The following is a 56437-nucleotide window of genomic DNA, read 5'->3' on the forward strand; positions in this document are numbered from 1 at the left end:
GAAGCGCAGTAATGTGTGGAGCTGACCGGTACTAATAGGCCGAGGACTTGACCATAAAGCGTTTTGCTCGCGTCCACTGTGTGATTCTGAGGCAGCAGGCACCGCCTGCACCCCCGGAACTGGTTGGTTTCGGGTTGGGTGCGCGTGTTTGTGTGTTTCATAGTGTTACGGCGGTTATGGCGAAGGGGAAACACCCGGTTACATTCCGAACCCGGAAGTTAAGCTCTTCAGCGCCGATGGTACTGCACCGGGGACGGTGTGGGAGAGTAGGTCGCCGCCGGACAATCTTTGAAGCGGGGTTCTGGACGTTCGTTCGTCCGGGGCCCCGCTTTTTTGCGTGCCCGATTTTCGTGTCTGATCTCGTGTCCGCTTCCCGCGCTGTCCCTATTCGGGCCCCGGCCCGCCCGGCGTCTCGGGTGCCGCGCCGAGCAGCGGCTCGATCCGGTACGGGATCTGGACGGACAGGGCGATCGTGGTGTCCGAGCGCTGGATCGTCGGCGAGGTCAGGATGCGGGCGATGATCTCCTGTAGGTCCGGCGTGCTGCGGGCGACCACCCGGCAGAGCAGGTCCGCCTGGCCGCTGGTGCCGTACACCTCCAGGATCTCGGGGACCGCTTCGAGCGCCCGCACGGCTTCCGCCAGGCGGCCCTGGGCGATCTGCAGGGAGACGAAGGCGAGGATCGGGTAGCCGGCGCCCTCGGGGGTGACCGTGGGCCCGAAGTCGGCGATGACGCCCCGCGCGATGAGCTTGTCGAGGCGGGCCTGGACGGTGCCGCGGGCCACGCCGAGCAGGCGGGCGAGCTCGGTGAGGCCGACGCGGGGGTGGGCACGCATGGTCACCAGGAGGCGGCTGTCCAGCCTGTCGATCGGCACCGCCTCAGGCTAGGCGATATGACCAGTCGAAACCAGACCTTGGCTCGCGTTTGTGCGCGAAACGCCCATTGGAACTGCTCGCTCTTGCCAACGATTCGCGTAATTGCTGTCATTCCAGCATGTTCGAGGAAGCACAGTACTTCGCACCGGTGGCGACCCGCGACGACGGCACGGTCGAGGTCGAGCTCGCCAAGAGCCACCCCGGCTTCTCCGACCCGGTCTACCGGGCCCGCCGTAACGCCATCGCCGCGCTCGCCCTGAACCACGTGCCCGGCGCGCCGATCCCGACGGCCGGCTACACCGAGCAGGAGCACGAGGTGTGGGCGCTGGTGAGCAGGGAGCTGGCGGTCAAGCACCGCAAATACGCGACCGCGGAGTATCTGGACGCGGTCGAGCGGCTCCGGCTGCCCGCCGACCGCATTCCGCAGTTGCAGGAGGTCAGCGAGCTGCTGGAGCCGCTCACCGGGTTCCGGTATCTCCCGGCGGCCGGGCTGGTGCCGCTCCGCGACTTCTACGGCGTGCTGGCGGACGGGTTCTTCCATTCGACGCAGTACATCCGGCACCACTCCACGCCGCTCTACACACCGGAGCCGGACGTGATCCACGAGGTGATCGGGCACGCCAACGCGCTGGCCTCCGACCGGTACGCGCGGCTCTACCGGCTGGCCGGCGGCGCGGCGCGGCGGGTCGAGAGCGAGGAGGCCCTGGAGTTCGTCTCCAAGGTCTTCTGGTTCACGCTGGAGTTCGGTGTCATGACCGACCAGGGCGAGCTGCGGGCGTACGGCGCGGGCATCCTGTCCTCCTACGGGGAGATCGAGGAGTTCCGCGGCATGGACGTCCGGCCGCTGGACCTGGCGGCCATGGGCACGACCAAGTACGACATCACGAAATATCAGGATGTGCTGTTCCGGGCCGACTCGCTGGAGCACCTGGAGGACGTGGTCGGCGGGTTCTGGGCGGACTGCGACGACGATTCCATCGCGAAGCTGATCGCCGACGCCCGCTGAGCGGTCACCTCATGGTTCGGCCGGATCGGCCGGATCGGCCGGCGGCGGGTCCCGCCGGTCGGTCCGGCCGTTCGCATTCGTACCTCTGCCGCCGCGGCCAGGCTCGGGAGCGCCTGGGAGCCGCCCCTCGACGGTCCTGAGCCGGACCCGGACCGGCCCAGGTCCCTCCGCTCCCGCAGCGCTCCGCCAGGCTGCTCGGGAGCCGGGCCGGGGCCGTTCGCGGCCCGCCCGCTACGGTGTTCCGACGGGCCGGTCCTGGGCCGTCCTGTCGACGAGCCGGTAGCCCACCCCGCGTACCGTCTGGATCAGCCGGTCGTCGGTGTCGCCGAGCCGGGCCCGCAGGCGCTTGACGTGGACCGCGATCGTGTTGGTCGAGGTGGTCTCGGTGGAGTTCCAGACGTGGCGCATGATCTGCTCGCGGGTCACCGTACGGTGGGCGTTGCGCATCAGGTAGTGCAGCAGCTCGAACTCGCGCAGCGGCAGGTGGACGGCGCGGCCGTCCACCCTGACCAGGTAGGCGTGCACGTCGAGCTCCACCCGGCCGACCACGAGCGTCCGGCGGCCTCCCGGTTCGCCGGAGAACGCGCCGTGCACCAGGGGCAGGAGCTCCGGCACCCGGTACGGCCGGGCCACGCACGCGGTGGCTCCGGCGGCGAGCGCCTGTACGGCCTGCTCAGCGTGCCCCTCGCCTACGCCGAGCAGTACCGGGACGGTCCGTGCCAGCCGTACGGCGCGGACGAACTCCACCGCCCCGATGACCGGCAGCGAGGCGCTGACGAGCACGACGTCGGGTTGGAGGGCGCCGGCCTGCAGCAGGGCCTGGGCGCCGTCGGTCACACCCGCGACCTCGACGCCCTCGCGTTCGAGGGCGTCGGCCAGCCCCTGGACCAGAGATGTCTCCGGGTCGGCCACCAGCAGCAGTGGCGCGGTCCGGGAGTCCCCGTTCACCTCGGGTGCCGTCTGCGGCTGGGTCACCCGGTCCCTCCAATGCGGTCGGTTCACCCGGACGGCACGGCCGGCTCGCCCGGGTGGTGTGGTCGGTTCACCCGAAGCGGCCGGTGATGTAGTCCTCGGTCGCCTTCTGGGAGGGGTTGGTGAAGATGCGGGAGGTCTCGTCCATCTCGATGACGCGGCCCGGCTGCCCCTGCCCGGCGAGGTTGAAGAAGGCGGTGCGGTCGCTCACCCGGGCGGCCTGCTGCATGTTGTGCGTCACGATGATGATCGTGAACTGGCTCTTCAGCTCGGCCATCAGGTCCTCGATCGCCAGGGTGGAGATCGGGTCCAGGGCGGAGCAGGGCTCGTCCATCAGCAGGACCTCGGGCCGTACGGCGATGGCCCGGGCGATGCACAGGCGCTGCTGCTGGCCGCCGGACAGGCCGGCGCCGGGCTTGCCGAGGCGGTCCTTGACCTCGTTCCAGAGATTGGCGCCCTTGAGGGAGGTCTCGACGATGCCGTCGACCTCGGACTTGGAGCGCCGCCCGTTGAGCCGGAGGCCGGCCGCCACGTTCTCGTAGATGGACATCGTGGGGAACGGGTTGGGGCGCTGGAAGACCATGCCGATCATCCGGCGCACGGAGACCGGCTCGACGCCGGGGCCGTAGAGGTCCTCGCCGTCGAGCAGGACCTTGCCCTCCACGCGCGCGCCGGGGATGACCTCGTGCATGCGGTTCAGCGTGCGCAGGAAGGTCGACTTCCCGCAGCCCGAGGGGCCGATGAACGCGGTGATCGTGTTGGGTTCGATGGTCATCGAGATGTCCTCGATGGCCTTGTGCCTGCCGTAGTAGGCGTCGAGGCCGGAGACCTGGATCTGCTGGCTCATTTACGGGTTACCTCCTATCGGCCCCTGGCCGGCGAACGCCACCAGGCGATGAGGCGCGCCACCAGGTTGAGCAGCATGACGATCAGGATGAGCGTGAGAGCTCCGGTCCACGCGCGGTCGACGGCGATGTCCGTCGGACGTCTCGCCTGGTCGAAGACATAGAGCGGCAGGCCCATCTGCGGCCCGTTGAACGGGTCGGAGTTGATGGAGTCGGTGAAGAAGACCGTCAGCATGAGCGGGGCCGTCTCTCCCGCCACGCGGGCGATGGCGAGCATGACGCCGGTCACGATGCCGGTGAGGGCGGTCGGCAGCACGACCTTGACGATGGTCCGCCACTTGGGCACGCCCAGCGCGTAGGAGGCCTCGCGCAGGTCGCCCGGGACCAGCAGGAGCATCTCCTCGGTGGAGCGGACCACGGTCGGCATCATCAGGATCGACAGGGCGAGCGCGCCGGCGAAGCCGGAGAACGGCATGCCCAGGGCCAGGACCCAGAAGGCCAGGACGAACAGGCCGGCGACCACCGAGGGGATGCCGGTCATGACGTCCACGAAGAAGCTGATCGCCCGGCTCAGCCGGCCGCCGCGGCCGTACTCCACCAGGTAGATCGCGGTGAGCAGGCCGATGGGGACGGAGATCAGCGAGGCGAGGAGGACCTGTTCCAGGGTGCCGAGGATGGCGTGGTAGGCGCCGCCCCCGATGTCCCGGGCACCGATGCCGCGCATCGAGTGGGTCAGGAAGTCGAGGTCGAACCGGGCGAGGCCGTTCTTGATCACCAGCCAGAGGACGGAGATCAGCGGGATGACGGCGACGGCGAACGCCAGGTAGACCAGGGTCTGCACCAGCCGGTCCTTGAGGCGCCGGCCGGTCGAGACGCGCTGGACGGTGTGCGTGGTCACGCGGCGGCTCCGGAGAACTCCTTGCGGCGGGCGACGATGAAGCGGGCGCCCATGTTCACCAGCAGGGTGATGACGAACAGCACCAGGCCCGAGGCGATCAGTGCGCCGCGGCCGGTCTGGGTGGCCTCGCCGAACCTGTTGGCGATGTTGGCGGCGATGCTGTTGCCCTGGGGCGTGAGGATCCGGAAGCTGATGTCGAACGTCGCCTGGAAGATGAGCGCGACCGCGATCGTCTCGCCCATGGCCCGGCCGAGGCCGAGCATGGCCGCGCTGATGACGCCGGGACGCCCGTACGGCAGGACCGCCATCCTGATCACTTCCCATCGGGTCGCGCCGAGGGCCAGGGCCGCCTCCTCGTGCGCCCGGGGGACCTGGAGGAACACCTCGCGGGAGATCGCCGCGATGATCGGCAGGATCATGACGGCGAGCACGAGCGACGCGGTCAGCATCGAGCGGCCCGCGACGATGTCGCCGCCGAACAGCGGGATGAAGCCCAGGTGGTCGTGGAGGAAGTTCGAGGGGCCGACCATGAAGGGGGCGAGGAACGTGATGCCCCACAGGCCGTAGACGACGCTGGGGACGGCGGCGAGCAGGTCGACGACGTATCCCAGGACGCCGGCCAGGCGGCGGGGCGCGTAGTGGGAGATGAAGAGCGCCACGCCCACGGCCACCGGCACCGCCATGATCAGCGCGAGGAGCGCGCTGAAGACGGTGCCGAAGGCCAGGGCGGCGATGCCGAAGCTGGGCCGGGTCGCGTTCGGCTCCCACGTCTGGGTGGTGAAGAAGCCGCCGGTGTTGGCCCGCAGGGCGGGAATCGCCTCGACGACGAGGAAGACGGCGATGGCCGCCATGATCGCCAACAGGAGGATTCCGGCGCCCGTGGAGGCGTAGCGGAAGGGGGTCTCACCCCGGCTGCGCCGCGAGGCGGACCGGCCCAGGGCCGATCCGCCGTCGCGGGTGTGGACTGTAGCCGCCATGAGCCTAGGAGATCGCCTCGACGGCGGTCCGGACCTTGGTGAGCAGCGACGCCGGCAGCGGGGCGTAGCCCAGGCCGGTCAGGGCCTGCTGGCCCTCGTCGCTGGCGGTGTAGGTCAGGAAGGACTTGACGAGCTTGGCGTCCTCGGCGGGCAGGCCCTTCTCGCAGGTGATCTCGTAGGTCACCAGGACGATCGGGTAGGCGCCGGCGGCCTTGGTGGCGTAGTCGATGTCGAGCTTGAGGTCGTTGCCCTGGCCGACGACCTCGGCGGCCTCGACCGTCTTGGCGGCGCTCTCGGGGGTCAGCTCGACGAACTCGCCGGAGCCGTTGGCGACCTTGGCCTTGGTCAGGCTGGAGTTCTCCGCGTAGGAGAGCTCGACGTAGCTGATCGCGCCCTCGGCGCCCTTGACGGCCTGCGCGATGCCGTCGGAGCCGTTGGCGCCCTGCCCCTTGGCCTCGGCCGGCCACGCCTTGGCGGCCTCGTACGGCCAGCCGGCCGTCTTGGAGAGGAACTTGGTGAAGTTGTCGCTGGTGCCCGACTCGTCCGCGCGGTGGAACGCCTGGATCGGGGTCGAGGGGAGCTTGGCGTCCGGGTTGTCGGCCTTGATCGCGGCGTCGTCCCACTTGGTGATCTTGCTGTTGAAGATGCCCGCGAGGGTCTTGGGGGAGAGCTGGAGGCCCTCGACGCCCGGAAGGTTGTAGACGACGGCCACCGGGCCGGTCACCATCGGCAGGTTGATGGCCTTGCCGGTCTTGCAGCGGGCGTCGGCCTGGGCGGGCTCGCCCTTGTCGTCCTTGAGGGCGGAGTCGGAGCCGGCGAAGGCGACCGTGCCCTGGATGAACGCCTGCACGCCGGCGCCGGAGCCGCTCGGCTGGTAGTTGACGCTGACGCCGGAGTTGGTCTGCTGGAAGTTCTTCTTCCACTCGTCGATGGCGTTGGCCTGCGCCGACGAGCCCGCGGCGTTGATCGTGCCGCTGAGACCGGCGTCCGACCCGGCGGAGGGAGCCGCGGCGCTGGAGGTGCCGCTGCCGGTGCTGTTGTCATCGGTGCCGCACGCAGCGAGCGAGAGCGCGCCGACGAGGGTGACCGCGGCGAGCCGGCCTGCATACTTCACGGTTGGGTTCCTCCCACTAAGTCCTTCAACACTCAAGGAAGGTAGGGAGGCAAGATGACTCGGGACCCGTGTGAAGGTGAACGGAGAATGAACCTCTACGGTCACCGTCGTGGTGGAGGCGTGGCCTGGTTCACAAAAACGGACATGACCTGATTCATCAGGTCATGTCCGGCGTCGTGGCGTCTTCGGGCGGGCGGATCAGACGGGCAGGGTGAGCGGTCCTCCGCCGAGGCGCTTGAGGACCTCCCCGTGCAGCGGACCGTTGCTGCACACCAGGCTGCCGCCGTCCAGGTCGGGGACCCCCGACAGGTCGGTCCAGGTGCCGCCGGCCTCCTCGACGATCACGGTCAGCGCCGCGATGTCCCAGGGGGACAGCTCCGGCTCGGCGGACACGTCCACCGACCCCTCGGCGACCATCATGTGCGACCAGAAGTCGCCGTAGGCGCGGCTGCGCCAGACGGAGCGGTTGAGGTCGAGGAACTCCTGGAGCCGGCCGGTCTCCTCCCAGCCGCCGAGGCTGGAGTAGGAGAACGAGGCGTCCTCCAGGCGGGAGACGGAGGAGACCTGGCAGCGGGTGGCCCTGCTGAGGCTCCGGCCGGTCCACGCGCCGCTGTCGCGGGCGGCCCACCAGCGGCGGCCGAGCGCGGGGGCGGACACCAGGCCCACGACGACCCTGCCCTCGTCCATGAGGGCGATGAGTGTGGCCCACACGGGGACGCCCCGCACGTAGTTCTTGGTGCCGTCGATCGGGTCGATCACCCACGACCGCGCGCCGTACCCCGTCTTGCCGAACTCCTCGCCGATCACCGCGTCGCGCGGCCGGGCGCGGCGCAGCGTGCTCCGGATGGACTCCTCGACCGCCTGGTCGGCGTCGCTGACCGGGGTGAGGTCCGGTTTGGTCTCCACCCGCAGGTCCACGGCCCTGAACCGGCGGAGGGTCAGGTCGTCGGCGGCGTCGGCCATCACATGCGCGAGGCGCAGGTCGTCGTTGTAACCCGTCACGGAGAGCAACGCTATCGCGTCGGCGGCCGGGTACAGGAGACCGGGGAACAAGGCGGGGAATTGTGTCGCGGGTCGTCAGTCGGCTGGATACCGCGTAAATCCCCCGTCGAATCCAGGGTTACCAGCGAGTAGCATTCCGGGCATGACCTTTGACGTGGGCGCCTTCATGCTGGAGAGCGTGCCGTTCGCGCGGACGCTGGGCATCTCCTTCGACGCGGTGGAGCCGGGCCGGGCGACGGCCCGCATGCCCGACCGCGCCGACCTGCACAACCACGTGGGCGGCCCGCACGCCGGAGCCCTGTTCACGCTCGCCGAGTCCGCCTCCGGCGCCGCGATGCTCTCGGCGTTCGGCGACCAGCTGTCGCGGGCCACCCCGCTGGCCGCGGGTGCGACGATCCGCTACGTGAAGCTCGCGATGGGCGAGGTCGTCGCCGAGGCCCGCCTCGGCACCTCCCGCGAGGAGGTCCTGGCCGAGCTGGACGCCGGGCGGCGCCCGGAGTTCGAGGTCGCCGTCGGGATCAGCGCCGTCGACGGCACCCCGGTGTCGGAGATGACCGTCACCTGGACCCTGCGCCCCAACCGCTGACGGCGGGGGCGCCGCCCGGCGGGGGACGGACCGGTCGTCCGGCACGGGACACGATGCCCCCCCGGCCCCCGGCGGCTGATCACCGGCTCGGGTCGTTCGGTACGGAACGCACGGTGACTCCCGGGCCCCGGCGGCTGATCACCGGCTCGGGCCGTTCAGTGCGGAACGCACGGTGACCTCCGGGCCCCGGCGGCTGATCACCGGCTCGGGTCGTTCAGTGCGGAATGCTCCGAAAGGGTGGATATCACAACCCGGTGTGAGACAGTGACAGATGTGCTCATCCTGGCCGGATGTCCCGTGCACGAGCTGCTGGAACGCCAGGCGACCGGCCTGGCCAGGCAACTCGTGCGCGTCTTCGTCGAAGAGATCCCCATCTACCGGCGGCTGCCCAGGGAGGAGCTCGACGGCGACATCACCTGGATCACCGAGCACAACCTGCGGATGATCTGCGGGGTATTCCGCCACGGGCGCCCGCCCCTCCCCACCGAGCTGACCCCGGTACGTGCCTCGGCCGCGCGCCGGGCCCAGGAGCGGGTACCGCTCGAAGCCCTGCTGGCCGCCTACAACCTGGGCGCCCGCTGGGTCTGGGACCGCCTGATCGCCCGCGCCACACCGGCCGACTTCGCCGCGGTGCTCGACATGAACCGCCTCATCTTCGCCTACACCGAGGCGGTGACCTCCGCCGTGTGCACCGCCTACCTCAGGGAACGCGAGGGCATGCTCAGCCAGGAGCAGCACGCCATGCACGCCGCCGTCTCCGCGCTGCTCGGCGGCGACCCCGCGGCCCTGGCGGCGGTACGGCCGGCACCCGCCTACCTCGTCATGGCGATCTTCGTGGCCGAGCACCCCGACGAGAAGCAGGACGAGCCCGGCGGGGCCATCGCCGCGCGGCGCAAGCTGGCCAGGATCAGGGCGGCCGTCCAGCGGCACGCCACCGAGCAGGTCCTCTTCGTGCTCGACGCGGCGGGCGGGCTCGTGCTGCTCCCGGTCGCCTCCGGCGAGGCGCCGGAGGCGACCGGGGTCGTCGAGGAGATGTCCCGGGCGGCCGGGGTGCCCGTCTGGGCGGCGGCCGAGCGGGCCGTGCCCGCCGAGGTCCCGGCCGCCGCGAAGGTGGCCGAGGAGGTCCTGGAGGTGGCGCGGGTCTTCGGGCACCCGCCGGGCGCCTACCGGCTGGCCGACGTACTGCTGGAGTACCAGCTCACCCGGCCGAGCCGGGCCACCGCCGAGCTCGCGGGCCTGCTCGACCCGCTGCTGGACAACCCGGACCTGCTCCGCACGCTCAAGGTCTATCTGGAGACCGGGCTCGACCGCCGCCGCGCGGCCGAGCTGCTGCATGTGCACCCGAATACGGTCGACTACCGGCTGCGGCGGGCGGTGAGCCTGACCGGGCTCGACCCGGCCGATCCGGCGCAGCTCCAGCGGATCGGAGCCGCGCTGGCGGCCAGGCGGCTCACGCCCCCCTGACCGCGGGGATCACCGCGTCCGCGAAGCCGCGCATGCCACGCGCGTTGGGGTGGAAGGGCGCCGCCGGCGAGGCGGGGACGTAGGGCTCTATCCACCGGGTGTCCGCCGCGGCGCACGGGTCGTGGCCCACGCTCGGCGTCTGCAGGTCGATGAACCCGATGCCCGCCGCCGCGGCCTGCTCGGCCAGCATCCGGTTGAAGTACTGCAGGGTGGCGCGGACGTAGTTGGCGTCGGAGGGGATGATCGGAACCCGCGGGTAGCAGCCGTTCGGCGGGGCGTAGGTCCCGTAGCCGACCATGAAGATCCTGGCGCGCGGCGCGCGGGCCCGGATGTCGGCGGCCAGGGTGGTCAGCCTCGGGCGCAGCGCGTCGGTCTTGACCCGCCAGCTGTCCTGCCCGTTCACCACGTAGTCGTCGTTGCAGGCGTCGCCGACGGGCGGCGGCAGCAGGTTCAGGCAGTCCTCGATGAACCCGGTCAGGCCCACGTCGTTGGCGCCGATCTGCACGGTGACCAGGGTGGTGTCCGCGCTGAGCGCGTCGAGCTGCGGCGGCACGGAGCCGAGGTCGGTGCCCTGCGGGGCGTACATGTCCCGGGTGTCGGCGCCCGAGCAGGTGACGTCGCGGAACACCGAGGCCCCGATGGCCCGCGCGGTGAGGTGGGCGTAGTTGCGGTCGGAGCGCCAGCATCCGAGGTCGGGCAGCACCTGGTTGGGCACCAGAGGCCCGGAGGCGGCCGAGTCGCCCAAGGCCACGTAGACCTCGCCGGCCGCGGCACGGGCGGGTGAGACGAGGGCGACCGCCGTGGCGGCCACCATGACGATCGCGGTGATCACTGATCGGATCACGCTGGACTCCCTTCGGGGGGTGTCGGCTCGTCGCCGAGGTGGGAGGAGGGAATGCGGTGTCCCGGGACGAAGGAGGGGTGTTCCCGGGGGAGGGGACGACGGGGGACTCGGGAGACGGCGTCTCAGCGAAAAGGAAGGATCTGTCCCGGGACGCACCGCCTGCCGGGAGAGGAGGGGGCGGTGCGTCCCGGGAGGCGGGAGCCGTGGGAGACGGGCGTCCCGGGAGGAGGACCGGGGGAGTGCGGGAGGAGGGGGCGGATCAGCGGCGGAAGGGGCCGCTGATCTCGTAGGTGATGCCGCCCGTCCCCGCTCGCTCGCCGCTGGTGCCGCGCTGGGAGGAGAAGTACAGGCGGCTGCCGTCGGGGGAGAAGGCGGGGCCGGTGATCTCGGACTCACCCTGGCCGTCGAGCCGCATGACCGGCGCGACCACCCGGTCCGGGGTGATGATGTTGATCTCCATGTTGCCGCCGTCCTCGGCGACGTAGAGGTCACCGCCCCGGGTGCCGGTGATGTTGTCGACACCGCTGAGCGTCCCGGTGCCGTCGTAGATCGCGCTCACCGTCCGGCGGGTGGCGTCGTAGGCCCACACCTTGCGGTCGCCCTTGGCGGTGAAGTAGCAGACGCCGTCCGCGTAGTGGCAGCCCTCGCCGCCGCTGAAGTGCCTGGCCGCGCTCACCTGGTGCCTGGTCTGCCGAGCGAGGACGGCGGGCGTGGGATCGGGCACCGGCCGCCAGACGTCGTCGACGCAGAAGACCTCCAGGCGGCCGCTGGACAGGTCGCCCCAGACGTCCGGGACGAAGCGGTAGAAACAGCCGTCGTCCTCGTCCTCGGTCAGGTAGACGACCCGGTTGTCGGGGTCACAGGCGGCGGCCTCGTGCTTGAACCGGCCCATCGCGGGACGCTGCTGCGCGCCGCGGACGCCGTACGGGTCGGTCTCGTAGACCCTGCCGCGGAAGATCTCCTCGCACGACAGCCAGGTGTTCCACGGGGTGCGCCCGCCAGCGCAGTTGAGGTTGGTCTCCGACAGGATCCGGTAGGCCCGGTCGATCGAGCCGTCGGCCCTGAACCTGATCGCCGAGGCGCCGCCGATCAGAGGTACCTCGGAGTTGGACACGTAGATCCAGCCGGTGCCGTCGGCGAAGCAGGCGCCGCCGTCCGGGGCCGGGTGCCAGAGGATGCCGCCGACGAGGTGGCCCGTCCGGGCGACCACCCTGCTGCCGAACCCGGCGGGCAACGCGACGCCGTTGGCGTCCGGTACGCCGAGCGGGCCGTACGGGCTCTCACCGGCGAGCGTGGACGAGGCGCGCGCGGCGTTCTGCCACAGGGTGCCGGAAAGGGCGACGGCGGAGAGGGACGTGATGAAGGTGCGGCGCTGCATAAGGGGGGCTCCAGTGATCGCCTACATCTCTCTCAAACCATGAGCTGACGGCGGTCTTATGGGAACTGTGGAGCGGGGTAAATCTCAGCGGTCAAACCTGTGACGGATCACAAACCCCTCAGGGCGCCCCCGGTCGCGGCGCGGAGAACACCGGGGACCACCGGAGCCGCCGCGGCCACGGGGACGGCGGGGATGGGGCTCGGCGACGCCGGCGACGCCGGGGACGGCTCGGCGGGGGCAGGGGCCGCTCAGCGGCGGCGGTCGTCCGGGCCGCCCGGCTGGTCGTCGTCGGCCGTGCCCTCGCGGCTGGCGAGCAGGCGGCGCAGGGACAGCAACCGGGCCGGGTCGGCGTGCCCGGCGGACACCCAGGCGTCCAGCGCGCAGTCGTCACCGAGGTGCGTGCAGCCCTTGGGACAGTGGACCGTGCCCTCGACGAGGTCGGGGAAGCCGGCGAGGACGGTCTCCACCGACACGTGGGCCAGGCCGAAGCTCCGCACGCCCGGGGTGTCGATGATCCAGCCGCCGTCGGGCAGCTCCAGCGCCACGGCCGAGGTCGAGGTGTGCCGGCCCCGGCCGGTCACCACGTTGACGTGGGAGACGGCCCGGTTGGCGTCCGGCACCAGGGCGTTCACCAGGGTGGACTTGCCCACCCCCGAGTGGCCGACCAGGACGCTGACCCGGTCGCGCAGGTGCTCGCGGATCTCCTCCAGTGAGCCGCCCTTGTGCAGCACCACGTACGGGACGCCCAGCGGGGCGTAAAGGGAGACCAGCTCGTCGGGCGGGGCCAGGTCGGACTTGGTGAGGCAGAGCAGCGGCTCGATGTCGGCGTCGAACGCGGCCACCAGCATCCGGTCGATCATGCGGGGGCGCGGCGGCGGATCGGCCAGGGCCGTCACGATCACGAGCTGGTCGGCGTTGGCCACCACCGGGCGCTCGACGCCGTCGGTGTCGTCGGTGTCGTCGGCCGAGCGGCGCAGGATCGAGCTGCGGGGCTCGACGCGGACGACCCGGGCCAGGGTGTCGGGGGCGCCGGAGACGTCGCCGACCAGGGCCACCCGGTCACCCACCACGATCCCCTTGCGGCCCAGCTCGCGCGCCTTCATGGCGACCACGATCCGGCCGGTCGCCGCGGCGTCCCCGGCGCGGGCCCTGCCGCCCTTCCCGCCTTTGCCGCGACGGCGGCCCCTGCCGTCGCCGGCCTCGACCAGGCAGGTGTAGCGGCCGCGGTCGACCGCCACCACCATCCCCTCGACCGCGTCCTCGTGGGCCGGGCGGATACGGGTGCGGGGCCGGGACCCCTTTCCCGGCCTGATCCTGACGTCGTCCTCGTCGTACTGCCGCTTTCTCAGCTTTCCCGCCTCGATCTACCCTCGGCTGCCTTGGTCTTCCCACCCGTCACGGGGCGCCGCCGCCCAGCATCGCCTCCCACATGGAGACGAACTCGGGGAGGGTCTTACCCGTGGTGGCGATGTCCTCCACCTCCACACCCGGCACGACCAGGCCGATCACCGCTCCGGCGGTGGCCATCCGGTGGTCGGCGTAGGAGTGGAACACCCCGCCGGTGAGCGGGCGCGGCCGGATCACCAGGCCGTCCTCGGTCTCGGCCGCGTCGCCGCCGAGCCGGTTGATCTCGGTGACCAGCGCGGCCAGCCGGTCGGTCTCGTGCCCGCGGATGTGCGCGACGCCGCTGATCCGGCTGGGGGAATCGGCCAGGGCCGCCAGCGCGGCGATCGTCGGGGTCAGCTCGGCCACGTCGCGCAGGTCGGCCTCGACGCCGGTGACGCGGCCGGTGCCGGTGACCGTCAGGCCGGCGGGCGTGCGCTCGACCGAGGCGCCCATGCCGGCGAGCAGTTCGCGGAGCTGGTCGCCGGGCTGGGTCGTCTCCGCGGGCCAGCCCGGGACGGTGACCGACCCGCCGGTGACCATCGCGGCGGCCAGGAACGGCGCGGCGTTGGACAGGTCGGGCTCGACGGTGAACTCCCGGGCGTGGATCGGGCCGGGCTCGACGCGCCAGACGTCCGGCTCGGAGTCGTCGACCCGGACGCCGAACTCGCGCAGCATCCGGACGGTCATCCGGATGTGCGGCTGCGACGGGATGGGCGGGCCGGCGTGCCGTACGGTCACGCCCTTGTCGAACCGGGCCGCGGCCAGCAGCAGACCCGACAGGAACTGGGAGGAGCCGGAGGCGTCGAGCGTGACCTCCCCGCCGGCCAGCGGCCCCCGTACGGTGAACGGCAGCGCGTCGCCCCGCACGTCGGCGCCGAGGGCGCGCAGCGCGTCCAGGATCGCGCCCATCGGGCGCCTGCGCGCGTGCGGGTCGCCGTCGAAGAAGACCTCCTCGGCGGCCAGCGCGGCGATCGGCGGCACGAACCGCATGACCGTGCCGGCGAGCCCCACGTCGATCCGCGCCCCGCCGGTGACCGGCCCGGGGACGACCTCCCAGTCGACGCTCGACGCGGTCTCCCCCGAAGGGGTCAGCGTGGCGCCGAGGGCGCGCAGCGCGGCGGCCATCAGGTCGGCGTCGCGGCTGCGCAGCGCCAGCCGTACGGTGCCGGGGCCGTCGGCCAGCGCGGCGAGGGGCAGGGCGCGGTTGGTCACCGACTTCGAGCCGGGCAGCGGAACGGTCGCGCGGACGGGGTCGGCCGCGGTCGGCGCGGGCCACAGCGGAGCGGACATGGTGCAAAGCCTACCGGGGCGTCGCCACCCCGTACCGGAACGCGTGGCAAGGTGATGATATGTGCGGGAGATACGCGTCTGCGCGGGCCAAGCAGCAGCTTCTTGAGGAGTTCCAGGTCGAGGTCGACGGGGCGGCCGACGAGGACCTCCGGCCCGACTACAACATAGCGCCCACCAAACCGGTCTACACGGTGCTGAGCCGGGCGCCCAAGGACGACCCCGAGGGACATCCGGTCCGGCAGCTCAGGGTGATGCGGTGGGGACTCGTCCCCTCCTGGGCAAAGGACCCGTCGATCGGCGCGCGGATGATCAACGCGCGGGTGGAGACGGTCGCCGAGAAGCCGTCGTTCCGCAAGGCGTTCGCCGAGCGGCGGTGCCTGCTGCCGGCGGACGGCTACTACGAGTGGGGCGTGGTCGAGGGCGCCGGGACCGCGAAGAAGCCGAAGAAGCAGCCCTACTTCATCCGGCCGGCCGACGGCGGGGTCATGGCGATGGCGGGCCTGTACGAGTTCTGGCGGGACCGCGGCCGCCCCGAGGACGACCCGCTCGCGTGGCTGGTGACCTGCGCGGTCATCACCACCACCGCCGAGGACGAGCTGGGCGCCATCCACGACCGGATGCCGATGCTGATCCAGCGGGACCGCTGGGCCGACTGGCTCGACCCCGGGACGGCCGACGCGCGGGAGTTCCTGGTGCCCGCCGGATCGACCGGCCTGTCGGCGTATCCGGTCTCCACCGCGGTCAACTCGGTGCGCAACAACGGCCCCGAGCTGATCGAACCGCTCGGCGAGGGGGAGGGTGACTCTCGGGTGCTCTTCTGAGAACCCTCCGTAGCGAACACGTGTAAAAACCACGTCAAGCGGGCATCCGCTGAGAAAAGCGAGCTTCGCGGCGGGGTCCTCCGGTTCCCCGGCTCCGCCGGGCCTTCCGGTCTCCGGACTCCGCCGCGGTGACTCGCCCCCTTTCGCGCCTGCCGGGAGAAGTCGGGGTCCCCCTCACAGGTCGCCTGCCTTTTGCGGAGGTGCGGATCCGTGGACGCCTCGACCGCGCGTATGCGCCTGGAGAGCACGCTCACCGAGATCGACCGGTCCATCGTGGTCCTGCGCGGGGACCCCTCGGCCCGGGACGGCCGGCCCGGCTCCGACGCCGGATCGGTCATGACCGACACCGACCGCGACCGCGCCCTGCTGGAGGCGGCCGTCCAGCACCGCCGCGCGGTCGTCGAGGCGATCGCGCGGCTGGACGGCGGGCGCTACGGCCTGTGCGTGGACTGCGGCGCGGCCGTCCCCGAGGGCCGGCTCCAGGCGCGGCCCGAGGCCGAGCGCTGCGTGCCGTGCCAGTCCAGGCGCGAGCGCAGACGCTGACCCCGACGCGGCGCGGGTGGCACAGGGCCGGGCGGGACGTCGCCGTGCGGCGGCCCGGGGCGGTCCGGGGCCGGGCGGCTCAGGGACGGCGGGCGCTGGCGACCAGGTGGATGCCCACGGTGTCGTCGTCGTCCGGGTGCGCCTCCAGCTCGGTGTTGACCAGCCAGGTCAGGGCGCGCGGGTCGGAGGCGAGCACATGGTCCACCGTCGAGGGGGACAGCACCGTGCGCGGCCGTATCCACTCCACCTCCAGGCCCGCGCCGGTCAGCAGCTCGCGGAGCTGGCCGCTGCTGAAGCAGCGGGTGATGCTGCCGTCGGGCCAGGGCACGAGCATGACCTCGTCGGTCTGGCGCAGGTGGGCCCAGAAGTTCTGCTCGGCGAGGATCGCCATGCCCAGCACGAGGGAGTCGACACTGACCAGTGCCCGCCCGCCCGGCCGCAGCACCCGCGCGACGTCGGCGATCGCCGACTCGGCCATGAGCTCGATCGACAGCGCGCGCTCCTCGGCGAGCACGGCGTCCACGCTGCCGTCGGGCAGGAAACGCAGGTCGTCGGCGCGGACCTGACCGACCCGGGATGCGTCGTGCAGCGGCGCCGGGCCCTCCACCGTGCGGCGGAAGTCGACCACCTCCAGCACCCGGTGCCCGGCCTTGGCCGCCTGCGCGGACCAGCGGCCCCGGCCGCCGGACAGGTCGAGGACCGTCGAGGGGCTCTCCGGCAGCCAGCGGGACAGCTGTTCGGAGGCGACCGCGCGGTAGAAGGTCCAGTACGGTCCAAGCGTTCCTGTGCCGTTCAGCTCTTCGGCCGGGATGGGCAGCACGAGCGGCTCCTGGCGTCGGGGTTCCGGTGGTTTGGCTACCTGCCGGTACGTATTTTTTTCCCCGTACCGGGTTGATCGTCACCTTCCATCTTGTGGGAACAAGTGACCGATCGGGGGTGTTGCAGCGGACAGCACACGATCCTTTCGGAGGTTGGCAAACCGATGCTCGCGTTGAGCGAACCCAAGGCCCGCCCCGGTGACCGGTCCTTTCCCGGCGAGCGGGTATCCTCCGCTCAGTACGGAGTCCCGCGTCAGCAGGGCTCCGGCGATCTTAAGGGGGTGGGTCCGGTCCCTGCGACAGGCCAGGAGACGCTGGAGCAGCGGAGCACGCGGTTCGAGCGGGATGTCATGCCGTATCTCGACCAGCTCTACTCCGCCGCGCTCAGGATGACGAGGAACCCGGCGGACGCCGAGGACCTCCTTCAGGAGACGTTCGCCAAGGCGTTCGCGTCCTTCCACCAGTTCCAGGAGGGCACGAACCTCAAGGCGTGGCTCTACCGCATCCTCACCAACACCTTCATCAACAGCTACCGCAAGAAGCAGCGGGAGCCCAAGCAGTCGGGCGCCGAGGAGATCGAGGACTGGCAGCTCGCCAGGGCCGAGTCGCACACCTCCGCCGGGCTGAAGTCGGCGGAGATCGAGGCGCTCGAGCATCTGCCCGACAGCGACGTCAAGCAGGCGCTCGCCGCGCTGCCCGAGGAGTTCCGCATCGCGGTCTACCTCGCCGACGTCGAGGGGTTCCCGTACAAGGAGATCGCCGACATCATGGGCACCCCGATCGGGACCGTCATGTCGAGGCTCCACCGTGGCCGCCGCCAGTTGCGGACGCAGCTTGAGGACTACGCCCGTGACCGCGGGCTGATCTCGGCGGAGGGCGCGAAGTGAGCGGGTCGGCCGGCGCGTTCCGCGGGGCATGTCCGCGAGCCGTGACGAGCGGGTTCCGCGGGGTGCGCCCGCGGGCCCTGACCAGCAGGGCGAGGTGATCGCATGAGCTGCGGGAAGCCCCACAGCACGGACTGTCGCGAGGTCCTGGACAAGGTCTACAGCTACCTCGACGGTGAGCTCGACGACGGCAAGTGCGTCGACATCCGCGAGCACCTCGACGAGTGCGGTCCCTGCCTGGAGGAGTACGGCCTGGAGCAGGTCGTCAAGCAGCTGGTCGCCAAGCACTGCGGCTGTGACCGGGCTCCCGAGGACCTGAGGGCCAAGGTTCTGCGGCGGATCGACCAGGTCCGCTCCGAGTTGACCGGATGACCTCCTAAGATCTCTCCTACGGCCATGGCCATACGATCGTGGGGGCGGCATGCGGATTCTCGTCACCGGTGGAGCGGGCTTCATCGGGTCCAACCTGGTAGACCGGCTGCTGGCCGACGGTCATGAGGTCGCGGCCGTCGACGACCTGTCCGGAGGAGACCGCGCCAACCTCGCCGAGGCGGCGCGCAACCCGCGGTTCGCCCTCCACGAGATGGACATCCGCGACCCCGCGCTGACCGGGCTGGCCGCCGAGTGGCGGCCGGAGGTCGTCTGCCACCTCGCCGCGCAGATCAGCGTGCGCAAGAGCGTGGCCGACCCGGTGCACGACGCCCGCCTCAACGTCGAGGGCACCGCCTCGGTCCTGACCGCCGCGCACCACGGCGGCGCCCGCAAGGTCGTCTTCGCCTCCTCGGTCGCCGTCTACGGCGTCCCGGAGGTCATCCCGGTCCCGGGTGACGCGCGGACCGACCCGCGCTCGCCGTACGCGGCCTCCAAGCTCAGCGCCGAGGTGTACCTCGCGGCGTTCCGGGCGCTGCACGGCATCGACTACACCACGCTGGTGCTCTCCAACGTCTACGGCCCCCGCCAGTCGCCCGGCGGCGAGGCCGGGGTGGTCGCCATCTTCACCGACGCGCTGCTGTCCGGCCGCCCCACGGTGCTGTACGGCGACGGCGGGCAGACCCGCGACTACGTCTTCGTCGACGATGTGGTGGACGGTTTCGTCCGGGCCTGCGGCGAGGCCGGGGGCGGCCGCCGGTTCAACCTCGGCACCGGCCTGCAGACCACCGATCGCGAGCTGCACGCCCTGGTGGCCGCGGCCGCGGGGGCCCCCGACGAGCCGGGGCTCGCCGAGGCGCGGCAGGGAGACCTCCCGGCGATGGCCGTCGACCCGGCGCCCGCCCTCGAGGGGCTGGGCTGGCGGCCGCACACCGACCTCGCGACCGGGTTGAAGGCCACCGTGGCCTGGGCAAGGGCTCGTCAGGCGACGCTCTGAGCACGACTCATGTCCGTGGCTCGTGGTGATGAATTGGTTACGCTTTGCTTGCGATTCCCGCTCCGCCCCTCGGCGCCTGACGCGCTTCTGTAGCCTGAGTCGCGGATACCAACGTGGAGGCAGCGCATGTTGAAGGAAACGGTCGGCCCGGTGCATCCGGGGATCTCCTGGACCTGAGCACGCGCCCGTAGAACCGAGGGTGGCTGCTTTGCGTGGACTGCCGTGGTTTGCCAAGGTCTACCTTGGCGCGGTCATCGGAACCGCGTGGGCACTGATCGGTCACAGCGTGCTGGTGAGCGCCCGGCTCGCACCTCTCGACTGGTCCACCCTGCTGGTGCTGGCCCTGCTGTTCCTGGTGTGCGAGTCGGTCCCCACGCTCCTGAACGTCCGGCAGGCCGCGGTCTCGGTCAGCTTCTCGGCCGCGCTCGCCGCGGTGGTGCTGGTCGGCCCCGAGGGCGCCGCGCTCGTCGGCATGACGGCGGTCTTCAGCGTCCGGCCGGGGCTGCCGCTGGTCAAGCGGCTGTTCAACGGCGCCCAGTTCGCGATCTGCGGGTTCGTCGCCGGCTGGGTCTACAAGCGGCTGCTGGGCGGCCACCCCGTCATCCCGTCCATCGCCGGGTTCGACGACCTGATCGTGCCGTTCGCGGGCGCCGCCGCGGTGTTCGTGCCGCTCAACTTCATCCTGATCGCGGTCGTGCTCGTGACGACCGGCCAGGCCCACCAGGTGCCGCTGCGCGGCCTGGCGCAGTTCCTGGTCTCCTATCTCGGCTACGCGACCTTCGGGCTGCTGATCGCCGGCCTGTGGACGACGGTGAACTCGATCTCCGCGGTGCTGGTGCTGCTGCCGCTGTTCGTCGCCCGGTGGGCCTTCGGCCAGTACCTCGCCCAGCAGCGCGCCTACGACGCCACCATCGCCGCGCTCTGCCAGGCGGTGGAGACCAAGGACTACTACACCCGCGGCCACTGCACCCGTGTCTCACTCGCCTCGGGGATGATCGCCGAGGAGATCGGCATGGGTCCCGAGCGGCTCCGGGCGATCCGCTACGCCGGGATGCTGCACGACGTCGGCAAGCTCGGCGTGCCGACCAAGGTGCTGCAGAAGGAGGGGCCGCTCACCGAGGAGGAGTACGCCGCCATCCAGCTCCACCCCATGCGCGGGCTGGAGATCGTGCGGGGCATCGACTTCCTGGACGAGGCGTTCGCCGGGATCATGCACCACCACGAACGGCAGGACGGCAAGGGTTATCCCATGGGGCTGGCCGGGGACGAGATCCCGGAGTTCGCCCGGATCATCGCGGTGGCCGACGCCTTCGACTCGATGACCTCCGACCGCTCCTACCGCGGCGCCCGCCCGGTGGAGGTGGCCGTGGCCGAGCTGCGCAAGGGCGCGGGCACCCAGTTCGACCCGGTGATGGTCGCGGCGTTCGTCAGGGCGGTGGACCGCGACGGCTGGGAGCCGCCGCGCAAGGTCGTCCCGCCCCCGGCGGACGCGTCCCAGACCACCACCAAGGACCACGACGACCCCACGGCCCCGATCCAGGTGGTGTCGGAGCGGTGAGCCGCCGAGTGAGCGCAGCGAACGAGAAGGCGAACGCGACCATCGGGCACGGAGCGGTGAGCCGCCGAGTGAGCGCAGCGAACGAGAAGGCGAACGCGACCATGGGGGTCGTGCGGTGAGCCGCCGGGTGAGCGCAGCGAACGAGACCATCGGCCACGAAGCGATGGGCCGCCGGGCGGCGGGCCGCCCCGCCGCCGGTGCGGCGGCCCGGGCCCTGCGCAGGTTCGACTCGGTCCGGTTCCTGCTGGTCTGCGCGGCCGGGGTGCTGGCCGCGGTGGGCGTGGCGCACACCGCCGCCGCGGGGCTGGTCGATCCGGAGATCGCCATCGGGTTCGGCGCGCTGATCGCGGTGGGGGAGCTGGCGCGGCTCACCATGCCCGGCAACCGGGAGGTGGCGCCGATCGGCGCGGCGGCGGCGCTCGGCTACACGCTGCTGCTGGACATGGGCGACGTCCCGGCGCGGCACTCGGCGTTGCAGGTCGTCGCGGTGCTGACGGTCGGGATGACGGCCGGGGCGCTGCCGCACCTGGCGGTGGGCCGCCCGCCGAAGCTGGACGCCATGGCGCGCAGGCTGTTCACCGGCGGGTTGCTGGCGCTGGCCTACCGGCCGCTGGCCGACGGGCTGTTCGGCCTGACGAGGGGGCGGGGAGAGGGCTGGTGGCCGCCGCTGGGGGTGATGGCCCTGCTCATCGCCCTGATGGTGCTGGCGGACGTGGTGCTGGCCGCCGTGCTGCGGGCCGAGCGGGTCCGGGTGGCCTTCCGGGTGGTCATCCGCGACGAGCTGCGGTCGGCCGCCCCGCTGTGGTCGGCGGTGTCCGCCTCCGGCATCCTGCTCGCGCTGGCCTCGCACAGCATGGGCATGGCCGCGCTGCTGGTCTTCGCCGCGCCGCTGCTGGTCACCCAGGTCGCCTTCCGCAAGTACGCCGGGATTCGCGCGACGTACCTGCAGACGGTCCGGGCGCTGGCGCGGGTGACCGAGGTCGGCGGGTACGTCGAGCCGGGCCACTCCCACCGGGTGAGCCGGATGGCGGTGGCGATCGGCCGGGAGCTGGGCATGGCCGAGCCCGAGTTGCTGGAGCTGGAGTACGCCGCGCTCATGCACGACATCGGCCAGCTCTCGCTGCGTGACCCGATTCCCGGCGGGGCCACCGTGCTCACCGACCGCGGGCAGGCGCGGCGCATCGCCGAGCTGGGGGCGGAGGTGATCCGGCAGACCGGGGTGCTGGACCGGGTGGCCGAGGCCGTCCGCCGCCAGTGCGACTCCTGCGCGGAGGACCCGCCGCAGGCCAGCCGGATCATCAAGGCGGCCAACGCCTACGACGACCTGGTGGGGGGTTCCACCGACCGGGTCCGGGCCGCGGCGGCCCTCGACCGGATCCGCCTGGGCGCGGGCGACGAGTACGACCCGGAGATCGTCGAGGCGATGACCCGGGTCATCGGCAGGCTCGTCCCGGCGCGTCGAGCCTGAGGGATTTGTGGAATTCCTACAGATCGCCTCGCCGTGATCGGTGGTTTCGGGCGAAGGGTTGTGCGGAGCCCACGGTCATAGGGTGGAGCGGTCGAAAGGGGTCCACCAACGTGTTCGAGTCCGTTCTGGTCGCAAACCGCGGCGAAATCGCGCGGCGGATCATCCGTACGGTGCGTCGCATGGGCCTGCGGGCCATCGCGGTGTATTCCGAGGCCGACGCCGATCTGCCGTTCGTACGGGAGGCCGACGAGGCGATCCTGCTCGGCCCGGCCAACCCCGCGCAGAGCTACCTCGACGCCGGCAAGGTGCTCGAGGCGGCCCGCGCGTCGGGCGCCCAGGCCGTCCACCCCGGCTACGGGTTCTTCTCGGAGAACGCCGGCTTCGCCCGGGCCGTCGTCGACGCGGGTCTGACCTGGATCGGCCCGTCGCCCGAGGCGATCGAGCGGATGGGCGACAAGATCAACGCGCGGAACCTCATGGAGGCCGCGGGCGTGCCGGTCGCCGCCGGGACCCGCGAGCCGGTCACCGAGCTCGAGCAGGCCGTGGCGGCCGCCGCCGGGATCGGCTACCCGGTCATGGTGAAGGCCGCGGGCGGGGGCGGCGGCATCGGCATGGGCGTCGCCCACGACGAGGCGGGCCTGGCCAAGGCGTTCGAGCAGGCGTCCCGGGCCGCCGCCCGGTTCGGCGGGCCGCCGGCGATCCTGCTGGAGCGCTACATCGAGCGCGCCCGCCACGTCGAGGTGCAGATCCTCGGTCTCGCCGACGGCACCGTCCTCGCGCTGGGTGAGCGCGACTGCTCGGTGCAGCGCCGGCACCAGAAGGTCGTGGAGGAGACGCCGTCCCCCGGCGTCACCCCGGAGCTGCGCGAGCGGATGCTGGCGGCGGCGGTCCGGGCGGGCGAGGCGGTCGGGTACCTCGGCGCCGGCACCGTGGAGTGCCTGGTCGACGCCGACCGGCAGGACTTCGTGTTCCTGGAGATGAACACCCGCCTGCAGGTGGAGCATCCGGTGACCGAGCTCGTCACCGGGGTGGACCTGGTGGAGCTGCAGCTGCGGATCGCCGCGGGCGAGGCGGTCGAGCCGCCGCCGGCGCCGCGCGGCCACGCGATCGAGTTCCGGGTGTACGCCGAGGACCCCAAGCGGTTCTTCCCCGGCCCCGGGAAGATCGACGTGTGGGAGGAGCCGTCCGGCGAGGGCGTCCGGGTGGACTCCGGCTACACCGGCGGCAACACGGTGACGCCGTTCTACGATCCGCTCATGGCCAAGCTGTGCGTGTACGGCGAGACCCGTGACGAGGCGCTGGAGCGCGCGGGCAAGGCGGTGGCGGGCTTCCTCGTCGAGGGGCCCAAGAACAACCTGCCGTTCTGCGCCGAGCTGCTGGCGCATCCCGAGTTCGTCGGCGGCGGTTACGACACCGGGCTGGTGGCCCGCATGAGGGCCTGAACGGGCCGCTCTGACACGGTTGGACTATGCGAGTGATGGGAGTTTCCGGTGGCTGAAGTGCGCGCGGAGATGGTGGCGAACGTCTGGAAGGTCCTCGTGGCCGAGGGTGACACCGTCGAGGACGGCGACACCCTGGTCATCCTGGAGTCGATGAAGATGGAGATCCCGGTCATCGCGGAGGACGACGGCGTCGTCGTCCAGCTCAAGGTGGCCGAGGGAGACGTCATCCAGGAGGGCGACGTCATCGCAGTGATCGAGTAGCGGGTCGCGCCCCGCCCCACCCGCTCGCCGTCCGGCGGGCGGGTTCGGCCGGGTTCGGCGGGATTTTGCAGGGCGGTCCGTGACCGGTCAGCGGGCGGCCCGGGCGAGGAAGCGCTCGCGGTCGACGACCGCCCGTTCGATCGTGCCGGTGGCGACGACGGTGTCGCGCCGGTCGCGGGCGGTGAAGGCGAAGACCAGGCGGCGGCCGTCCACCTCGGTGAGCTCCGCGGCGATCTCGACGTGGGTGCCGACCGGGCTGGCCGCCAGGTGCTCCAGGGCGACCTTGGTGCCCACGGAGGTCTGTCCGGGGCCGAGGGCGTCGGCGACCGCCTGGACGGTGGCCCGCTCGGCGAGGGCCAGCAGCCGGGGGGTGGCCAGCACCGGGACGTCCCCGCTGCCGACCTTCGCCGCGGTGTCCGAGGTTTCGACCATGGTGAGGATCCGGGCGCGCAGGCCGGGAGCGAGCGTCATGCGCGCCAGCATAGGGTCCGTCCCCGTGATCATCACGTCCGGCTGGAGGACCGCCGGAGATTTCCCCTTATCCTCACGAGTCGGGCAAGGTGTACAAGTCTCCGCAAAAGCTGTGAGTTTTGTGCGATGCTACGGCACGCGTCTTATTTGTGAGGCATCCGGCATGCAGGGTTTCGTTACCGTGGCGTTACGGTGACGCGATACGGATCCGCTTTCTTGGAGAATCCTGGGGTGGGAGCGGGAAGGGTTACGGGGGAGTAATGGTGGCCCAAGGCACGACGCTGGCGGGGCGGTATCGCCTGGATACCCGCATCGGCGCCGGTGGCATGGGCGAGGTCTGGCGCGGCGAGGACACGGTTCTGGCCCGGACCGTCGCCGTCAAGGTGCTGCTCCCGGGCCGTACCGACGACCCCGGCTTCCTCGTGCGCTTCCAGGGCGAGGCCCGGGCCATGGCGACGATCAACCATCCGGGGGTCGTCGACGTCTACGACTACGGTGTTCACGAGGTGCCCGGCGCGGGGGCGACGGCCTACCTCGTGATGAAGTTCGTGGACGGCGAGCCGCTGGACCGGTTGCTGAGCCGGCTGGGGAGCATCGCCCCGGGCCCGGCGATGGAGCTCATCTCCCAGGCGGCCTCGGCGTTGCAGGCCGTACACGACCAGGGGATCGTTCACCGCGACATCAAGCCCGGCAACCTGCTGGTGCGGCCCGACGGCATGCTCGTGCTCACCGACTTCGGCATCGCCAGGTCCGACGCCGCCAGCAGGCTGACCGACGCCGGCATGGTGCTCGGCACCGCCGCCTACTGCGCGCCCGAGCAGGCCGAGGGCGCGCCGGTCACCCCGGCGGTGGACATCTACGCGCTGGGCGTGGTGGCCTACGAGTGCCTCGCCGGGCAGCGGCCGTTCGACGGCGACACGCCCGTCACGATCGCGCTCAAGCACATCCGGGAGGCCCCGCCGCCGCTGCCTCCGCACATCCCGCGCGCGGTCCGCGCCCTGGTGGAGCAGGCGCTGTCGAAGGACCCGGCCCGGCGGTTCCCCAGCGCCGCGGCGATGAGCGCCGCCGCGCGGCAGGCCGGGCAGCTCGGGCCGGAGACCGGCCCGATGATGTTCGGCCAGCCCGGCCCGCCGGAGACCGGGTGGAACGCCACGCAGGCGGGTTGGCAGGGCCAGAGCGGCCAGCAGGCCGGTTGGCAGGGCCAGGGCGGGCAGCAGACGGGCTGGCAGGGCCAGGGCGGGCAGCAGGCCGGTTGGCAAGGGTCCGCGCCGCAGGCGGGCTGGCAGGCCGGCCAGCAGACGGCCCACCAGGGGGCCGCGTCGGCCGCGGCGACGACGGCGGCGTCCGGCGCGGCCGCCGAGGCGGCCTCCGGGGAGCGGGGCCGCCGCGCCGGGCGCAAACCGCGCCGCCGGGGCGGGATGCTGGCCGCGGTCGCCGTGGCGGGCGTGCTCTGCGCCGGCCTGGCGGCGGTGGGCATCAACGCGATGGCGTCCAGCGACAAGGTGTCGCACACCGACCTGGCCGCGGAGGCCACGGCGACTCCCTCCGAGCAGCCCTCGAAGCCCTCCAAGGGCAGGCGCACGAAGTCGCCGTCCCCCACCCCGACCGTCGACCGCCAGCCGGTGAGGCCGAGCGCGGAGCCGAAGGAGACCGAGGAGCCGGAGCCGACCGAGAAGCCCACGCCGGAGCCGACCGGGAAGCCGTCCATCACGCCGAAACCCAAGCCGTCGCCGACGCCGACGCCGACCGTGCAGAAGGTGCAGGTGCCGGACGTTCGGGGCCTGGAGCCGGAGCCCGCCAAGGGCCGGCTCGGGCAGGCGGGCCTGAAGGTGAAGGTGACCGCGAGCGGCGACATCAATTACGAGATGTGCGTGCGGGTGGTCGAGCAGGATCCCGCCCCCGGGACCGAGTGGGACCCGCGTAAGCCGGTGGAGATCGTGCTGGCCAACCCCAAGTGCCCGGAGAGCTCGCCGCCGGCCTCCCCGGCCGCGACGCCCAAGCCCTGACCGGCCGGGCGTCCGGGCTCTGACGTTCCGGGGGCCCGCGACGCCCATGCCCCGCCGGTTCCGGGCGCCGGTGGCGCCCGGAACCGGCGGGTCAGACGCCCGTGGTGTTGCGCGGGTAGGCGATGGACGGGTCGGTGGCGATGTTCACCATGTACGGCACGCCGGAGTCGAACGCACGGCGCAGCGCCGGGCCGATCTCCGACGGGTCGGTGACGAGCTCGCCGCCGCCGCCGAGCGCGGTGACCACCTGGTCGTAGCGGCACTGCGGCTGCAGCTCGGCGGCCACGTCGTAGCCGTACAGCATCTGCATGGGGTGCTTCTCCAGGCCCCAGATGCCGTTGTTGCCGCAGATCATCACCACCGGCAGGCCGTGGCGCACGAGCGTGTCGACGTCCATCAGCGAGAAGCCCGCCGCGCCGTCGCCGAGCAGCAGCACCACCTGCGAGGAGGGGCGGGCCAGCCGGGCGGCGATGGAGTACCCCAGGCCGGTGCCCAGGCAGCCGTACGGGCCCGGGTCGAGCCAGTTGCCCGGCCGCCTGGGCTCGACGTACTTGCCGGCGTAGGAGACGAAGTCGCCCCCGTCGCCGATGACCACGGCGTCGTCGGCGAGGACCTTGTTCAGCTCGCCGTAGATCCGCATCGGGTGGATGGGGTCGGAGCCGGACGCCAGCAGCTCGGCGTCGCCGGCGACGGCCGCGGCGGCGGCCTCGGCCAGCCGCGCCAGCCACGGCTGGTAGGTCTTGGGGGACACGCCGGCGTCGGCGCAGGCCGTACCGAGACCCCAGAAGACCAGCGACAGGTCGCCCGCGGCGGTCGCGGCGGGCTGCATGTGCGTCGTGAGCTGCGACGGCGCGTCGGCCAGGTGGACGACCCGGGCGAGCGGGGCGCCGTCCTTGCCGCCGAACCAGCCGTAGCCGAGGCGGAAGTCGAGCGGGGCGCCGGCCACGATCACCAGGTCGGCCTGGGAGAACGCCATGCCGCGGGCCCGGGTGACCAGCAGCTCGTGCCCGGCGGGCAGGATGCCGCGGCCCTGGCCGTTCAGGATGACCGGCAGGCGGAGCTCCTCGGCGAAGGCCAGGGCGACCTCCTCGGCGCGGTCCATCCACACGTCGGAGCCCAGGACCAGCACCGGGCGCTCGGCCTCGGCGAGCAGCCGGGCGACCTCGGCGAGCGCGTCGGAGTCGGGCTCCAGCGGCGAGGGGGTCAGCGTCTCGATGGCGTGGTCCGGCGGGGGCGCCGCGGCGAACAGGTGGTCCATGTGGAAGTCGAGGAAGACGGGGCCGCGGTGCGGGGCGAGGGCGGTGCGGAAGGCCATCTCCACGTCCTCGGCCACGGAGTCGGGGCCCGAGCCGGTGAAGGCCAGTTTGGTGATCGGGGCGAACAGCGGCGGGTGGTCGATCTCCTGCAGCGCGCCGGCCCCCCAGCGCGACTGCGGCGCCCGGCCGCCCATGACGACCACGGGGGAGCCGTTGAAGTGCGCGGTGGCGACTCCGCTGACGCCGTTGGTGACGCCGGGACCGGCGGTGAGCACGGCCAGGCCCGGTCTGCGGGTCAGCCGGGCGGTCGCCTCGGCGGCGAAGACCGCGCTCTGCTCGTGCCTCACGTCGACGATGGGCAGGCCCTCGTGGACCGCTCCGTCGTAGAGCGGGAAGACGTGTCCGCCGGAAAGGGTGAACATGGTCTCGATGCCGTATGCCTTGGAGACGGCGACGGCGATGTCACCCGCGTGCTTTGGAGACTCCATAACGCGCAACCTACCAGTCAGTCACTTAGCCGGACAGGGCTTGTTCACCCTGCCCAGATTCGTCCCGCCTAACGCCGCCGCGGGCATCGCCGGGGGCGATTCCCGCTTCCCGTGACCTGGGGGAGCCGCGCCGGGCCGATCCCGGAACCAGGCGGCTCCGCATCGTTTCCGGTGACCCGGGGGAGCGGCCTTCCGCGACCGGGAGAGCCCACCGGTCCGGCGAATGCGGGATCGGCCGCGTTCGGCGAGGTGACCCGGCCGGGCCGCGGGCGGCGGCGTTCATCCCACCACCTCCACCTGCCCGTTCCCGTTCTCGTTTCCGCCCCGGTCACCGCCGCGGTCGCCGTCCCGCTCCCCGGTGGGCCTGCGCGGGGCGCAGCCGTCGCCGCAGCCGCTGAACCGGTCCCGGTCGATCGGGTGGAAGGACGTGGCGGGGACGCCCTTCAGCGCGGCCAGCATGGTGTCCTTCCAGATCGGGCCGGGGATGCTGGCGCCGACGACGGAGCCGTAGTACTGGCCGCCGATGGTGACGCCGGTGAGCTTGTACTTCTGCGAGCCGCGCGGGTCGCCGAGGCTCACCGCGCCCGCGAGGTCCGGGGTGAACCCGGCGAACCAGGCGGTGGCGTAGGCGTCGGTGGTGCCGGTCTTGCCCGCGGCGTCGCGGCCGATGCCGCCCACGCCGCTCATGGTGCCCCTGGTGAACACCCCCGACAGGATGTCGGCCGTGGCGTCGGCGACCTCGGGTTCCAGCGCCTGCCGGCACCGGGGCCGCCAGACGCTGTCCTTGCCGTCGCGGTCGGTGATCCGGGTGATGGCCATCGGCCGGCAGTACTTGCCGCGCGCCCCGATCGCCGCGTAGGCGCTCGCCACCGTCACCGGGTCCATCTCGTTGATGCCGAGCGTGAAGGTCTCGAACTCCCGCAGGGGCTTGCCGTCGGCCCGCCTGATGCCCAGCGACTGGGCGGTCCGCACGGTGTCGCACAGTCCCACGCGCTGCTCCAGCTCCACGAAGAAGGTGTTGACCGACGCCCACGTGCCGGTGCGCAGCGTCTTGAACCCGGGCGAGCCCTCGTCGTTGGTGACGGTGTGGGACGGGTCGCCGATGCTCTGGCCCGCGCAGTTCTTGAACGCCGAGTAGCCCGGCGCGCGGTAGCCCGCGCCCGCCGTGAAGCCCTGGTCGGGCTTCATGCCCTTCTTCAGCGCGGTGATCAGCGTGAAGGTCTTGAACGTCGAGCCGGCCTGGAATCCGATCAGACCGCCGTGCGCCACGTCGGCGACCGCGTTGTAGGAGATCTCGTTCTTCCGCTCGGCGGAGCCGTAGCGGCGGCTGGCCGCCATCGCCTTGATCGCGCCGGTGCCCGGCTGCACCAGGGCCTCGGCGGCCACCGGGTTGTCGGAGGCGTGCACCCGCTTGCGGATCGCCCGATCGGCGGCGGCCTGCATCTTCGGGTCCAGCGTCGTGTGGATGGTCAGGCCGCCGCGGTTGAGGAACCGGCTGCGGGCCTGCGGGGTCTTGCCGAAGGCGGGGTCGGTGAGGATCTCGTTGCGCACGTAGAGGCAGAAGTAGGGGTACGGGCTCGCCTCACACCCGCCCGGCAGCGGGGTGCCGCGGTAGCCGAGCTTCCGCTTCTTCGCCGCCGCGGCCTCGGCCGGGGTGATCTTCCCCAGGTCCGCCATCCGGTTCAGCACCACGTCGCGCCGCTCCAGCAGCCGCTTCCGGTACGCCGCGCCCCGGCTCGGGTCGGTGTCGTTGGGCGACTGCACGGCCGCCGCCAGCGTGGCGGCCTGCCACAGGGTCAGCCTGGCCGCGGACCGGCCGAAGAAGCGCTTGGCCGCGGCCTGCACGCCGTTGGCTCCCGCGCCGAAGTAGGCGATGTTGAGGTACTTCTCCAGGATCTGGTCCTTGGTGTACTTCTTCTCCACCGCCATCGCGTGGCGAAGCTCGTTGAGCTTGCGCGCGTAGCTGGCCTCCAGGGCCTTGGCCTTGCCCTTCTCGGTCGTGGCGGAGTTGAGCAGCACCTGCTTGACGTACTGCTGGGTGATGCTGGACCCGCCCTGGCTCACCCCGCCGGAGGACAGGTTCCTGGCCAGCGCCCGGACCGTTCCCTCGACGTCGATCGCGCCGTGCTCGTAGAAGCGGTCGTCCTCGATCGAGACGATCGCCGTCTTCATCACGTCGGCCACCCGGTCGAGCGGGACGACCTCGCGGTACTCCTCGTAGAACTGGGCGATCACGTTGCCCCGGGAGTCCAGCACCGTCGACTTCTCGGCCAGCGGCGGCTCGACGAGGTCCGCGGGGGAGAGGTTCAGCTCGTCGGACGCCGTGATGACGGCCAGCCCCGCGCCGCCGACCGCCGGCAGCGCGAGGCCCGCCACCAGCGCGCCCGCGACGGCCGCCGCGGCCAGGAGGCGCGCGGCGCGCGAGACGCCCCCGCCGCGGGGAGCGGCGTCCGGCGCCGGTCGGAAGGGGACAAGGGGGTGCCGCACGACGAGGCTCCTCATCTGGATCGTCACAGGGATCACTGAAAGGATGAGAACACCAGATCCGGCGGACCTTGTCCAATATTGTGGTTAGAGCCGGATCCATACCGGTACGGATATCACCACAGGCAGCGGTCCCGGCGCTACGGCAGGCGGCCCTGGCCGCTCCGGAAGACCGCCGGGTCGAACGCGCCGCCCAGCGCCGGGCCCAGGCCCGCGTGGGCCGTACGGGCGAAGGAGTCGCGGTCGAGCGCGCCGGAGCCCTCCGGGAGCGCGCCCGCCAGCGGCCGGGCGGCCAGCATCTCCAGGTCGGCCACGTTGCACCGCTCGGCCAGGCCGGGTTCGGCGGGCCAGGACCCGATCACCACCCCGGCCAGGTCGAGCCCCCGGTGGGCTATCGCCTCCAGCGTCAGCGCGGTGTGGTTGAGCGTGCCCAGGGAGGCCCGGCACACCAGGAGCACCGGCGCGGACAGGGCCCGGGCCAGGTCGGCCAGGGTGGCGCCCTCCTCGTCGAAGCGGACGAGCAGCCCGCCCGCCCCCTCGATGACCACCAGCCGGTGCGACTCGGCCAGCTCCCTGACCCGTAGCGCCGCGCGGGCCAGGGAGACCTGCGGCAGGCCCGACACGCGGGCGGCCGCCGCCGGGGACAGCGGGTCGGGGAACCGGGCGAACTCGAACGTGGTCGTCACCCCGGACAGCCGGATGACGTCGTCGAGGTCCCCGGGCTCGTTCTCGCCCACCCCGGTCTGCGCGGGCTTCACCACGGCGATCGAGGAGCCCCGCTCCCTGGCGAGCGACGCCACGGCCGCGGTGACGACCGTCTTGCCCACTCCGGTGTCGGTACCGGTGACCACGAGAATGCTCACCCCCCTCACCTTAGGAGGCCCCGGCCTCCCCCGCCCCGGCCACGGGACGTTTCCGGGAGTGCCAGGGCGCGGTTGCGCCGCCCCGCCGTACGGTGTGACCGGGCGGGGCGGCGCTCGCGCGGGCCGCGGTCAGGGGCGGCGCAGCCGGGTGACGAACTTGTAGCGGTCGCCCCGGTAGAGGGACTGCGCCCACTCCACCGGGTCGCCCTCGGCGTCGAAGGCGTGCCGGGTGAGCAGGAGCATCGGCAGGCCGACGTCCACCCCCAGCACCTGCGCGTCGTACGGCGTGGCCAGCACGGTCTCGATGATCTCCTCGGCGTCGGTCAGCCGCACGTTGTAGGCGTTGTGCAGCGTCTCGTACAGCGAGGAGTGCACCTCCAGCTCGCGCCGGAGCCGGGGGAAGCGCCTGGCCGACAGGTGGGTGGTGTCGATCGACATCGGCTCGCCGTTGGCCAGGCGCAGCCGGTGGATGCGCAGTACCCGCCCGCCGGGGTTGATCGCCAGGCGGCGGGCCAGCGGCTCGTCGGCGGTGACGTAGCTGATGTCGAGGATCTTGGTGTCCGGCTCCAGGCCGACGGTCCGCAGGTCACCGGTGTAGGAGGTGAGCTGGAGGACCTGGGCGACCTTGGGGTGCGCGACGAACGTCCCCTTGCCCTGGATGCGCACCAGGCGGCCTTCGACCACCAGCTCCGACAGGGCCTGGCGCACGGTGGTCCGGGAGGTCTCGAAGCGCACGGCGAGCGTCCGCTCGGGGGGGAGCGCGCTGCCCGCGGGCAGGCTCTTGGTGAGCGTGAGCAGGTTGCGCTTAACGTCGTAGTATTTCGGGATCCGGGGGGATTCGTCCGTCACGGCAGCACCTCGCCGGACGGCTTGGAACGGGCGTGCCCGAAGTACCGGGCCCGCCGGACCCGTCCGCTTCGCTCACTCACATGGTCACCTTCATCTCGGCCACGGCGGTGAGTGCGTCCTCGGTCACCGCAAGTTCATCGGAAGTCAGATTGGCCCGCGCGGTAAGCCGCAGGCAAGAGCGGCCGACCGGCACCGAGGGCGGCCGGAAGCATCCGGCGCGCACTCCGTGGTCCGCGAAGATGAGGGCGGCCCGAAGCGCCGTCTCGGGATGGCCGAGCACGATCGGGACGACCGCACCCGCCGGGTCGTTCGTCTCCAGGCCGAGTTCGCGGGCCGCCGAGGCCAGCTCCCTCGCCCTGGCTCGCACGTGTCCGGGCAGTTCGGGCTGGTTCCGAAGGATATCCAGAGCGGCGAGTGCCGCCGCAACGCAGGCGGGCGCCAGGCCGGTGTCGAAGATGAACGGGCGACCCGTGTCGAGCAGGGTCTGGATCACCTCGGGAGCCCCGAGCACGGCCCCTCCCTGGGAGCCCAGGGACTTGGAGAGTGTGATCGTTTTCACAACATTGCGTTCACCGGCCAGACCCGCCTCGTACACCGCGCCCCGGCCGCCGGGGCCGAGCACGCCGAGCGAGTGGGCCTCGTCGACGACGAGCAGCGCGCCGTGCCGTACGGTGGCCTCGTGGAGCTCCGCGAGCGGGGCGAGATCGCCGTCGACGGAGAAGAGCGCGTCGGTGACCACGAGCGCGTGCTCCTCCGTCCGGCCGGCGAGGGCCTTCTCCACCGCCCCGGCGTCGCCGTGCGGGGTGACGACCACGCGCGAGCGCGACAGCCGGCAGGCGTCGACGATGGAGGCGTGGTTGCCGGCGTCGGAGACCACCAGCGCGTCCCGGCCCAGGGCCGCGACCGCGGCGAGGTTGGCGAGATAACCGGAGGAGAACACCAGCGCGGCGGGGGAGCCGGTGAAGGCGCACAGGGCGGCCTCCAGCTCGGCGTGCAGCGCGGTGGAGCCGGTGACCAGGCGGGAGCCGGTGGAGCCGGTGCCCCAGGCGCGGACGGCCGCCGCGGCGGCCTCGGCGAGGCGGGCGTCCCTGGCCAGGCCGAGATAGTCGTTGGAGGCCAGGTCGATCATGCCGTCGTCGTCCGGGGTGCGGGGGCGCAGGGCCCGCCTCAGCCCGGCCGCCTCGCGGTCCGCCGCCGCCGAGCGAAACCGCGCGAGCGGGTCCGGGACGTGCCGGGGGCTCTGCTCCATGGGGAAATCCTTCCAGCCGGACCCGCCCGATTCGCATTCGGACCGGCAAAGAACGCATGATGCACGAGTGCCGACTCTAAGCGACCTGGCGGTTCGCCACACCGCGCTCAACGAAGCGGACATCGAGTGGATGCACTCGCTGGTCTCCGACTGGCAGCTCCTGGCCGACCTGTCGTTCGCGGACCTCATCCTGTGGATCCCGCTGCGGGACGCCTCCGGGTGGATCGCGATCGCCCAGATGCGCCCCACCACGGGGCCCACCGTCTACCACGACGACATCGTCGGGGTGACGGTGAGCAAGGGCGAGCGTCCGCTCATCGACACGGCGTGGGACGAGCGGCGGATCTGCCGGGAGGGCGACCCCGACTGGTCGAGCGGCGTCCCGGTCCGTGAGGAGACCATCCCGGTACGGCGGGCGGACCACTTCCTGGGTGTGATCCAGCGCTCGACGAACCTGTCGTCGGCACGCACCCCGTCCCGGCTGGAGCTGACCTACCTGCAGAGCGCCTCCGACCTGGCCCAGATGGTGGCCGAGGGGCGGTTCCCGTTCTCCGGCGCCGAGCCCATCCTGGTGCGCTCGCCCCGGGTGGGCGACGGGCTGCTCCGGCTCGACCGCGCCGGCCGGGTCACCTACGCCTCGCCGAACGCGCTGTCGGCCTACCGGCGGCTGGGCCTCAACGCCGACCTGGTCGGGGCCGAGCTGGGCCGGACGACCGCCGCGCTGTGCTACTCCGACGAGCCGATCAACGAGAACCTGATGATCGTGGCCAGCGGCCGCGAGCCCCGCGAGACCGAGGTCGAGTCGGGCGGCACGGTCGTGCAGCTCCGGGCGATCCCGCTGGTCGTCGGCGGTGGCAGGATCGGCGCGCTGGTGCTCATCCGCGACGTCACCGAGCTGCGGCGGCGCGAGCGGGAGCTGATGACCAAGGACGCCACGATCCGGGAGATCCACCACCGGGTGAAGAACAACCTGCAGACGGTCGCCGCGCTGCTGCGGCTGCAGGCCAGGCGGCTGCGGGTGCCGGAGGGCCGGGAGGCGCTGGAGGAGGCGGTGCGCCGGGTCGGGTCGATCGCGATCGTGCACGAGACGCTGTCCCACACGCCCGAGGAGCAGGTCGACTTCGACGACATCGCCGACCGCGTGATCGCGATGACGGGGGAGGTGGCCGCCCCGGAGGCGAAGGTGACGCCGCGCCGGGTCGGGACGTTCGGGGTACTGCCCTCGGAGGTGGCCACGCCGCTGGCGATGGTCCTCACCGAGCTGCTGCAGAACGCCGTCCAGCACGGGTTCGCGAACCGGCCGGGCCGGCTGCAGGTGATCGTGTCGCGGGGGGACGAGCGGCTGCGGGTGGTCGTCTCGGACGACGGCCGCGGGCTGCCCGAGGGGTTCGACCCGGAGTCCACCACCAGCCTGGGCCTGCAGATCGTCCGCACGCTGGTGGTCGGGGAGCTGGCCGGGCGGCTGGCGATCGATCCCAGGCCGGGCGGGGGGACGGAGGTGACCCTCGACATCCCCCTGCCCGCGGCCTGAGCGGGTCGTTCGGGCGCTCCTCCCGCGGTGCCGAGGTCCGGTTCGCGGGCGGTCAGACGCCCGGACTCCGGGGTTCCCGGGCGGGGTGGGGCGCCGGTCGGCGGGTGGCGGTCAGGCGCCGCTGCGGACGCGGGCGCGGGCGGTGCGGCGCTTGAGGGCGCGGCGCTCGTCCTCGCTGAGGCCGCCCCAGACGCCGGCGTCCTGGCCGGACTCCAGAGCCCACTTCAGGCAGGCCTCGCTCACCGAGCAGGTGTGGCACACCTGCTTGGCCTCTTCGATCTGCATGAGAGCGGGGCCCGTGTTGCCGATGGGGAAGAACAGCTCGGGGTCCACGTCACGGCAGGCAGCGCGGTGGCGCCAGTCCATGCGTCCACTCCTTCGTAAGAGGAGCCCTTGCCGCAGGCTCCGTCGGCTCACTTTGTGAAGAGTTTCACTAATTATGGCGAACAATGACCCGAACCCTGTTCGGTTCGAGGCGCGTCCGCTTGATCGCCGGTGGCCTGGGAGCGAGGTGCCCGCTCAAAGGTCCTACGTTCCGACGTCACTGTTGAGATTGGCAGCCACGCCCAGTACACGCAAGAGGTTTGCCCGAATGTTTTGCCATCCGTGCATGTCGGATGCATCACACAATGACGCTATGTAACGAACTAGACCAGAACTTGTAACGCGTCCGGGATGGAACGGAAGGTCACCCGCTCCGTCTCGCCCAGGTAGTCGCCGTCGAGCTGGAAGGCCACCGGCCGCTCCGCGGTGAGCGTGAACTCGCCCTCGTCGTGGAGCTGCACCAGATGGCGGCCGGTGGGCAGGGTCTCGCGGCGCCCGAGGATCTGCGGCACCAGGTCGAGCATCGTCGGCAGGCCCAGCCGGCACAGCCCCAGCATGTCGAGGCCGGTGTCGAAGCTCGCCCACGGGGTCGGGCAGACCGGCCGGGACCCCACGTAGCTCCAGGGCGAGGTGTTGGAGACGATCGCCAGGAAGATGCCCTCGGCGGACGGCACCTCGGGGCCCTCCAGAGACATGGCGGGCCGCCGCCGGTCGGTCGACAGGTAGTGCCGCAGCGCGGTGTTCACGTAGCGCGCCGGGGTGGCCCGGTATCCCGTGCCGCGCAGCCCCTCGACCGCCCGGATCACCTCGGCGTCGTATCCCATGCCGCCGCAGAAGGTGAAGTGGCGGCTCTCGCCGTTCCAGGAGGCCCGCCCGAGGCCGACGGTCCGCCGCCGCCCCTCGCGCAGCGCCTCCAGCACCGCGCCGGCCGCCTCGACCGGGCTGTTGGGCAGGCCGAGCGCCCGCGCGAAGACGTTGGCGCTCCCGCCGGGGATCACCAGCAGCGCCGGCCGGTCGGCCGAGCCGCGGGGGCCCCGCGGCTCCGGGGGGTCACCGGCGTCGTGGGGATCACCGGCGTCGTCCAGCAGGCCGTTCACCGCCTCGTTGATCGTGCCGTCGCCGCCCAGGACGGCCACCGCGTCGTACCCCGACTCGCGGGCCTTGCGGGAGAGCAGGGCGGCGTGGCCGCGGTAGCCGGTCTCCTCGACGGTCAGGTCCACGCTCGCGCCGAGAGCCCTGATGATCACATCGCGCGTCCGCTGGTTGGTCGTCGTCGCTTTTGGATTCACCAGGAGGAGGGCGCGCATAACGCCAGCGTATCGGTCGATACGGGGGTTATGCCGGGTGAAGGGGGACCGGGACGGCCCGGCGATAGGGTTGGGGCGTGTCCAACCGCCCCGTCACCCTCACCGTCGCCGCCGTCGTCGTGGCGCTCGAAGGAATCCTCGCCGTGCTCCTCGGCGGCTACGTCGGCGTCGAAACGGTGATCGGCAAGCCGTCCGACCCGATCAGCTCCCTCTTCGTCGCCGGGTTCGGGATCGCCGTCGGCGCGGCCCTGCTGTGGGTGGCGTGGGGCCTGCTGCAGACGCAGCGGTGGGCACGCGGCCCCGGAGTGGTGGCACAGATCTTCACCACGATCGTCGCGATCACGCTGATCCAGTCCGGCCAGGGCGCGATGGGCATCCCGCTCATCGCCGCGACCCTGGCCGGACTGGTCACGCTGCTGTCCCCGCCGACGACCCACGCCCTCTACGGGGACGAACGGCCGGACTGACCCCCGCCGGTCCGGTCCTAGTCCTCGGCGGTCAGGCCCTCGCGGAGCTGCGCCAGGGTCCTGGCCAGCAGCCGCGAGACGTGCATCTGGGAGATGCCGAGCTCGGTGGCGATCTGCGACTGGGTCATGTTGCCGAAGAACCGCAGCAGCAGAATCCGCTTCTCGCGCGGCGGCAGCCGTTCGAGCAGCGGCTTGAGCGACTCGCGGTACTCGACACCCTCCAGGGAGTCGTCGACGATGCCGAGCGAGTCGGCCACCGCGGGCGCGTCGTCGTCACCGGAGTCGGGGGCGTCGAGCGAGACCGTGGAGTAGGCGTTGGCCGACTCCAGCCCCTCGAGCACCTCCTCCTCCGACATCTTCAGATAGGCCGCGAGCTCGCTCACCGTGGGCGCGCGGCCCTCCCGCTGCGACAGCTCGCTTATCGCCTTGGTCAGCGACAGCTTCAGCTCCTGCAGCCGTCGCGGCACGCGCACCGCCCAGCCCTTGTCGCGGAAGTGCCGCTTGATCTCGCCCACGATCGTCGGGGTGGCGTAGGTGGAGAACTCCACCCCCCGGTCGAGGTCGAAACGGTCGATCGACTTGATCAGGCCGATGGTGGCGACCTGGGTCAGGTCGTCGAGCCATTCGCCCCGGTTACGGAACCGGCGGGCGAGGTACTCCACCAGGGGAAGGTGGAGCTCCACGAGCTCGTCGCGGATACGCTGGCGCCGCGAGTCGTCGGGGGTCAACTCCGCCAGTTCCGCGAAGAGCAGGCGCGCGCGTACCCGGTCGGGTACCGCGTGGTCGCTGGCGGCCATGGCACGAGTCCTTTCCGTCACGCCGGCCTCGCCGCGCCTCGGCGCTTGCGTAGCACGATCGCCATGCGGTCGGGGGAGTCGGTTACGGCGTCGACGTCGTCGGTCAGGGCGGTGAGCACCATCCAGGCGAAGTCATCGCGTTTCGGCGCGGAACCGCCGACCGTGCTGACCTCGACCCGGACCTGCATCACCTGACCGGTGAGCTCGAACTCGGCGGTCAGGTCCGTGCCCGGCACGGCCTCGCCCAGCAGCATCGCGCACGCCTCGTCGACCGCGATCCGCAGATCCTCGATCTCGTCCAGCGTGAAGTCCAGCCGTGCAGCCAGCCCGGCGGTGGCCGTACGCAGCACGGACAGATAGGCACTCGCCGCCGGCAACCGGACGCTCACCACGTCGCGGATCCCGCCCATGCCGACCGCGGGTGTCTCGGTGTGTTCGGTCACGTTCCTCCTCGCAGAGTCGCTGACTGCAACCTACAGCCCCGCCGGGGTGAGCGGTCCGTTTGGACTCGCGATCGGGGCGAATTAGCACCTCAAGAACACCCTAAGACACCTGAATGGGACATCCCAACAGGTCAGGCCCCGTGCGAACACGCGTCGCACGGGGCCTGGGGTCCGATCAGCGGTGACCCGCTCAGGCGGCCTTGGTCGCCCAGAAGATCTTGGAGATCTCGTCGATCTTGCCGAGCAGCTCGTCGGCCTGCGCCGGGTCGACCGTTCCCTTGCCGCCGGCCGCGCCGGCGAGCTTGGTGGCCTCCCAGAACAGCTGGTGGAGCTGGGGGTAGGCCTCCAGGTGCGGCGGCTTGAAGTAGTCGGTCCACAGGACCCACAGGTGGTGCTTGACGAGCTCGGCCCGCTGCTCCTTGATGATGAGCGCGCGGGTACGGAAGACCGGGTCGTCGTTCGCGGCGTACTTCTCCATGATCGCCTTGACCGACTCGGCCTCGATGCGAGCCTGGGCCGGGTCGTAGACACCGCACGGCAGGTCGCAGTGCGCCGACGCCACGTGCTTGGGTCGCAGAAGTCGTGCAAGCATCGGAAAATCCTTCCTTGATGCTGGGTTCAGCATGGTCCACAACAGACCTTACTCGCCTTGGAATTCCCGCCGTGGCAGGGGGAGGAGACGGATGAGAGTGCGTGTCGAGGGCGACTCGATGCTGCCCGCCCTGCGCCCGGGAGACTGGCTCTGGGTACGGCGGGGCGCCGCCGTACGGGAGGGCGACCTCGTCGTCGCCCGGCTGCCGGGCGACCCGGAGCGGCTGATCGTCAAACGGGCCGCCTGGCGGGAGGCCGACGGGCGGTGGTGGCTGGAGAGCGACAACCAGCGCGCCCCCGGCCGCCGCGACAGCTGGGACTTCGGCGCCCTGCCGCCCGCGCTGCTGGTCGGCAGGGTGGTGCTGCGCTACTGGCCGCTGACCTTCTTGCGCGCCCGGTAGGCCGCCACGTTGGCCCGGCTGGCGCACCGCTCCGAACAGTAGCGGCGCGAGCGGTTGGAGGAGGTGTCGAGGTAGGCGCGGCGGCACGGCGCGGCCTGGCACAGGCCCAGCCGGTCCACCCCGAGGTCGGTGACGATGGTGGCCAGGCCCATCACCGCGCCCACGGCGTACTGGTCGGCCATCCGCCCGCCCTCGGTGAGGTGCAGGTGCCAGCGCTCGCCGTCGTGGCCGGAGATCTGCGGCTGGACGGGATGCTGGATGAGCAGCGAGTTGAGCCGGTCGACCACCGCCTGCTCGTCGCCGAGCGCGGCGGTCTCGAACACGGCCACGAGCTCCTCACGCAGGTCGCGCAGGGCGTCGAGGTCGCTTCGCATGATGCGGCAACCGGGGCGGTAGCGGTTGCCCTCTTCGAGGATGGACCGCAGCCCGTCCATCCCGGTCAGTCGGTCGGGGCTGTTGATGAGCAGCACAGCCAGCTCGGCGTAGGAGGTCAGATCCACCGGTGGTCCGTCTTTGCTGTAAGCGATGTGCAGGGGTTCGAGTATTACACGCTGTCACGGCCGCCACCATCCGAAACAAACTAAGCGCTATCTGTCACCATTCGTGGCCCGGTCATGTGGCAGAATCGAGCGACGGGTGACCCCCGAACCCTCCGGACGACCGTTTCCGGCAAGCAGGCCCCGGGCTGCAACCGAAGCCGGGCCGGGCTTCCCGCGCCGTCCACGCAGGAACAAGTCCTTCCGTCCGACTGAACCACAGGGGTCGCTTTGGCCGTCACGCCGTCCTCAGTCTCCGTCGAACCCTCCGACCGCCTCGATCTCGACCCGGCGTTCGCCCTGCACCGCGGCGGCAAGATGGAGATCCGCTCCACCGTCCCGGTCCGCGACGCCGCCGACCTGGCGCTCGCCTACACCCCCGGCGTGGCCCGGGTCTGCAGCGCGATCGCCGAGCGGCCCGAGCTGGCCGCCGACTACACCTGGGTGCCCAACGTCGTCGCCGTCGTCTCCGACGGCACCGCCGTGCTCGGCCTCGGCGACATCGGCCCGGCCGCCGCGATGCCCGTCATGGAGGGCAAGGCCCTGCTGTTCAAGCAGTTCGCCGGGGTCGACGCGGTGCCGATCTGCCTCGACTGCACCGACGTCGACGCGCTGGTCCAGACCGTCGCGCGGCTGGCGCCGTCCTTCGGAGGCGTCAACCTGGAGGACATCAGCGCGCCCCGCTGCTTCGAGGTCGAGGCCCGGCTGCGCGAGCTGCTCGACATCCCCGTCTTCCACGACGACCAGCACGGCACCGCCATCGTCGTGCTCGCCGCGCTGCGCAACGCCGCCCGGCTCACCGGCCGCTCCCTGGGCGAGCTGCGGGCCGTCGTCGCCGGCGCCGGCGCCTCCGGCGTCGCGGTCAGCCGCATGCTGCTCGACGCCGGCATCGGCGACCTCGCGGTGGCCGACTCCGCCGGGCTGATCCACGACGGGCGCGACCGGCTGAACCCGGTCAAGGAGGCCCTGGCCCGCGACAGCAACCGCGCGGGCCTGCGCGGCTCCACCGAGGACGCCCTGGCCGGCGCCGACGTGTTCGTGGGCCTGTCCGGCTCGACCGTCTCCGAGGAGGCCGTCGCCTCCATGGCGCCCGGCTCGATCGTCTTCGCGCTGTCCAACCCGACGCCCGAGATCTACCCGGAGGTCGCCGCCAGGTACGCCCGGGTGGTGGCGACCGGCCGCTCCGACTTCCCCAACCAGATCAACAACGTGCTGGCCTTCCCCGGCGTCTTCCGCGGGGCGATCGACGTCCGCGCCACCGCCATCACCGAGAACATGAAGGTCGCCGCGGCCGAGGCGCTGGCCGGGGTGGTCGGCGACGACCTCGCGGCCGACTACGTCATCCCCAGCCCGTTCGACGAGCGCGTCGCCCCCGCGGTCACCGCCGCGGTCGCCGCGCAGGCCCGGCTCGACGGGGTCGCCCGCCGGTAGACCGCCCGGGACGGGTCCCGGCAGGCCGCCGGTGACCCGCCGACGGGCCACCGGCGGGCCGCCCTCACCGGGACCCTCACCCGGGAATCCTCACCGCCCACGACGCCCTCCGCCCGACCGGCGGGGGCGTCTCGCGTTGCGCCGCCCCACCTGGTGTTCCAGGGAATCTTCAAAAAGCGGTAACCGAACGTGCTATAAACGGAGCGCTCCGTCATCGTTCCGGCAAGTGCGTCAGGGAGGGGCGGAGTCCGGCACGGGGTGCGAATCCCTCCCGGCACCCGCGCGGTGCCCACGCCGTGCTCGTCCGGCACCCGCGTCGTGCCCCCGCGACGCCCCCGCGGCGCGCACGCGGTGCCCACGGTGAGGAGATGAACGATGACACACCGGCCCGACCACTCACTTCGGCGGCTCATGGCTCTCATGGCCGAGGCGGGACCCACCCGCCGGAGGCCGTCCCGCGGGGCCGACGCCCCCGGGCAGGAGTTCCCCCATACCTGGCAGGAGGCGATCACGACCGTGACGGCACTGTGGCACGGAGACGTGGAGAGACGCAGGTTCCTGCTCGACTCGGCCTTCGCGGTCGGGGCGGGCTCGACCGGCGCGCTGCGCTGGCTGACCCTCCCGCAGGAGTCCGCCCCCGTCGCGGGCGGCCACCGGCGGGTGGGCACGGCCGACATCGCGGCCATCCGGGAGGTGACCCGCTCCTTCGGCGAGCTGGACAACAGGTTCGGCGGCGGCCGGATCCGCCCCGCCGTCGTGAAGTACCTCGACACCGCGGTCGCCCCGCTGCTGTCGGACGGCTCCTACGGCGAGGCCACCGGCCGGGCCCTGGCGTCCGCCGCGGCCGAGCTGACCCGGCTGGCCGGGTGGATGGCCTACGACCTGGAGCGGCACGGCCTGGCCCAGCGCTACCTCATCCAGGCGCTCCGGCTGGCCAGGGAGGCCGGCGACCACGGCCTCGGCGGGGAGATCCTCGCCGGGATGAGCCACCAGGCGGTGTACGTCGGGCAGCCGGCGCACGCCCTCGACCTCGCGCGGGCCGCACAGCTCTCGGCCCGCCGCGCCGGGATCTTCACCCTGCTCGCCGAGGCGCACGTGACGGAGGCGCACGCGCACGCCGTCAAGGGCGACCGTACGGCGTGCGCCGCGTCGCTGCACGAGGCCGAGCTGGCCTTCGACCGGCGGGGCGGCGACGAGCCCGGCTGGATCTCCTACTTCGACGAGGCGTACCTCGCGGCCAAGTTCGCCCACTGCTTCCGCGACCTGGGCGACGGCCCGGCCACCGTACGGCACGCCACGCGGTCGCTCGACATGGACGGGCGCTACGTGCGGGGGCGGATGTTCAACCTGTCCCTGCTCGCGGCGGGGTGGCTGCGCAGCGGCGACCTGGAGCAGGCGTGCTCGGCGGCGGGGGAGGCGCTGGAGCTGTCACGCGACCTCCAGTCGGCCCGCAGCCGGTCGTACGCGGACGACCTGCGGCGGAGGTTCGCGCCGTTCGCGGGGGAGACCGCGGTGAAGGAGCTGGGGGAGCGGGCCGGGAGCGCGGCGGCGGTCTGACCGGGGGACGGAGAGGCCGGGCGGCGCCGAGAGGACCGGGTCGCCGGGAACGGCCGGAGCCGGGCGGGCCGGGGCCCGAGGGGGCGGGCACGGAAACCCGGGTGGGGCGGGAAAAGACTGAGGGGCCCGGCAAGAGCCGGGCCCCTCAGGTGGAGCAGGGTGAGCTTGAGGTTTGGACCCCCGAGCTCAGGTGATCGTCAGAGACTACTTGACGATCGAGCCGGACCAGACAGCCTGGGCCTGGTTGTAGACCGTCGCGGTCTCACCGTCGAAGTACGGCGAGGTGCTCAGGTCGTAGCGGCCGTTCTTGTCCTGGTCGCCGAACAGGCTGGTCACGCCGTTGACGTAGCCGAGACGCTTGGCGTTGCTGTACTTGATGAGCCACGGAGCGCCGTCGGCACCCGGGGTCATCGAGCACTTGAGGCCAACGTGCTCCTCGACCTTCTCGGCCGCGGAGACGTACACCTTGGCGGAGGTGGTGCCGTAGCACCACTTCGGCGTGACACCGGTGAAGGCCTTGTTGCCGTCGGGGTGCGCGTCGGCCGGGTAGCCGAACACGTACACCTTCTGGCCGGTCTTCTGGTTCCAGGCCACACCCTGGCCACCGACGTTGTCGCCGAGCTTGCCGGCGTCCTTGATGAAGCCCTCGCCGATGACGTAGGTCTCGACCCAGTAGGAGACGTCGGTCGTGGCCTTGACCCACTTCTTGACGAAGAACTGCTGCTTCGTCCAGCCGATGACGTTGTTCTTGGCGTCCTTGACCTCGGCGATCTCGCCCAGGAAGTCGCCGTCGCCCTTCTTGGCCTTGAGGGCGTTGTACTCCTCGAGGCTGATCGGGGTCGGGGTGAGCTTGCCGTCCTTCTCGCTGCTCAGGCCCTCGTAACGGTTGCCGTTCTCGAGACCGTGAGAAGCAGCCTCGTAGGCCGACTTGGTGACCTCGACGCCGATGACCTTGACGCCCTTGTAACCCTCAGCGGAGGTGTACGCCTTGAGGTTCGTGGCGGCGTCGGCCGGCTTGGCGACGGTCTCCACCTTGGGGTCGGAAGCGGCCGACTTGAAGGGGCCGTCAACGCCGTACTTCTCAACGCCAGCGTCGTACTGGTCCTTGGTGACCGGGGTCTTCTTGACCCACTTGGCACCCTGGTAGGCGTCGAACTCGCTCTTCTTGACTTCCTTGGTGGTGCCCCCACCGATCTGAACACCGTTGTACACGGTCACGAACGCGTAGTCGCGGTCGCGGTCGTTGAACACGGAGTAGTCGTAGTGGGTGTAGGCGGTCTTGCCGACGTAGACGCCGAAGGGCGCCTTGCCCTGGTAGTAGGCCGGGACGAAGACCCACTTGCCCATGACGCTGCCGTTGGCCTTGTCGTCGTAGACGCAGTGGCCGGCGGTGGCGACGAGGTTGTGGTACTTCGACTGCACCGAGGTGGCGGAGCACCACTTCAGGCTGCCGTCGGGGGCCTCGAAGAACACCTTGCCGATGGTCTTCGGCAGGTTGATGTTCTGAACCTTGGCCGCGGTCTTCTTCTCCTCGCCGATGGGGGCGGCGAGGCCCGGCTTGCCGTCAGCGGTGTAACCGCCACCGGCCTTCAGCTGCGGGGTGGCCTTGGTCTCCCAGGTGTAGGGAGTGGCCTTGGCCAGGTTGATGGTGTCGCCGTTCTTGGCGAACCAGAACTTCGCCACTTCCTGAGCGGACGGAGCGTCCTTGGCCATCGTGTCGAAGGCCCAGTCGGGAGCGGCGTTGGCGGTGCCGGCCAGGCCGGCGGCCAGCAGGCCGGAGGCGAGGACGACGCCACCGGCGGGGAGGAGGATGCGCTTCAAGGGAAACTCCTTGGTCTGATGTGGAACGCTTCTTGCGTCCCATGCGTCAGTAAAGGGATAGCCAGAAACATACAGGGCGGATCTTGTGAATCGGAAGCCGCTTTGGTGGGTAAGAAGGGCATAGGCGGGGCCGAGACCGTTCCGTTACCTTCGGCGTGTGATGAAACCGTTGTGACGGTTGGGGTTTGCCGGAGTCGTTTCCGCAGATAGTCATGATCTCGTAATGGGTGTGGCCCAAGTGGGGTGAGTGTCCGGTCGCGATCCGTGATCGCGTCAATGTGACGCAGATCACATGGAACCGATGGCACCGAATCCGGTCGAACCACGTCTAACGCGCCCGATCTCCGCCCCGGCGGGGTCTCCAGCCCCCGAGGGCCCGCCTTCCGGCCCCGTCCGGTTCGTCCTTGGCCTCGCTTGAAGTCCGTTTTTTCGCCGCGCCGGCTCGATCCCGGACCTCTCGGACGCCGCCATGCGGACCCCGGAAGTCCGCCCGGAACCCGGGAAACCCGTCACACGATCCCCGGAAACGCCGACGGGGCCCGGCAGAGATCTCTGCCGGGCCCCGTCGGATGGGGTGGAGAAGGGTCCTCAGCGCCCGCCAGGGGCCCCGAGGGACGGACGGCCTACCGGTACAGCTCGCCGTTCGGTCCGACGATCTTGCCGGACCACACGGAGGCGGCCTGGCGGTAGATGTCGGCCGTCTCGCCGTCGAAGTACGGCGAGGTGATCAGGTCGTAGCGGTCGTTCTTGTCCTGGTCGCCGAAGAGGCTGGTGACGCCGTTGACGTAGCCGAGGCGCCGGCCGCTGCTGTACTGCGTCAGCCACGGGCCGCCGTCGGCGCCCGGGGTGAAGGAGCCCTTGAGGCCCATGTGCTCCTCGACCTTGTGCTCGGGAGAGACGTAGACCTTGCCGGACGGCTTGCCGTAGATGTACTTGGGCGTCACGCCGCTGTAGGGCTTGTCGCCGTCGGGGTGCGGGGCCGCGGGGTAGCCGAAGGCGTAGACGGGCTTGCCGGTCGGCTGGTTCCAGGTGACGCCCTGGCCGCCGACGTTGTCACCCAGCGCGCCGACGTCCTTGGACCGCAGGATGTAGTAGCGGCCGCCACCGCCCCACTTGGGGCCGGTGAACTTCTGGAAGTCGCCCCGGCTGACCTGCTTGATGCCGTCGAAGGCCACGCCGTTGAAGACGGTGACGAAGGCGTAGTCCTTGTCGTAGTCCTCGTAGTTGGCGAAGTCGTAGTGGGTGTAGGCGGTCTTGCCGACGTAGATGCCCCACGGCACCTTGCCCTGGTAGTAACCCGGGACGAAGACCCACTTGCTCATCGTGTCGCTGTTGGTCTCCGGGTCGTAGACGCAGTGACCGGCGGTGGCGACGAGGTTGCGGTACTTCGACTGGATCGAGGTGGCCGTGCACCAGCGGTACTGGCCGTTGACGACGAAGAACACCTTGCCGACCGTGCGGGGCAGGTTGACGTTCTTGACGGTGGTCTGGGCCGGCCTCTCCGAGCCGGTCGGGCCGACGCTGCCGGGCCGTCCGTCGGCGGAGAAGCCGCCGCCGGCCTTCATCTTCACACCGCCGGGATCGGGGTTGTAGGCCGTGGCCCTCTTGAGGGCGGCGAAGTTCGAGGCGGCCCAGAAGTTGATGACCGAAACGGCCGAGGCGCTGTTGGTCGCCATGGAGTCGGTGGCCCAGTCGGGGGCTGCCTGGGCGGTGCCGGCCGTACCACCGGCCAGCAGGCCGAGGACGAGCGCGGCGCCACCGAGGGGGAGGAGGGAACGCTTCACAGACATGCTCCTTGTTCTGCACCGTTTTCCGGATGACCCGGAAACTGCGGGAAGACAAGGAGGCAACCTACCAAGATCTGGCGAACCGAGGGGGGTTCGGTCCTCTTCGTCCGTCTCCGGACCTCAGCTCGCGGTCTGGTGCGCGGCCCAGCGGTAGACGACGTATGTCGAGGCCATGAAGTACGGCGAGGAGATGCGGTCGTACTTCTTGTCGGTGTCGGTGTCCCAGGCGAAACTGTTGACGCCGTTGAGGTAGCCGACGCCGTTGAGGGAGTCGTAGTAGATCAGCCAGGGGCCGCCACTGGCGCCGGCGGTGAACCCGCACCGGAGCGCGATGCCGCGGTCCACGAGGCGGGCCGGGGCGTTGGCCCGGTAGGTGCGGCCGTCGCACGACTTGATCGTCCGGCCGTCGTACGGCCTGCTGCCGTCGATCTGCGGGGCCGCGGGGTAGCCGAAGGCGAAGGTGAGCAGGCTGATGCCGCGGTTGACCATCAGGCCCTGACCGCCGACGTTGTCCTCCAGGGCGCCGACGTCCTCCATCACGTAGCTGCCGGCGGTCTTGCCGGGCTTCCAGCGGAACCCGTCGTGCACGGTGATGAACGCGTAGTCGTAGTCGTAGTCGCCCTGGGCGATGAAGCTGGAGTGCAGGTTGAGCGTGTGGCCGACGTAGATGCCGTACGGCGTGCCACCGTCGGCGTAACCGGGGATGAAGATCCAGTACTCGGCGAACTTGTCCTGCTTGGCGTCATAGGTGCAGTGCGCGGCCGTCGCGACCAGCCGGTGGTTGGCGGCGGCCACGGACGAGGCGGAGCACCAGTAGTCCTTGTCGCCGATCCGGAAGAAGACCTTGCCGACGGTGATCGGGTTGCCGCCGGCCGGCGGCCTCTTCTTCGGGAGGCTGGGGCTGACGACCGGGGACGAGGCGGCCCCGGCCGGCTTCGTGCCGCCGGAGGTCGTGCCGGCCGCCGGGATGACGGCGCCCCCGGCGGGGATGGGCATCCCGCCCGCGGCCGTCGCGGTGGCGCTCGGCTTCGCGCTGGACGCGGGGGACGCCGACGCGCTGGAGGTGGCGCCGCCGCTGGGCTTGACCTCGGGGGTGGCGGGCGTGTTGTCCTGGGCCTTCTTGAGCCGGGCCGGGCTCCAGTACTCCGCGATCCGCTTCATGTCCGCGTCGGTCTTGGTCAGCGTGACGGAGGTGATGCCGTTGGGAGTGCCCGACCAGGGGGCGGCCACCGCGTCCGCCCCGGCGCTCCCGGCGAACGCGGACACCAGCGTCACGCAGGCGGCGAACAGCGCGCCGAGCGTGGCCGTGAGCCGCCGGACGCGGGGGGACATGAGGGGCTTCCTTTCGGGGGACGGAGCTGGGGACGGAGGGACGGGGGAGGCTGTAAGAACCTATTTTTCCAGATCAATTCGGTTTTGGGCAGGTCGGCCGACCGATTCGCTCTGGCCCGCCGTCCTGCCAGCCTGCCGCCGGGCGCATAAGCGCCCCGTCAAGACCCGGAAGGGCCGGGGCTTGCGCACCCGGCCCTTCCGCTGCTCCACACCGCGAGAACTAGGACGGGAGCTTCCCGGTCCAGAGGTTGGCGGCGTGCTTGTAGATGGCGGCGGTCTCACCGTTGAAGTACGGAGTGGTCGTCCGGTCGTAGCGGTCGTTGTTGTCGCTGTCGACCGTCAGGCTCACGACGCCGTTGAGGTAGCCGGTCCGCTTGCTGTTCTTGTACTGCAGCAGGAAGGGGCCGCCGCTGGCGCCGGGGGTGAAGGCGCACTTGATGGCCTGCTGCTCCTGGGCCTTGTACTTCGACACCACGGGGGCGGCGACGGTCGTGCCGTAGCACCACTTCATGGTCTGGCCGCTGTAGGGGCGGCTGCCGTCGGGGTGGCCCAGGGTCGGGTAGCCGAAGGTGAAGACCTTCTTGCCCAGCTTCTGGTTCCAGGCCACACCCTGGCCGCCGACGTTGTCACCCAGGCGGCCGGCGTCGGCCATGAGCACCACGAAGTACCGCGTGTGGAAGTAGAGCTCCTTCACGGTGGTCTTGACCCACTTCTTCACGAAGTACTGGGTCTTGAACCAGGCGATCTCGGTGCCGTTGGCGTCCTTGGTCGCCTCCAGCTTGCCGAGGAAGTCGCCGTCGCCCTTCTGCTTGAGGAGCTTGTTGTACTCCTCCTGGCTGATCGGCGCCTTGACGGTCTTGCGCTCGAACTGGTTGCCGTTGTCGAAGCCCTTGGGAGCCTTGTTGTAGTCGCTCTCCACGACCTCGACGGCGGTCAGCTTGACGCCGTTCTTGCCGGTGGCGATGTACTCGTCGACGTTCTTGCCGGTGACGTCACTCGGCTTGGCGACGGTCTCGACGGTCGGGTCGGCGGCCTTCTTCCAGTACGGGCCCAGCTCGCCGTACCGCTCGTACCCCTTCTCGAACTCCTCCTTGGAGATCTCCTTGTCCTCGGTGTACTTGAACCCCTTGAAGGCGGTGTACTCGGACTTCTTGACCTCCTTCACGCCCGTCTGCTTGATGCCGTTGTAGACGTTGACGAAGGCGTAGTCGTAGTCGTAGTCCTCGAAGACCGTGAAGTCGTCGTGGGTGTTGACCTTGGCGCCGACGTAGATGCCCCAGGGGGCCTTGCCCTGGTAGTAGCCGGGGATGAAGACGAAGTTGCTGTACGGCTTGTTGCTGTCGGTGTCGTACACGCAGTGGCCGGCGGTGGCCACCAGGTTGCGGTACTTCGACTGGACCGAGGTGCCGGAGCACCAGCGCTCCTGGCCCTTGTCGTCGACGAAGAAGACCTTGCCGACGGTGATGGGCAGGTTCACGTTCTTCGAGCTGCCGGCGGACTTGCTGCTGCCCGGGCCGGTCGGGGCCACCAGGCCCGCCTTGCCGTCGGCGGCGGCCTTGGCGGCGCCGGTCTTCGTCAGCTTGGCCGAGATGGTGGAGTCGGCGGTGAAGGTCTTCGCCGACTTCAGCCTGGAGGGGCTCCAGTACGCCGCGATGGCGTCGGCATTGCCGGAGGAGGTCAGCGCGGTCGACTTGACGTCGGGCCCCGCCGCCTGGGCGGTGCCCGCGAGGGGCGCGGCGATCATGGCGGCGGCGACGAGGGCGCCACCGGCGGGGAGGGCGAGGCGCTTGGCTCGGGAGTTCAAAGTAGCTCCTTCTTTGTCATGAGTCGCTCGGGTTGACTCACGCATGCGTAAAGAGACAAGAGGAGACCGTACTCGGCAAAGTTGGTTTAAAGAGCCCGAAAACGGACAGTCAAGGGGGACCGTTACAGGGTCGTTACCAAAACCAGGGAACCGAAAGCCGCGAACCGGCGTCTGATCTGCTCCGTCTTGATCGACTGCCTCGGCGGCGACCGTGCACCGTGCTGAGCTGGGGTGTCGCGCCACCGCCGCGAGGCGGGAACGATCCACGATCTTTTCCCGGAAGGTGCGTCGCCGCGAGACAGGAAGCGGCCGGGCGTTATAGCATTCCCGCAGTTCAGAGCCTTGATCCATCCCCCCGGTCAGGCCGGTCGCCTCGCTCCGGCCCGCCCACGCAACACCGTCCATCGGGGGATTCCATGTCACGTCTCCGCTGCCTGGCCGCCGCCGGTCTCGTCCTGCTCTCCAGCGCCGCGCTCACCACCGCGACGGCGACCGCCGCCACCGCCGCGGCCGGGCCCCGGGAGGCCGGAATCTCCGGGGCGCCCGGAGCCTCCTCGCTGAAACCCGTTCCGCCGCGGGTCCAGCGGACGCGGCAGCGCGACGCCGCACCGCCCCGGCGCAGGAGCCCCTGGAAGACCGTCCGGATCGAACCGGCCGCGCCCCGCGCCACCGACCAGAGACCGTCCGCCGCCGACCAACGGCCGCCGGCCAGTCGGCAGCGACCGCCCGCGAGCCGGCAGCGGCCGCCCGCCGCTCCCGTGACGCAGCAGCAGCCCGCCGTCGCCCCGCAGCCCATGGCCGACCCGCGCCGGCCGGCGCCCCTGCTGTCACCGGAGAACATGCGGGTGCTCGTGCTGAGCGCCACGCCGGGGGAGCAGTTCTCGGCCGCCGCGGCGCAGTCCGCCCTGCTCGTCTGCGACCCGCCTCGCGGCTCGCACCCGCATGGGGCCCAGGCGTGCGCGCAGCTCGGCGTGGTCAACGGCGAGTTCACCGCGCTCAAGCCGCTGCAGGGGGTGGCCTGCACGATGCAGTACGACCCCGTCACCGTGACCGCGAGCGGCATCTGGGACGGCCGCACCGTCAGGTACCAGCACACCTTCGGCAACTCCTGCGTGATGCGGTCCACCACCGGCTCGGTCTTCGCCTTCTAGGAGCCGCCCCGACCGGAATCTGAGGGAGACGGGCCCCGGAAAAGGGGGTCCCGTTCCCCGTGAGTGTCCTCGCGGCTCCCCGTGCCACGAGGCGCCGATGCCCGAGGGCGTCGTGAACCCCCGGTGCCGCAGCGCACCGCAAGCCCCGGGTGAGGGCCGCGGAATCCCGAAGCCGCGGACCCCCGGACCGCGAAGGGGCCCGGTCTCCACGGAGACCGGGCCCCTCGTCACGGCGGGCGGCCGAATGGCCTTGCGGCCGCCCGGCGGGGGTTCGCGCTACCTCGTCACTTGGTCCAGCGGTTGGCCGCGGCCTTGTAGACCTTGTAGGTGTCGGTGTCGAAGTACGGCGAGGAGATCCTGTCGTAGCGGTCGTTCTTGTCGGTGTCCCACGCGACGCTGTTGACGCCGTTGATGTAGCCGGTCCGCGTGGAGTTCTTGTACTTCAGCAGCCAGGGGCCGCCGCTGGCGCCCGCGGTGAAGGCGCACTTGAAGCCGAGGTGCTCCTGGATGTCGTACTGCGGGGCGGCGGGCATGGCGGCCGCGGTGCCGTAGCACCACTTCATGGTGCGCCCGCTGAAGGGCTTGTCGCCGTCGGGGTGCAGGCCGGCCGGGTAGCCGAAGGAGAAGATGTCGTTCTTCACCTTCTGGTTCCAGGCGAAGCCCTGGCCGCCGACGTTGTCACCGAGCCGGCCGACGTTCTTGACGGTCGGCTTCCACGTGCCGTCGGAGCCCTTCTCCCAGTTGACCTTGTAGCCGGAGCTGACGTTGACGAACGCGTAGTCGAAGTCGTAGTCCTCCTTGACCACGAAGTCGTCGTGCGCGTTGAACCACTTGGCGGCGTAGATGCCGTACGGGTTCTTGCCGTTCCACGCCTGGTCCCCGTCCCAGTAGGAGGGGATGAAGACCCAGTTGTCGTAGAACTTGTCGGTCTTCACGTCGTAGACGCAGTGCGCCGAGGTGGCGACCAGGTTGCGGTACCTGCCCTGGATCGAGCTGCCGGAGCAGTACTTCCAGCTCTTGGGGTCCGCCGGGTTGGCGCCGGGCAGGGTGAAGAAGACCCGGCCGACGGTGTTGGGCAGGTTGACGCTCCTGCTCTTGGCGGTCTTGCCGCCCTCCTGCCCGATCGGCGGGACCGATCCGGCCTTGCCGTCGGGCCGGCCGGCGGCCTTGGAGGCGGTGCCGCCCTTGACGCTCAGGTCGAGGTCGCGGGAGGCGTCGGTGGCCCGGCGCATCCGCTCCGGTGACCAGAACGAGGTGGCTTCGACGGGGGTCTCCGAGGCGGAGGAACTCACCACGTCGCCGGGGGAGGACGCGCTTGCCTGCGCGCCGGAGGTGGCGCCGATCACGCTGGTGACCAGGAGGGCACCGGTGAGGGGGATCGTGAGGTGCCGTGCTCGGGAATTCAATGGAGCTCCTTTCGTTCTCGGCGAGGGTCGGGACCTCCACTCGCCAGGAAAACGCTCGGAACGCTACTGAATTGATCAAGGCTTCGGCGAGGAAATGACATGAAAAAGTTTGGAACAGTTCCATCCGATGCGAAGACGTTATTTGAATAACGACTGGTTATGGCTTAGCGAAAAGGTATTTCCCCTGGTGGGGGCGCCTGTTCGGGTCGGATCGGAATATCCGCAGCACCACCTTCACCACTGGCTCGAATTCGTTTCCCAGGTAACCGGGAACACGTGGGACCGTTCAGGCGACGCGGTTCAGGGCGGGGACGGCGCGGCGGCACGGACAAAACGCGGGGAGTACGGCCGCGCGTGGTGACACGCGGCCGGTGCGGCGGCGCGGTGTGACGCGCGGGCGGTGCGACGGTGTGTGGTGACGCGCGGCCGGTGCGGCGGCGCGGTGTGAGGGGCGGGCGGTGCGGCGGCGCGTGGTGACGCGCGGCCGGTGCGGCGGCGCGGTGTGACGCGCGGGCGGGGGCGTAGGGTGCGGGCATGTTCGCCGTAACCGCCACACAGACCGACCCCGACAACCCCCTCGCCGGGCTGACGCTCGGCGAGCGACCCGAACCCGAGGTCCCCGACGGCTGGACCACCGTCACGGTCCGGGCCGCCGCGCTCAACCACCACGACCTGTGGACGTTGCGGGGCGTGGGCATCCGCCAGGATCGGCTGCCGATCGTCCTGGGCTGCGACGCCGCCGGAGTCGACGAGGACGGCAACGAGGTCATCGTCCACGCGGTGATCGGAGACGGCCCCGACGAGACGCTCGACCCGAAGCGGTCGCTGCTGTCGGAGACGTACGACGGCACTTTCGCCGAGCGGGTAGCCGTGCCACGGCGCAACCTGGTTCCCAAGCCCGCCGCGCTCGGGTTCGAGGAGGCGGCCTGCCTGCCGACCGCGTGGCTGACCGCCTACCGGATGCTGTTCGACAAGGCCGGTCTGGAGCCCGGCTCCACCGTGCTCGTCCAGGGCGCGGGCGGCGGCGTGGCGACCGCGCTGATCGCGTTGGGCCGCGCGGGCGGCTACCGGGTCTGGGCCACCAGCCGCTCGGAGGAGAAGCGGGCGCGCGCCCTCGACCTGGGCGCCGACCAGGTCTTCGAGAGCGGGGCCCGGTTGCCCGAGCGGGTGGACGCGGTGATGGAGACCGTCGGCCAGGCCACCTGGGACCACTCGCTGAAGTCGCTGCGGCCCGGCGGGCGGATCGTGGTCTCCGGCGCGACCAGCGGCGCGGTGCCGCCAGCCGATCTGAACCGGGTGTTCTTCCTCCAGCTGTCCGTGGTCGGCTCGACCATGGGCACCCGCGACCAGCTCGCCAGGCTCGCCCGGTTCCTGGAGCAGACCGGCACCCGCCCGGTGGTCGACCGGACGCTCCCGCTGACCGAGGCCCGCGAGGGGTTCGCGGCCATGGAGAAGGGAGACCTCTTCGGGAAGGTCGTCTTCACCGCCGGAGGCTGAGCCGTCCCGGTACGGCCGGCGCCCGCCCGCCCGGCACCGGCGCGATCCGAGCATCCGTGATCGGAGACGCGCCGGTACGGCCGGCGACGGCCGGCCGTACCGGCAGGTCAGCGCAGGGCTCCGCGGATGCGGCGGGCGGCGTCGTAGAGCGCGTCCTGCGCGGTGGCCAGGGTCTCCTCGGTCACCCGGCGACCGGCCGCGTCGGCGCGGACCTCCTCGACGAACTCGGCCAGCATCTGCCCGAGCCGGGGGTCACCGGCCGGCTCGTGACCGGCGAAGCCCTCGGCCCAGAGGCGCTTCCACTCCTGCTTCCATTCCTGCTTCAGCTCACCGACGTGCTGCTGCCACTCCTGCGTCTGCCGTTGCCACTCCTGCTTCTGACGCTGCCATTCCTGCTTCTGGCGCTGCCACTCGGCCTTCTGCTCCCGCCAGGCCTCGCGCTGGTTGCGCCGGTCGTCACGGTCGTCGCGGTCGTCCCGCCGGGCACCGCCCTGCTGCCCGGCGCCCTGCCGCATGTCGCGCGCCATCTGGGTGAGCTCCTCGCGCAGCGACCGGACCGTGTCGCGCACGTCCTCCTTGACCTCGCGGGCGATGTCGCGGACGGAGTCGGAGATCTCCTGCTCCAGGTCGGCGAGCTCGTCCATCCGGGCGTTCAGCTCCTCGCGACCCCGGTCGGTGATCGTGAAGATCTTCTTGCCGTTCACCACCTCGTGGGTGACCAGGCCTTCCTCCTCCAGCCGGGCCAGACGCGGGTAGATCGTGCCGGGGGAGGGGGAGTACACGCCGAGGAAGCGGTCCTGTAGCAGCCGGATCACCTCGTAACCGTGGCGGGGGCTCTCCTGGAGCAGTTTCAGCAGGTACAGCCGGAGCCGTCCGTGGCCGAAGACCGGGCTCATGCCTGTTCTCCCTTCAGAAGCGTGACGTCCGCGGTGACGGTGGCCGCCGACAGGGACGCCATACCGCCGCCGAGCCTGCCGCCGAGCGTCCTGATCCCGGGCTGGCCGGACTCGGCGAGCTCGGTGAAGGCGCTGGCCAGCCTGCCGGAGGTGGAACGGATCGTGACGTCGGCCGCGACGTCGTGCGGCAGGCGGAGCACGATGTCGCCGGAGACGCTGTGCAGCGTCACGTGCCCGGTCGGCGGGAGCTCCAGGTCGGCGGTGATCCGGCCGGAGACGGTGTTGGCGCGCAGCCGGCGGGGCGTGCCCTTGGCCACGGTCAGCTCGCCGGAGACGCTCTTGACCGACAGGTCGCCGACCAGGCCGCGGCTCTCGACGGAGCCGGAGACGGTGTCGGCGTGGGTCTCGCCGCTCACGCCGTCGAGCACGATCTCTCCGGAGACGCTCCTGACCGAGGTGCGGTTCTCGAAGCCGGTGACGACCGCGGAGGCGGAGACGACCCCCACGGCGACCGGGCACTCCCTGGGCACGGTCAGCGTCAGCGTGGCCTCCCGGCGCCCGGACCGCAGCCAGCTCAGCAGGCCCTCCCAGGTAAGGTCGCGGTAGGTGACGGTGAGCGTGCCGTCGTCGTCGTGGGTGACGACCAACGGCGGGCTGTCGATGTCGGTGACGTCCAGGGTCGCGGGGCCGTCACTGGCCAGCACCGCCAGCCTGCCCGCGACGATCCGGACGTTGAGCCCGCTGACCGCGTCGAAGGTGAGCTGTCCGGGTTTCTCGATGGTCCACTGCCGCATGTCGGTGACCTCCTTGAGGAACACGATATGTCGTGTTCTCGATGAAGGTCAAGATATGTCGCGTTGAAACCGGTCATTCCCGCCGTCCGCGCCCGGCACGTTCATCATCCGGCGGGCAGGCCTGCCATGTTCAGCATCCGCCAGGACTGGCCAGCGCGTTCATCATCCGTCGGAACGGGCCCGCCGTCCGCCGGAATCGTGCTCGGCGTCCGCCCGGGTCAGTCGTCCTCGTCGTCCAGGCGGGCGAGCCAGGTGGCCAGCCGCTCCACCGGGGTCTCGAACTCCGGGTTCAGGTCGACGAACTCGCGCAGCCGGTCGGCCAGCCAGGCGAAGCTGACCTCCTCCTCGCCACGGCGGTCGGCGAGCTCCTCGATGCCGCGATCGGTGAAGTACATCGTTCTCCTCGAATGTGAAAAGGGGCGCGGTAACGGGGAAGTCCCCCGCACGGAGCATGCGGGGGACTTCCGGGAAGCGGTGCCCAGGTCCGGCCCCGTCCCCCGGACATCCAGCGGAAGCGGGGGACGGCCGGCCTGCGGCCTGTGCCGGGACGGAGATCAGTCGAAGATCTGCGCCAGGATCTGCCGCAGCTCCCGCTCGTGCGCCGAGTGCGAGCCGGTCGCCGGGGAGGAGTTGGCCCTGCGGGAGACCCGCTTGACCGGGCGCCCGCCGAACACGTCGGGCTTCTCCGCCATCTTCAGCGTCAGGAACGGCCACGGCCCCATGTTGAGAGGCTCGTCCTGCGCCCAGATCAGCTCGACGCCGTCGCCGTAGCGCGCCAGCTCCGCCGCGAGCGGGTTCGACGGGAACGGGTAGAGCCGCTCCAGACGGACGATCGCCACGTCGGTACGGCCCTGCGCGTCGCGCGCCGCCGCCAGGTCGTAGTAGATCTTGCCGGAGCAGAGCACGACCTTGCGGACGTCGCCCGGCTGCACCGTGGCGTCGCCCACCACCGGCTGGAACGACCCGGAGGTGAAGTCGGAGACCGCCGAGACCGCGGCCTTGTGCCGCAGCAGCGACTTGGGCGTGAACACCACCAGCGGGCGGTGCCGGTTCGACTTCGCCTGCCAGCGCAGCAGGTGGAAGTAGTTGGCCGGCAGGGTC

At 71.3% G+C, this 56437-nt stretch carries 53 protein-coding genes and 1 rRNA gene (1 of these 54 cut by a window edge); 21 read left to right on the forward strand and 33 right to left on the reverse strand.

Going from position 1 to position 56437, the window contains the following annotated elements:
* Positions 1–166 precede the first annotated feature (166 nt).
* Positions 167–283: ribosomal RNA gene (rrf, locus tag IEZ10_RS16945) — 5S ribosomal RNA — on the forward strand.
* 101 nt (positions 284–384) lie between these two features.
* Here the strand turns inward: rrf and IEZ10_RS16950 are convergent.
* A complete protein-coding gene (locus IEZ10_RS16950; RefSeq protein ID WP_189247487.1) occupies positions 385–873 on the reverse strand; it encodes an Lrp/AsnC family transcriptional regulator in 489 nt (162 codons plus the stop codon).
* Positions 874–992: 119 nt separating this feature from the next.
* On the opposite strand from IEZ10_RS16950, the gene IEZ10_RS16955 reads away from it, so the two are divergent.
* Positions 993–1880, forward strand: a complete 888-nt coding sequence (locus tag IEZ10_RS16955) for a phenylalanine 4-monooxygenase (protein WP_189247488.1) — start codon at positions 993–995, stop codon at positions 1878–1880.
* A 231-nt stretch (positions 1881–2111) separates the two neighbouring features.
* On the opposite strand, the gene IEZ10_RS16960 is transcribed toward IEZ10_RS16955, so the two are convergent.
* From IEZ10_RS16960 to hisN, 6 genes are all read right to left on the reverse strand, one after another.
* A complete protein-coding gene (locus tag IEZ10_RS16960; RefSeq protein WP_189247489.1) occupies positions 2112–2855 on the reverse strand; it encodes a response regulator transcription factor in 744 nt (247 codons plus the stop codon).
* A gap of 67 nt (positions 2856–2922) precedes the next feature.
* On the reverse strand, positions 2923–3699 hold the full coding sequence (gene pstB / locus IEZ10_RS16965) for a phosphate ABC transporter ATP-binding protein PstB (RefSeq protein WP_189247490.1): 777 nt from the start codon (positions 3697–3699) through the stop codon (positions 2923–2925).
* A 14-nt stretch (positions 3700–3713) separates the two neighbouring features.
* Positions 3714–4595, reverse strand: coding sequence for a phosphate ABC transporter permease PstA (pstA, locus tag IEZ10_RS16970; RefSeq protein ID WP_189247491.1), 882 nt, complete (start codon positions 4593–4595; stop codon positions 3714–3716).
* Positions 4592–5572: a phosphate ABC transporter permease subunit PstC gene (pstC, locus tag IEZ10_RS16975; protein WP_189247492.1), complete on the reverse strand. Its 981-nt coding sequence runs from the start codon at positions 5570–5572 to the stop codon at positions 4592–4594. The genes pstA and pstC overlap by 4 nt, the downstream gene beginning before the upstream one ends.
* Before the next feature lie 4 nt (positions 5573–5576).
* Entirely contained in the window at positions 5577–6686 is a 1110-nt protein-coding gene (gene pstS, locus IEZ10_RS16980; RefSeq protein WP_189247493.1) for a phosphate ABC transporter substrate-binding protein PstS, read from the reverse strand.
* 198 nt (positions 6687–6884) lie between these two features.
* Positions 6885–7688 (reverse strand): histidinol-phosphatase, encoded by an 804-nt coding sequence (gene hisN / locus IEZ10_RS16985; RefSeq protein ID WP_189247725.1) that lies wholly within the window; start codon positions 7686–7688, stop codon positions 6885–6887.
* Positions 7689–7830: 142 nt separating this feature from the next.
* Here hisN and IEZ10_RS16990 point away from each other — a divergent pair, with 142 nt between their 5' ends.
* Both IEZ10_RS16990 and IEZ10_RS16995 read left to right on the forward strand, forming a co-directional pair.
* Positions 7831–8274 carry a DUF4442 domain-containing protein gene (locus IEZ10_RS16990; protein WP_189247494.1) on the forward strand — a complete coding sequence of 148 codons (444 nt, stop codon included), beginning with the start codon at positions 7831–7833 and terminating at the stop codon, positions 8272–8274.
* A gap of 264 nt (positions 8275–8538) precedes the next feature.
* Entirely contained in the window at positions 8539–9738 is a 1200-nt protein-coding gene (locus IEZ10_RS16995; protein WP_229811356.1) for a PucR family transcriptional regulator, read from the forward strand.
* On the opposite strand, the gene IEZ10_RS17000 is transcribed toward IEZ10_RS16995, so the two are convergent.
* The 4 genes from IEZ10_RS17000 to aroA all read right to left on the reverse strand — a co-directional run bounded on the left by IEZ10_RS17000 (position 9725) and on the right by aroA (position 14636).
* The gene (locus IEZ10_RS17000; RefSeq protein ID WP_229811357.1) at positions 9725–10582 is read right to left on the reverse strand and encodes an SGNH/GDSL hydrolase family protein; all 858 of its coding nucleotides are present in this window, start codon (positions 10580–10582) and stop codon (positions 9725–9727) included. The two genes, IEZ10_RS16995 and IEZ10_RS17000, sit on opposite strands and share 14 nt — an antisense overlap.
* 259 nt (positions 10583–10841) lie before the next feature.
* Positions 10842–11960, reverse strand: coding sequence for an alkaline phosphatase PhoX (locus IEZ10_RS17005; protein ID WP_189247495.1), 1119 nt, complete (start codon positions 11958–11960; stop codon positions 10842–10844).
* Between the two features lie 248 nt (positions 11961–12208).
* A complete protein-coding gene (gene rsgA / locus IEZ10_RS17010; protein WP_189247728.1) occupies positions 12209–13309 on the reverse strand; it encodes a ribosome small subunit-dependent GTPase A in 1101 nt (366 codons plus the stop codon).
* A 46-nt stretch (positions 13310–13355) separates the two neighbouring features.
* A complete protein-coding gene (aroA, locus tag IEZ10_RS17015; protein ID WP_189247496.1) occupies positions 13356–14636 on the reverse strand; it encodes a 3-phosphoshikimate 1-carboxyvinyltransferase in 1281 nt (426 codons plus the stop codon).
* A 59-nt stretch (positions 14637–14695) separates the two neighbouring features.
* On the opposite strand from aroA, the gene IEZ10_RS17020 reads away from it, so the two are divergent.
* Positions 14696–15457 (forward strand): SOS response-associated peptidase, encoded by a 762-nt coding sequence (locus tag IEZ10_RS17020; RefSeq protein WP_189247497.1) that lies wholly within the window; start codon positions 14696–14698, stop codon positions 15455–15457.
* A gap of 210 nt (positions 15458–15667) precedes the next feature.
* Entirely contained in the window at positions 15668–16000 is a 333-nt protein-coding gene (locus tag IEZ10_RS17025; protein ID WP_189247498.1) for a TraR/DksA family transcriptional regulator, read from the forward strand.
* 79 nt (positions 16001–16079) lie between these two features.
* Here IEZ10_RS17025 and IEZ10_RS17030 read toward each other — a convergent pair whose 3' ends face one another.
* Complete coding sequence (locus IEZ10_RS17030; RefSeq protein WP_189247499.1) at positions 16080–16820, reverse strand: class I SAM-dependent methyltransferase; 741 nt, start codon at positions 16818–16820, stop codon at positions 16080–16082.
* A gap of 279 nt (positions 16821–17099) precedes the next feature.
* Here IEZ10_RS17030 and IEZ10_RS17035 point away from each other — a divergent pair, with 279 nt between their 5' ends.
* The 7 genes from IEZ10_RS17035 (at position 17100) to IEZ10_RS17065 (ending at position 23797) form a co-directional block, all read left to right on the forward strand.
* Positions 17100–17705, forward strand: a complete 606-nt coding sequence (locus IEZ10_RS17035; protein ID WP_179825211.1) for a sigma-70 family RNA polymerase sigma factor — start codon at positions 17100–17102, stop codon at positions 17703–17705.
* Positions 17706–17807: 102 nt separating this feature from the next.
* Positions 17808–18074, forward strand: a complete 267-nt coding sequence (gene rsrA, locus IEZ10_RS17040; RefSeq protein ID WP_189247500.1) for a mycothiol system anti-sigma-R factor — start codon at positions 17808–17810, stop codon at positions 18072–18074.
* Positions 18075–18123: 49 nt separating this feature from the next.
* Positions 18124–19068, forward strand: coding sequence for an NAD-dependent epimerase/dehydratase family protein (locus tag IEZ10_RS17045; RefSeq protein ID WP_189247501.1), 945 nt, complete (start codon positions 18124–18126; stop codon positions 19066–19068).
* Positions 19069–19276: 208 nt separating this feature from the next.
* Entirely contained in the window at positions 19277–20626 is a 1350-nt protein-coding gene (locus IEZ10_RS17050; RefSeq protein WP_189247502.1) for an HD-GYP domain-containing protein, read from the forward strand.
* A gap of 163 nt (positions 20627–20789) precedes the next feature.
* Complete coding sequence (locus IEZ10_RS17055; protein ID WP_189247729.1) at positions 20790–22094, forward strand: HD-GYP domain-containing protein; 1305 nt, start codon at positions 20790–20792, stop codon at positions 22092–22094.
* A gap of 110 nt (positions 22095–22204) precedes the next feature.
* Positions 22205–23536, forward strand: a complete 1332-nt coding sequence (locus tag IEZ10_RS17060) for an acetyl-CoA carboxylase biotin carboxylase subunit (protein WP_189247503.1) — start codon at positions 22205–22207, stop codon at positions 23534–23536.
* A gap of 48 nt (positions 23537–23584) precedes the next feature.
* Positions 23585–23797, forward strand: a complete 213-nt coding sequence (locus tag IEZ10_RS17065; protein WP_189247504.1) for a biotin/lipoyl-binding carrier protein — start codon at positions 23585–23587, stop codon at positions 23795–23797.
* Between the two features lie 87 nt (positions 23798–23884).
* Here IEZ10_RS17065 and IEZ10_RS17070 read toward each other — a convergent pair whose 3' ends face one another.
* Positions 23885–24268 (reverse strand): thioesterase family protein, encoded by a 384-nt coding sequence (locus IEZ10_RS17070; protein ID WP_229811359.1) that lies wholly within the window; start codon positions 24266–24268, stop codon positions 23885–23887.
* A gap of 260 nt (positions 24269–24528) precedes the next feature.
* Between IEZ10_RS17070 and IEZ10_RS17075 the strand changes: the two genes are divergently transcribed.
* Positions 24529–26274, forward strand: coding sequence for a serine/threonine protein kinase (locus tag IEZ10_RS17075; RefSeq protein WP_189247506.1), 1746 nt, complete (start codon positions 24529–24531; stop codon positions 26272–26274).
* 91 nt (positions 26275–26365) lie between these two features.
* Here IEZ10_RS17075 and IEZ10_RS17080 read toward each other — a convergent pair whose 3' ends face one another.
* The 5 genes from IEZ10_RS17080 to IEZ10_RS17100 form a co-directional block, all read right to left on the reverse strand.
* Positions 26366–28018, reverse strand: coding sequence for an acetolactate synthase (locus IEZ10_RS17080; protein ID WP_189247507.1), 1653 nt, complete (start codon positions 28016–28018; stop codon positions 26366–26368).
* A gap of 279 nt (positions 28019–28297) precedes the next feature.
* Positions 28298–30532: a transglycosylase domain-containing protein gene (locus IEZ10_RS17085; RefSeq protein ID WP_229811360.1), complete on the reverse strand. Its 2235-nt coding sequence runs from the start codon at positions 30530–30532 to the stop codon at positions 28298–28300.
* A gap of 110 nt (positions 30533–30642) precedes the next feature.
* Positions 30643–31365: a dethiobiotin synthase gene (bioD, locus tag IEZ10_RS17090; RefSeq protein ID WP_189247508.1), complete on the reverse strand. Its 723-nt coding sequence runs from the start codon at positions 31363–31365 to the stop codon at positions 30643–30645.
* A gap of 129 nt (positions 31366–31494) precedes the next feature.
* Positions 31495–32214, reverse strand: coding sequence for a GntR family transcriptional regulator (locus tag IEZ10_RS17095; protein ID WP_189247509.1), 720 nt, complete (start codon positions 32212–32214; stop codon positions 31495–31497).
* A 76-nt stretch (positions 32215–32290) separates the two neighbouring features.
* Positions 32291–33463 carry an 8-amino-7-oxononanoate synthase gene (locus tag IEZ10_RS17100; protein WP_189247510.1) on the reverse strand — a complete coding sequence of 391 codons (1173 nt, stop codon included), beginning with the start codon at positions 33461–33463 and terminating at the stop codon, positions 32291–32293.
* Positions 33464–33530: 67 nt separating this feature from the next.
* Here IEZ10_RS17100 and IEZ10_RS17105 point away from each other — a divergent pair, with 67 nt between their 5' ends.
* Positions 33531–34994 (forward strand): PAS domain-containing sensor histidine kinase, encoded by a 1464-nt coding sequence (locus IEZ10_RS17105; protein ID WP_189247511.1) that lies wholly within the window; start codon positions 33531–33533, stop codon positions 34992–34994.
* Positions 34995–35105: 111 nt separating this feature from the next.
* On the opposite strand, the gene IEZ10_RS17110 is transcribed toward IEZ10_RS17105, so the two are convergent.
* Positions 35106–35360, reverse strand: coding sequence for a WhiB family transcriptional regulator (locus IEZ10_RS17110; protein ID WP_189247512.1), 255 nt, complete (start codon positions 35358–35360; stop codon positions 35106–35108).
* Between the two features lie 281 nt (positions 35361–35641).
* Positions 35642–36625, reverse strand: a complete 984-nt coding sequence (locus IEZ10_RS17115) for a diacylglycerol/lipid kinase family protein (RefSeq protein WP_189247513.1) — start codon at positions 36623–36625, stop codon at positions 35642–35644.
* A gap of 77 nt (positions 36626–36702) precedes the next feature.
* Here IEZ10_RS17115 and IEZ10_RS17120 point away from each other — a divergent pair, with 77 nt between their 5' ends.
* Positions 36703–37092 carry a hypothetical protein gene (locus tag IEZ10_RS17120; RefSeq protein ID WP_189247514.1) on the forward strand — a complete coding sequence of 130 codons (390 nt, stop codon included), beginning with the start codon at positions 36703–36705 and terminating at the stop codon, positions 37090–37092.
* 17 nt (positions 37093–37109) lie between these two features.
* On the opposite strand, the gene IEZ10_RS17125 is transcribed toward IEZ10_RS17120, so the two are convergent.
* From IEZ10_RS17125 to sodN, 3 genes are all read right to left on the reverse strand, one after another.
* The gene (locus IEZ10_RS17125; protein ID WP_218912380.1) at positions 37110–37889 is read right to left on the reverse strand and encodes an RNA polymerase sigma factor SigF; all 780 of its coding nucleotides are present in this window, start codon (positions 37887–37889) and stop codon (positions 37110–37112) included.
* 17 nt (positions 37890–37906) lie between these two features.
* Complete coding sequence (locus IEZ10_RS17130; RefSeq protein WP_373287403.1) at positions 37907–38332, reverse strand: ATP-binding protein; 426 nt, start codon at positions 38330–38332, stop codon at positions 37907–37909.
* Between the two features lie 190 nt (positions 38333–38522).
* On the reverse strand, positions 38523–38924 hold the full coding sequence (gene sodN / locus IEZ10_RS17135) for a superoxide dismutase, Ni (RefSeq protein ID WP_189247515.1): 402 nt from the start codon (positions 38922–38924) through the stop codon (positions 38523–38525).
* A 91-nt stretch (positions 38925–39015) separates the two neighbouring features.
* On the opposite strand from sodN, the gene IEZ10_RS17140 reads away from it, so the two are divergent.
* Entirely contained in the window at positions 39016–39324 is a 309-nt protein-coding gene (locus IEZ10_RS17140; RefSeq protein WP_189247516.1) for a S24/S26 family peptidase, read from the forward strand.
* On the opposite strand, the gene IEZ10_RS17145 is transcribed toward IEZ10_RS17140, so the two are convergent.
* On the reverse strand, positions 39291–39824 hold the full coding sequence (locus IEZ10_RS17145; protein WP_179825175.1) for a CGNR zinc finger domain-containing protein: 534 nt from the start codon (positions 39822–39824) through the stop codon (positions 39291–39293). The two genes, IEZ10_RS17140 and IEZ10_RS17145, sit on opposite strands and share 34 nt — an antisense overlap.
* 267 nt (positions 39825–40091) lie before the next feature.
* On the opposite strand from IEZ10_RS17145, the gene IEZ10_RS17150 reads away from it, so the two are divergent.
* The gene (locus IEZ10_RS17150; protein WP_229811361.1) at positions 40092–41291 is read left to right on the forward strand and encodes an NAD(P)-dependent malic enzyme; all 1200 of its coding nucleotides are present in this window, start codon (positions 40092–40094) and stop codon (positions 41289–41291) included.
* A 375-nt stretch (positions 41292–41666) separates the two neighbouring features.
* On the forward strand, positions 41667–42848 hold the full coding sequence (locus IEZ10_RS17155) for an NsdA family TPR-like regulatory protein (protein WP_229811362.1): 1182 nt from the start codon (positions 41667–41669) through the stop codon (positions 42846–42848).
* A gap of 204 nt (positions 42849–43052) precedes the next feature.
* Here IEZ10_RS17155 and IEZ10_RS17160 read toward each other — a convergent pair whose 3' ends face one another.
* From IEZ10_RS17160 to IEZ10_RS17175, 4 genes are all read right to left on the reverse strand, one after another.
* Complete coding sequence (locus tag IEZ10_RS17160; protein ID WP_189247517.1) at positions 43053–44669, reverse strand: trypsin-like serine peptidase; 1617 nt, start codon at positions 44667–44669, stop codon at positions 43053–43055.
* 623 nt (positions 44670–45292) lie between these two features.
* On the reverse strand, positions 45293–46459 hold the full coding sequence (locus tag IEZ10_RS17165) for a trypsin-like serine peptidase (RefSeq protein WP_308426279.1): 1167 nt from the start codon (positions 46457–46459) through the stop codon (positions 45293–45295).
* A gap of 117 nt (positions 46460–46576) precedes the next feature.
* The gene (locus tag IEZ10_RS17170; protein WP_189247519.1) at positions 46577–47788 is read right to left on the reverse strand and encodes a trypsin-like serine peptidase; all 1212 of its coding nucleotides are present in this window, start codon (positions 47786–47788) and stop codon (positions 46577–46579) included.
* Positions 47789–48008: 220 nt separating this feature from the next.
* Positions 48009–49592 (reverse strand): trypsin-like serine peptidase, encoded by a 1584-nt coding sequence (locus tag IEZ10_RS17175; protein ID WP_229811363.1) that lies wholly within the window; start codon positions 49590–49592, stop codon positions 48009–48011.
* Between the two features lie 416 nt (positions 49593–50008).
* Between IEZ10_RS17175 and IEZ10_RS17180 the strand changes: the two genes are divergently transcribed.
* The gene (locus IEZ10_RS17180) at positions 50009–50743 is read left to right on the forward strand and encodes an SSI family serine proteinase inhibitor (RefSeq protein WP_189247521.1); all 735 of its coding nucleotides are present in this window, start codon (positions 50009–50011) and stop codon (positions 50741–50743) included.
* 284 nt (positions 50744–51027) lie between these two features.
* On the opposite strand, the gene IEZ10_RS17185 is transcribed toward IEZ10_RS17180, so the two are convergent.
* Positions 51028–52149: a trypsin-like serine peptidase gene (locus IEZ10_RS17185; protein ID WP_189247522.1), complete on the reverse strand. Its 1122-nt coding sequence runs from the start codon at positions 52147–52149 to the stop codon at positions 51028–51030.
* Between the two features lie 534 nt (positions 52150–52683).
* Here IEZ10_RS17185 and IEZ10_RS17190 point away from each other — a divergent pair.
* Entirely contained in the window at positions 52684–53646 is a 963-nt protein-coding gene (locus IEZ10_RS17190) for a zinc-binding dehydrogenase (RefSeq protein WP_189247523.1), read from the forward strand.
* A 107-nt stretch (positions 53647–53753) separates the two neighbouring features.
* Here IEZ10_RS17190 and IEZ10_RS17195 read toward each other — a convergent pair whose 3' ends face one another.
* The 4 genes from IEZ10_RS17195 to IEZ10_RS17210 form a co-directional block, all read right to left on the reverse strand.
* Positions 53754–54542, reverse strand: coding sequence for a PadR family transcriptional regulator (locus tag IEZ10_RS17195; RefSeq protein WP_189247524.1), 789 nt, complete (start codon positions 54540–54542; stop codon positions 53754–53756).
* Positions 54539–55336, reverse strand: coding sequence for a DUF4097 family beta strand repeat-containing protein (locus tag IEZ10_RS17200; protein ID WP_189247525.1), 798 nt, complete (start codon positions 55334–55336; stop codon positions 54539–54541). Before IEZ10_RS17200 ends, IEZ10_RS17195 begins: the two co-directional genes overlap by 4 nt.
* A gap of 218 nt (positions 55337–55554) precedes the next feature.
* Positions 55555–55731 (reverse strand): DUF6104 family protein, encoded by a 177-nt coding sequence (locus IEZ10_RS17205; protein ID WP_189247526.1) that lies wholly within the window; start codon positions 55729–55731, stop codon positions 55555–55557.
* Positions 55732–55890: 159 nt separating this feature from the next.
* A protein-coding gene (locus IEZ10_RS17210) for a multifunctional oxoglutarate decarboxylase/oxoglutarate dehydrogenase thiamine pyrophosphate-binding subunit/dihydrolipoyllysine-residue succinyltransferase subunit (RefSeq protein ID WP_189247527.1) crosses the window boundary here: on the reverse strand, positions 55891–56437 show its 3' end. 3140 nt of this gene lie beyond the right edge of the window; 547 of the gene's 3687 nt are visible here — the last part of the coding sequence; its start codon lies beyond the right edge, outside the window; its stop codon occupies positions 55891–55893.

Origin of the sequence: Streptosporangium pseudovulgare, from assembly GCF_014648055.1 — a bacterium.
Taxonomy (GTDB): domain Bacteria; phylum Actinomycetota; class Actinomycetes; order Streptosporangiales; family Streptosporangiaceae; genus Streptosporangium; species Streptosporangium pseudovulgare.

Bases quoted from the DNA above. Each gene is read 5' to 3' on its own strand.
- IEZ10_RS16955 (WP_189247488.1), top strand. From the start codon at position 993: ATGTTCGAGGAAGCACAGTACTTCGCACCGGTGGCGACCCGCGACGAC.
- pstB (WP_189247490.1), bottom strand. From the start codon at position 3,699: ATGAGCCAGCAGATCCAGGTCTCCGGCCTCGACGCCTACTACGGCAGG.
- pstC (WP_189247492.1), bottom strand. From the start codon at position 5,572: ATGGCGGCTACAGTCCACACCCGCGACGGCGGATCGGCCCTGGGCCGG.
- IEZ10_RS16990 (WP_189247494.1), top strand. From the start codon at position 7,831: ATGACCTTTGACGTGGGCGCCTTCATGCTGGAGAGCGTGCCGTTCGCG.
- IEZ10_RS17005 (WP_189247495.1), bottom strand. From the start codon at position 11,960: ATGCAGCGCCGCACCTTCATCACGTCCCTCTCCGCCGTCGCCCTTTCC.
- aroA (WP_189247496.1), bottom strand. From the start codon at position 14,636: ATGTCCGCTCCGCTGTGGCCCGCGCCGACCGCGGCCGACCCCGTCCGC.
- IEZ10_RS17020 (WP_189247497.1), top strand. From the start codon at position 14,696: ATGTGCGGGAGATACGCGTCTGCGCGGGCCAAGCAGCAGCTTCTTGAG.
- rsrA (WP_189247500.1), top strand. From the start codon at position 17,808: ATGAGCTGCGGGAAGCCCCACAGCACGGACTGTCGCGAGGTCCTGGAC.
- IEZ10_RS17045 (WP_189247501.1), top strand. From the start codon at position 18,124: ATGCGGATTCTCGTCACCGGTGGAGCGGGCTTCATCGGGTCCAACCTG.
- IEZ10_RS17055 (WP_189247729.1), top strand. From the start codon at position 20,790: ATGGGCCGCCGGGCGGCGGGCCGCCCCGCCGCCGGTGCGGCGGCCCGG.
- IEZ10_RS17070 (WP_229811359.1), bottom strand. From the start codon at position 24,268: ATGACGCTCGCTCCCGGCCTGCGCGCCCGGATCCTCACCATGGTCGAA.
- IEZ10_RS17075 (WP_189247506.1), top strand. From the start codon at position 24,529: ATGGTGGCCCAAGGCACGACGCTGGCGGGGCGGTATCGCCTGGATACC.
- IEZ10_RS17080 (WP_189247507.1), bottom strand. From the start codon at position 28,018: ATGGAGTCTCCAAAGCACGCGGGTGACATCGCCGTCGCCGTCTCCAAG.
- IEZ10_RS17100 (WP_189247510.1), bottom strand. From the start codon at position 33,463: ATGGAGCAGAGCCCCCGGCACGTCCCGGACCCGCTCGCGCGGTTTCGC.
- IEZ10_RS17110 (WP_189247512.1), bottom strand. From the start codon at position 35,360: ATGGACTGGCGCCACCGCGCTGCCTGCCGTGACGTGGACCCCGAGCTG.
- IEZ10_RS17115 (WP_189247513.1), bottom strand. From the start codon at position 36,625: ATGCGCGCCCTCCTCCTGGTGAATCCAAAAGCGACGACGACCAACCAG.
- IEZ10_RS17125 (WP_218912380.1), bottom strand. From the start codon at position 37,889: ATGGCCGCCAGCGACCACGCGGTACCCGACCGGGTACGCGCGCGCCTG.
- sodN (WP_189247515.1), bottom strand. From the start codon at position 38,924: ATGCTTGCACGACTTCTGCGACCCAAGCACGTGGCGTCGGCGCACTGC.
- IEZ10_RS17140 (WP_189247516.1), top strand. From the start codon at position 39,016: ATGAGAGTGCGTGTCGAGGGCGACTCGATGCTGCCCGCCCTGCGCCCG.
- IEZ10_RS17155 (WP_229811362.1), top strand. From the start codon at position 41,667: ATGACACACCGGCCCGACCACTCACTTCGGCGGCTCATGGCTCTCATG.
- IEZ10_RS17165 (WP_308426279.1), bottom strand. From the start codon at position 46,459: ATGTCTGTGAAGCGTTCCCTCCTCCCCCTCGGTGGCGCCGCGCTCGTC.
- IEZ10_RS17170 (WP_189247519.1), bottom strand. From the start codon at position 47,788: ATGTCCCCCCGCGTCCGGCGGCTCACGGCCACGCTCGGCGCGCTGTTC.
- IEZ10_RS17180 (WP_189247521.1), top strand. From the start codon at position 50,009: ATGTCACGTCTCCGCTGCCTGGCCGCCGCCGGTCTCGTCCTGCTCTCC.
- IEZ10_RS17190 (WP_189247523.1), top strand. From the start codon at position 52,684: ATGTTCGCCGTAACCGCCACACAGACCGACCCCGACAACCCCCTCGCC.
- IEZ10_RS17195 (WP_189247524.1), bottom strand. From the start codon at position 54,542: ATGAGCCCGGTCTTCGGCCACGGACGGCTCCGGCTGTACCTGCTGAAA.
- IEZ10_RS17200 (WP_189247525.1), bottom strand. From the start codon at position 55,336: ATGCGGCAGTGGACCATCGAGAAACCCGGACAGCTCACCTTCGACGCG.
- IEZ10_RS17205 (WP_189247526.1), bottom strand. From the start codon at position 55,731: ATGTACTTCACCGATCGCGGCATCGAGGAGCTCGCCGACCGCCGTGGC.